Source organism: Nonomuraea recticatena (genome assembly GCF_039533245.1).
Classification (GTDB): Bacteria; Actinomycetota; Actinomycetes; order Streptosporangiales; family Streptosporangiaceae; genus Nonomuraea; species Nonomuraea roseola.
Map to the genome: position 1 here is coordinate 393,168 of NZ_BAAATE010000003.1, position 55,812 is coordinate 448,979.

General features: G+C 70.9%; 55 protein-coding genes and 1 pseudogene (2 of these 56 running past the window's edge). 27 read left to right on the forward strand and 29 right to left on the reverse strand.

Annotation, left to right across the window (positions count from 1 at the left end; translation table 11 throughout):
• From ABFX50_RS08120 to arfA, 6 genes and pseudogenes are all read right to left on the reverse strand, one after another.
• Positions 1-605, reverse strand: partial view of an LLM class F420-dependent oxidoreductase gene (locus ABFX50_RS08120; protein ID WP_346144632.1) — the 5' portion only. It extends 433 nt beyond the left edge of the window; the window shows 605 of its 1,038 coding nt (coding positions 1-605); it begins with the start codon at positions 603-605; its stop codon lies beyond the left edge, outside the window.
• A gap of 79 nt (positions 606-684) precedes the next feature.
• Positions 685-966: pseudogene (locus ABFX50_RS08125) on the reverse strand (TetR-like C-terminal domain-containing protein); the annotation flags it as partial.
• 81 nt (positions 967-1,047) lie between these two features.
• The gene (locus ABFX50_RS08130; RefSeq protein WP_346144634.1) at positions 1,048-1,884 is read right to left on the reverse strand and encodes a carbohydrate ABC transporter permease; all 837 of its coding nucleotides are present in this window, start codon (positions 1,882-1,884) and stop codon (positions 1,048-1,050) included.
• Positions 1,881-2,810 carry a carbohydrate ABC transporter permease gene (locus ABFX50_RS08135; RefSeq protein WP_221241413.1) on the reverse strand — a complete coding sequence of 310 codons (930 nt, stop codon included), beginning with the start codon at positions 2,808-2,810 and terminating at the stop codon, positions 1,881-1,883. Before ABFX50_RS08135 ends, ABFX50_RS08130 begins: the two co-directional genes overlap by 4 nt.
• Positions 2,807-4,138: an extracellular solute-binding protein gene (locus tag ABFX50_RS08140; RefSeq protein WP_346144637.1), complete on the reverse strand. Its 1,332-nt coding sequence runs from the start codon at positions 4,136-4,138 to the stop codon at positions 2,807-2,809. The genes ABFX50_RS08135 and ABFX50_RS08140 overlap by 4 nt, the downstream gene beginning before the upstream one ends.
• Positions 4,139-4,141: 3 nt before the next feature.
• On the reverse strand, positions 4,142-5,686 hold the full coding sequence (arfA, locus tag ABFX50_RS08145; protein WP_346144639.1) for an arabinosylfuranosidase ArfA: 1,545 nt from the start codon (positions 5,684-5,686) through the stop codon (positions 4,142-4,144).
• Between the two features lie 79 nt (positions 5,687-5,765).
• Between arfA and ABFX50_RS08150 the strand changes: the two genes are divergently transcribed.
• Complete coding sequence (locus tag ABFX50_RS08150; protein WP_346144641.1) at positions 5,766-6,788, forward strand: LacI family DNA-binding transcriptional regulator; 1,023 nt, start codon at positions 5,766-5,768, stop codon at positions 6,786-6,788.
• A gap of 58 nt (positions 6,789-6,846) precedes the next feature.
• Here ABFX50_RS08150 and ABFX50_RS08155 read toward each other — a convergent pair whose 3' ends face one another.
• A complete protein-coding gene (locus ABFX50_RS08155) occupies positions 6,847-7,044 on the reverse strand; it encodes a CsbD family protein (RefSeq protein ID WP_346144643.1) in 198 nt (65 codons plus the stop codon).
• Positions 7,045-7,241: 197 nt separating this feature from the next.
• Between ABFX50_RS08155 and ABFX50_RS08160 the strand changes: the two genes are divergently transcribed.
• Positions 7,242-7,514: a GlsB/YeaQ/YmgE family stress response membrane protein gene (locus ABFX50_RS08160; protein ID WP_183658313.1), complete on the forward strand. Its 273-nt coding sequence runs from the start codon at positions 7,242-7,244 to the stop codon at positions 7,512-7,514.
• A 100-nt stretch (positions 7,515-7,614) separates the two neighbouring features.
• Here the strand turns inward: ABFX50_RS08160 and ABFX50_RS08165 are convergent, their stop codons facing one another.
• The gene (locus ABFX50_RS08165) at positions 7,615-7,782 is read right to left on the reverse strand and encodes a DUF6203 family protein (protein WP_346144645.1); all 168 of its coding nucleotides are present in this window, start codon (positions 7,780-7,782) and stop codon (positions 7,615-7,617) included.
• Between the two features lie 156 nt (positions 7,783-7,938).
• Between ABFX50_RS08165 and ABFX50_RS08170 the strand changes: the two genes are divergently transcribed.
• The 4 genes from ABFX50_RS08170 to ABFX50_RS08185 all read left to right on the forward strand — a co-directional run bounded on the left by ABFX50_RS08170 (position 7,939) and on the right by ABFX50_RS08185 (position 10,468).
• Positions 7,939-8,358, forward strand: coding sequence for an STAS domain-containing protein (locus ABFX50_RS08170; RefSeq protein ID WP_346144647.1), 420 nt, complete (start codon positions 7,939-7,941; stop codon positions 8,356-8,358).
• Positions 8,359-8,481: 123 nt separating this feature from the next.
• Entirely contained in the window at positions 8,482-9,483 is a 1,002-nt protein-coding gene (locus ABFX50_RS08175) for a YihY/virulence factor BrkB family protein (RefSeq protein ID WP_346144649.1), read from the forward strand.
• A gap of 27 nt (positions 9,484-9,510) precedes the next feature.
• Positions 9,511-9,891, forward strand: coding sequence for an STAS domain-containing protein (locus tag ABFX50_RS08180; protein WP_346144651.1), 381 nt, complete (start codon positions 9,511-9,513; stop codon positions 9,889-9,891).
• A 46-nt stretch (positions 9,892-9,937) separates the two neighbouring features.
• Positions 9,938-10,468, forward strand: coding sequence for a VanZ family protein (locus ABFX50_RS08185; RefSeq protein WP_346144653.1), 531 nt, complete (start codon positions 9,938-9,940; stop codon positions 10,466-10,468).
• Here the strand turns inward: ABFX50_RS08185 and ABFX50_RS08190 are convergent.
• The 3 genes from ABFX50_RS08190 to ABFX50_RS08200 all read right to left on the reverse strand — a co-directional run bounded on the left by ABFX50_RS08190 (position 10,450) and on the right by ABFX50_RS08200 (position 12,730).
• Positions 10,450-11,673 (reverse strand): PP2C family protein-serine/threonine phosphatase, encoded by a 1,224-nt coding sequence (locus ABFX50_RS08190; RefSeq protein WP_346144655.1) that lies wholly within the window; start codon positions 11,671-11,673, stop codon positions 10,450-10,452. The genes ABFX50_RS08185 and ABFX50_RS08190 overlap by 19 nt on opposite strands.
• Positions 11,670-12,083: an ATP-binding protein gene (locus tag ABFX50_RS08195; RefSeq protein WP_346144657.1), complete on the reverse strand. Its 414-nt coding sequence runs from the start codon at positions 12,081-12,083 to the stop codon at positions 11,670-11,672. The genes ABFX50_RS08190 and ABFX50_RS08195 overlap by 4 nt, the downstream gene beginning before the upstream one ends.
• Positions 12,084-12,247: 164 nt before the next feature.
• On the reverse strand, positions 12,248-12,730 hold the full coding sequence (locus ABFX50_RS08200; protein WP_346144659.1) for a MarR family winged helix-turn-helix transcriptional regulator: 483 nt from the start codon (positions 12,728-12,730) through the stop codon (positions 12,248-12,250).
• Positions 12,731-12,873: 143 nt separating this feature from the next.
• Between ABFX50_RS08200 and ABFX50_RS08205 the strand changes: the two genes are divergently transcribed.
• From ABFX50_RS08205 to ABFX50_RS08215, 3 genes are all read left to right on the forward strand, one after another.
• Positions 12,874-14,013 (forward strand): PP2C family protein-serine/threonine phosphatase, encoded by a 1,140-nt coding sequence (locus ABFX50_RS08205; RefSeq protein WP_346144661.1) that lies wholly within the window; start codon positions 12,874-12,876, stop codon positions 14,011-14,013.
• 77 nt (positions 14,014-14,090) lie between these two features.
• Positions 14,091-15,071: a polyphosphate kinase 2 gene (gene ppk2 / locus ABFX50_RS08210; RefSeq protein WP_346144663.1), complete on the forward strand. Its 981-nt coding sequence runs from the start codon at positions 14,091-14,093 to the stop codon at positions 15,069-15,071.
• A 467-nt stretch (positions 15,072-15,538) separates the two neighbouring features.
• A complete protein-coding gene (locus ABFX50_RS08215) occupies positions 15,539-15,880 on the forward strand; it encodes a MerR family transcriptional regulator (protein ID WP_183660536.1) in 342 nt (113 codons plus the stop codon).
• A 117-nt stretch (positions 15,881-15,997) separates the two neighbouring features.
• On the opposite strand, the gene ABFX50_RS08220 is transcribed toward ABFX50_RS08215, so the two are convergent.
• Both ABFX50_RS08220 and ABFX50_RS08225 read right to left on the reverse strand, forming a co-directional pair.
• Positions 15,998-16,222, reverse strand: coding sequence for a hypothetical protein (locus tag ABFX50_RS08220; RefSeq protein ID WP_346144665.1), 225 nt, complete (start codon positions 16,220-16,222; stop codon positions 15,998-16,000).
• A 17-nt stretch (positions 16,223-16,239) separates the two neighbouring features.
• On the reverse strand, positions 16,240-16,971 hold the full coding sequence (locus ABFX50_RS08225) for a Long-chain-fatty-acid--CoA ligase (RefSeq protein WP_346144667.1): 732 nt from the start codon (positions 16,969-16,971) through the stop codon (positions 16,240-16,242).
• Between the two features lie 142 nt (positions 16,972-17,113).
• Here ABFX50_RS08225 and ABFX50_RS08230 point away from each other — a divergent pair, with 142 nt between their 5' ends.
• A complete protein-coding gene (locus tag ABFX50_RS08230; RefSeq protein WP_346144668.1) occupies positions 17,114-17,875 on the forward strand; it encodes an SAM-dependent methyltransferase in 762 nt (253 codons plus the stop codon).
• A 134-nt stretch (positions 17,876-18,009) separates the two neighbouring features.
• On the opposite strand, the gene ABFX50_RS08235 is transcribed toward ABFX50_RS08230, so the two are convergent.
• Complete coding sequence (locus tag ABFX50_RS08235) at positions 18,010-18,525, reverse strand: MarR family winged helix-turn-helix transcriptional regulator (RefSeq protein ID WP_346144670.1); 516 nt, start codon at positions 18,523-18,525, stop codon at positions 18,010-18,012.
• Positions 18,526-18,561: 36 nt separating this feature from the next.
• Positions 18,562-19,764 (reverse strand): PP2C family protein-serine/threonine phosphatase, encoded by a 1,203-nt coding sequence (locus ABFX50_RS08240; RefSeq protein WP_346144672.1) that lies wholly within the window; start codon positions 19,762-19,764, stop codon positions 18,562-18,564.
• A gap of 128 nt (positions 19,765-19,892) precedes the next feature.
• Between ABFX50_RS08240 and ABFX50_RS08245 the strand changes: the two genes are divergently transcribed.
• The 4 genes from ABFX50_RS08245 (at position 19,893) to ABFX50_RS08260 (ending at position 28,140) form a co-directional block, all read left to right on the forward strand.
• Complete coding sequence (locus ABFX50_RS08245) at positions 19,893-24,173, forward strand: HAMP domain-containing protein (protein ID WP_346144674.1); 4,281 nt, start codon at positions 19,893-19,895, stop codon at positions 24,171-24,173.
• A 29-nt stretch (positions 24,174-24,202) separates the two neighbouring features.
• On the forward strand, positions 24,203-26,536 hold the full coding sequence (locus ABFX50_RS08250; protein ID WP_346144676.1) for a SpoIIE family protein phosphatase: 2,334 nt from the start codon (positions 24,203-24,205) through the stop codon (positions 26,534-26,536).
• A 139-nt stretch (positions 26,537-26,675) separates the two neighbouring features.
• Positions 26,676-27,248, forward strand: coding sequence for an RNA polymerase sigma factor (locus ABFX50_RS08255; RefSeq protein ID WP_346144678.1), 573 nt, complete (start codon positions 26,676-26,678; stop codon positions 27,246-27,248).
• The gene (locus ABFX50_RS08260; protein ID WP_346144680.1) at positions 27,241-28,140 is read left to right on the forward strand and encodes a CU044_5270 family protein; all 900 of its coding nucleotides are present in this window, start codon (positions 27,241-27,243) and stop codon (positions 28,138-28,140) included. The genes ABFX50_RS08255 and ABFX50_RS08260 overlap by 8 nt, the downstream gene beginning before the upstream one ends.
• Before the next feature lie 54 nt (positions 28,141-28,194).
• Here ABFX50_RS08260 and ABFX50_RS08265 read toward each other — a convergent pair whose 3' ends face one another.
• The 4 genes from ABFX50_RS08265 to ABFX50_RS08280 all read right to left on the reverse strand — a co-directional run bounded on the left by ABFX50_RS08265 (position 28,195) and on the right by ABFX50_RS08280 (position 33,893).
• Positions 28,195-30,084 (reverse strand): outer membrane protein assembly factor BamB family protein, encoded by a 1,890-nt coding sequence (locus tag ABFX50_RS08265; protein WP_346144682.1) that lies wholly within the window; start codon positions 30,082-30,084, stop codon positions 28,195-28,197.
• Positions 30,085-30,285: 201 nt separating this feature from the next.
• Entirely contained in the window at positions 30,286-31,317 is a 1,032-nt protein-coding gene (locus ABFX50_RS08270) for an LLM class flavin-dependent oxidoreductase (protein ID WP_346144684.1), read from the reverse strand.
• Positions 31,318-31,430: 113 nt separating this feature from the next.
• Entirely contained in the window at positions 31,431-32,876 is a 1,446-nt protein-coding gene (locus tag ABFX50_RS08275; RefSeq protein ID WP_346144686.1) for an alpha-lytic protease prodomain-containing protein, read from the reverse strand.
• A gap of 87 nt (positions 32,877-32,963) precedes the next feature.
• On the reverse strand, positions 32,964-33,893 hold the full coding sequence (locus tag ABFX50_RS08280; RefSeq protein WP_346144688.1) for a LysR family transcriptional regulator: 930 nt from the start codon (positions 33,891-33,893) through the stop codon (positions 32,964-32,966).
• A 98-nt stretch (positions 33,894-33,991) separates the two neighbouring features.
• On the opposite strand from ABFX50_RS08280, the gene ABFX50_RS08285 reads away from it, so the two are divergent.
• Complete coding sequence (locus ABFX50_RS08285; RefSeq protein WP_183658360.1) at positions 33,992-34,207, forward strand: DUF6158 family protein; 216 nt, start codon at positions 33,992-33,994, stop codon at positions 34,205-34,207.
• On the forward strand, positions 34,204-34,440 hold the full coding sequence (locus tag ABFX50_RS08290; protein WP_183658363.1) for a hypothetical protein: 237 nt from the start codon (positions 34,204-34,206) through the stop codon (positions 34,438-34,440). The genes ABFX50_RS08285 and ABFX50_RS08290 overlap by 4 nt, the downstream gene beginning before the upstream one ends.
• Here ABFX50_RS08290 and ABFX50_RS08295 read toward each other — a convergent pair.
• The 4 genes from ABFX50_RS08295 to ABFX50_RS08310 all read right to left on the reverse strand — a co-directional run bounded on the left by ABFX50_RS08295 (position 34,434) and on the right by ABFX50_RS08310 (position 37,466).
• Positions 34,434-35,084, reverse strand: coding sequence for a hypothetical protein (locus tag ABFX50_RS08295; protein ID WP_346144691.1), 651 nt, complete (start codon positions 35,082-35,084; stop codon positions 34,434-34,436). The two genes, ABFX50_RS08290 and ABFX50_RS08295, sit on opposite strands and share 7 nt — an antisense overlap.
• On the reverse strand, positions 35,081-36,148 hold the full coding sequence (locus tag ABFX50_RS08300) for a vWA domain-containing protein (protein ID WP_346144693.1): 1,068 nt from the start codon (positions 36,146-36,148) through the stop codon (positions 35,081-35,083). Before ABFX50_RS08300 ends, ABFX50_RS08295 begins: the two co-directional genes overlap by 4 nt.
• Positions 36,145-37,188, reverse strand: a complete 1,044-nt coding sequence (locus tag ABFX50_RS08305; RefSeq protein WP_346144695.1) for an AAA family ATPase — start codon at positions 37,186-37,188, stop codon at positions 36,145-36,147. The genes ABFX50_RS08300 and ABFX50_RS08305 overlap by 4 nt, the downstream gene beginning before the upstream one ends.
• Before the next feature lie 74 nt (positions 37,189-37,262).
• Entirely contained in the window at positions 37,263-37,466 is a 204-nt protein-coding gene (locus ABFX50_RS08310) for a hypothetical protein (RefSeq protein ID WP_346144697.1), read from the reverse strand.
• Between the two features lie 126 nt (positions 37,467-37,592).
• Between ABFX50_RS08310 and ABFX50_RS08315 the strand changes: the two genes are divergently transcribed.
• The 4 genes from ABFX50_RS08315 to ABFX50_RS08330 are packed head-to-tail and all read left to right on the forward strand — an operon-like array spanning position 37,593 to position 41,476.
• Positions 37,593-38,711, forward strand: coding sequence for a sugar ABC transporter substrate-binding protein (locus ABFX50_RS08315; protein WP_346144698.1), 1,119 nt, complete (start codon positions 37,593-37,595; stop codon positions 38,709-38,711).
• A gap of 1 nt (position 38,712) precedes the next feature.
• On the forward strand, positions 38,713-39,477 hold the full coding sequence (locus ABFX50_RS08320; protein ID WP_346144700.1) for an ATP-binding cassette domain-containing protein: 765 nt from the start codon (positions 38,713-38,715) through the stop codon (positions 39,475-39,477).
• Positions 39,470-40,696, forward strand: coding sequence for a sugar ABC transporter permease (locus ABFX50_RS08325; protein ID WP_183658381.1), 1,227 nt, complete (start codon positions 39,470-39,472; stop codon positions 40,694-40,696). The genes ABFX50_RS08320 and ABFX50_RS08325 overlap by 8 nt, the downstream gene beginning before the upstream one ends.
• 9 nt (positions 40,697-40,705) lie before the next feature.
• Positions 40,706-41,476, forward strand: coding sequence for a putative hydro-lyase (locus tag ABFX50_RS08330; protein ID WP_346144702.1), 771 nt, complete (start codon positions 40,706-40,708; stop codon positions 41,474-41,476).
• Here the strand turns inward: ABFX50_RS08330 and ABFX50_RS08335 are convergent.
• Positions 41,454-43,610: an ATP-binding cassette domain-containing protein gene (locus tag ABFX50_RS08335; RefSeq protein ID WP_346144704.1), complete on the reverse strand. Its 2,157-nt coding sequence runs from the start codon at positions 43,608-43,610 to the stop codon at positions 41,454-41,456. The genes ABFX50_RS08330 and ABFX50_RS08335 overlap by 23 nt on opposite strands.
• Positions 43,611-43,648: 38 nt before the next feature.
• On the opposite strand from ABFX50_RS08335, the gene ABFX50_RS08340 reads away from it, so the two are divergent.
• Positions 43,649-44,257 carry a TetR/AcrR family transcriptional regulator gene (locus tag ABFX50_RS08340; protein ID WP_346131014.1) on the forward strand — a complete coding sequence of 203 codons (609 nt, stop codon included), beginning with the start codon at positions 43,649-43,651 and terminating at the stop codon, positions 44,255-44,257.
• On the opposite strand, the gene ABFX50_RS08345 is transcribed toward ABFX50_RS08340, so the two are convergent.
• Entirely contained in the window at positions 44,199-44,795 is a 597-nt protein-coding gene (locus ABFX50_RS08345) for a P-loop nucleotide/nucleoside kinase family protein (protein ID WP_346144706.1), read from the reverse strand. The genes ABFX50_RS08340 and ABFX50_RS08345 overlap by 59 nt on opposite strands.
• Positions 44,796-44,880: 85 nt before the next feature.
• Here ABFX50_RS08345 and secY point away from each other — a divergent pair, with 85 nt between their 5' ends.
• Positions 44,881-46,152: a preprotein translocase subunit SecY gene (gene secY / locus ABFX50_RS08350; RefSeq protein WP_346144708.1), complete on the forward strand. Its 1,272-nt coding sequence runs from the start codon at positions 44,881-44,883 to the stop codon at positions 46,150-46,152.
• 10 nt (positions 46,153-46,162) lie between these two features.
• On the opposite strand, the gene ABFX50_RS08355 is transcribed toward secY, so the two are convergent.
• The 4 genes from ABFX50_RS08355 to ABFX50_RS08370 form a co-directional block, all read right to left on the reverse strand.
• Positions 46,163-46,831 carry a response regulator gene (locus ABFX50_RS08355; protein ID WP_346144710.1) on the reverse strand — a complete coding sequence of 223 codons (669 nt, stop codon included), beginning with the start codon at positions 46,829-46,831 and terminating at the stop codon, positions 46,163-46,165.
• A gap of 42 nt (positions 46,832-46,873) precedes the next feature.
• The gene (locus ABFX50_RS08360; RefSeq protein WP_346144712.1) at positions 46,874-47,920 is read right to left on the reverse strand and encodes a sensor histidine kinase; all 1,047 of its coding nucleotides are present in this window, start codon (positions 47,918-47,920) and stop codon (positions 46,874-46,876) included.
• Positions 47,921-48,041: 121 nt separating this feature from the next.
• Positions 48,042-49,220 (reverse strand): ROK family protein, encoded by a 1,179-nt coding sequence (locus ABFX50_RS08365; RefSeq protein WP_346144714.1) that lies wholly within the window; start codon positions 49,218-49,220, stop codon positions 48,042-48,044.
• Between the two features lie 265 nt (positions 49,221-49,485).
• Positions 49,486-50,388: a phosphotriesterase family protein gene (locus tag ABFX50_RS08370; RefSeq protein ID WP_346144715.1), complete on the reverse strand. Its 903-nt coding sequence runs from the start codon at positions 50,386-50,388 to the stop codon at positions 49,486-49,488.
• A gap of 202 nt (positions 50,389-50,590) precedes the next feature.
• Here ABFX50_RS08370 and ABFX50_RS08375 point away from each other — a divergent pair, with 202 nt between their 5' ends.
• From ABFX50_RS08375 to ABFX50_RS08395, 5 genes are all read left to right on the forward strand, one after another.
• The gene (locus tag ABFX50_RS08375) at positions 50,591-53,230 is read left to right on the forward strand and encodes a cellulose binding domain-containing protein (protein WP_346144717.1); all 2,640 of its coding nucleotides are present in this window, start codon (positions 50,591-50,593) and stop codon (positions 53,228-53,230) included.
• 201 nt (positions 53,231-53,431) lie between these two features.
• Positions 53,432-53,872, forward strand: a complete 441-nt coding sequence (locus tag ABFX50_RS08380; protein WP_346144719.1) for a TIGR02611 family protein — start codon at positions 53,432-53,434, stop codon at positions 53,870-53,872.
• Between the two features lie 61 nt (positions 53,873-53,933).
• Positions 53,934-54,800, forward strand: a complete 867-nt coding sequence (locus tag ABFX50_RS08385) for a TolB-like translocation protein (RefSeq protein WP_346144721.1) — start codon at positions 53,934-53,936, stop codon at positions 54,798-54,800.
• Positions 54,801-54,812: 12 nt separating this feature from the next.
• Positions 54,813-55,718 carry a TolB family protein gene (locus ABFX50_RS08390; RefSeq protein WP_346144723.1) on the forward strand — a complete coding sequence of 302 codons (906 nt, stop codon included), beginning with the start codon at positions 54,813-54,815 and terminating at the stop codon, positions 55,716-55,718.
• Between the two features lie 43 nt (positions 55,719-55,761).
• On the forward strand, positions 55,762-55,812 hold the 5' end (the start) of the coding sequence (locus ABFX50_RS08395; RefSeq protein ID WP_346144725.1) for a WD40 repeat domain-containing protein. The gene runs 870 nt beyond the window's last position; only the first 51 of its 921 coding nucleotides appear in the window; it begins with the start codon at positions 55,762-55,764; the stop codon falls past the right edge of the window.

Genomic DNA, 55,812 nt, shown 5'->3' on the forward strand with positions numbered 1-55,812 from the left:
TGCGCGAGCGTGTCGGCCAGGTGCTCGGGAGGGAAGTGGATGGGCAGCCAGCCGTCGGCGACCTCGCCGGCCAGTTCCACCGCCTTCGGGCCCATCGCGGCCAGGTGGACGGGCAGCGGCTGCCTGACGGGCCCGATCGTCATCGTCAGCGCCTTGCCCCTGCTGTCGGGTAACGGCAGCACGATGCTCGGGCCCTCGTGCTCGACGGGCCGCTGCTCGAGCGCGGTCCGCACGACGGCGACGTAGTCGCGCAGGTGGGCCAGCGGGCGCTCGTAGCGCTGACCGTGCCAGCCCTCCGACACCTGCGGGCCGGAGGCGCCGAGGCCGAGCAGGAACCTGCCGCCGGAGACCCTGTCGACGGTGGCCGCGGCCATCGCGGTGGCGACCGCCGTACGGCTGGACATCTGGATCACGCCGGTGCCCAGCGCGATGCGCTCGGTGCCGGCCGCCAGCCAGGCCAGGGTCGTGGCGGGATCGACGCCGTAGCCCTCGGAGGCCCACGCCGAGTCGTAGCCGAGTCTCTCGGCCTCCTGCACCAGCATGAGCTGGGCGTTCGGGTCGGCCGCCGCCGGGCCGAGAGTGCCGATGCTCAATCCCAGACGCACAGCCGCCTCCTGTCACCAGATGCCGTGATCACATCATCGTCGAGGAGCCCGCGGGAGACCAGATCAACGAGCCATCGGATCAGCGCATGCCCTGCTCCACCGAGCGCCGCGCCGCCTCCCTGCTGTCGCCGTAGCCGACGAACAGCCGCGTCGACATGTCGGCGAAGTGCAGAGGAACGTGCTCAAGGGGCAGCAGGCCCGCGATGGCGAGACTCACCAGCCCGTGTCTCATCGTCCACAGCTGGACCGACCAGCCCAGCAGGCCCATCGGGTCGACCGGCTCGAACCTGCCCGCGTCCACGCACCGGCGCACCGCCGCCACCAGCCGCTGGAAGGCCGCCTCTCCCTCCGGCGCGGCGGCGCCGGCCGCTGGTGGGAGTGGTCTGGAGCGTGATGAACCGCGCGCCGCCGGCCTGGCGTGCGGACCGGCCGTCGGAGCGGATCAACCCTTGAGACCTGAGCGGGAGATGCCCTCGATGACCCAGCGCTGGGCGACCAGGTAGAGCACGATCACCGGAAGGCTGGCGATCACGGCTCCGGCCATGAGCAGGTCGTAGCGGATGTTGTTGGCGCCCTGGAAGTTGCCCAGGCCCGCGGGAAGGGTCAGGGCCTCGGGGCTCAGCAGCACGTAGATCGGCCACAGGAAGTCGTTCCAGTTGGTGAGGAAGGACAGCAGGAACAGCGTCACCAGCGCGGGCCTGGCCAGCGGGAGCGCGATCGAGGTGAAGATCTGCCACCGGTTGCACCCGTCGAGCTCGGCCGCCTCCTCCAGCTCACCCGGCAGGGTGAGGAAGAACTGCCGAAGGAAGAACACCCCGAAGGCGCCCGCCGCGGCGGGGACGATGACGGCGGGCAGGCTGTCCACCCACGCCAGCTCGTTGACGATCAGGAAGTTGGGGATCAGCAGCACCACCGGCGGGACGAACAGCGTCGCCACGATCACGGTGAAGATCGTGTTGCGGAAGCGGAAGCGCAGCCTGGCCAGCGCGTAGGCGGCGGGGGCGGCGGTGGCCAGCACGAGCGTCGCGTGCCCCGTCGCGGCGATCAGGCTGTTGGCGAACCAGGTCATGATGGGGCTGTCCGCGCTGCCCAGGATCTCCCTGTAGGCGTCGGTCGTCGCGGGGTCGGGGATCCACTGAGGTGTCGTGGACCCTGCCATCTCGCGGGTCTTGAACGAGGTCGACAGCATGTAGACCAACGGGCTCAGGTAGAGCGCGGCCATCACCGCGAGCACGAGGTGGAGCAGGGCCCGCCGTACGCGCCGCAGGTCGGTTCTCATGGCGTCCGCCTGTCTCTGAAGGCGCCGAACACCAGGGCGCTGGCCAGCATGAGGAACGCGGCCAGGACGAAGCTCATCGCCGAGGCGGTTCCCATGTCGAACTGGCGCAGGCCGGTCTCGGCGATCAGGTAGATCGCGGTCTTGGTCTGGTCGGCGGGCGCGCCCGCGGTGATCAGGTAGGACTGACCGAACATGTTGGCCGAGGCCAGGATGGTCGCGTTGACCACGAACACCGTGACGGGCCGCAGTCCCGGCAGGGTGACCGCCGTGAAGCGGTGCCAGGCGCTCGCGCCGTCGACCATCGCGGCCTCGTGCAGTTCGCGGGGGATGTCCTGGAGCCCGGCCAGGAAGATGACCGCGTTCAGCCCGAGGGTCCACCAGACGGTGACGCCGACCAGCGCGATCCATACGGGCGGCACGTCCGTGGTCCACTGCACGTCCAGGCCGAGATAGTGGTTGACCAGGCCGATGTTGCCGTCGAGCAGGTACCTCCAGACGAACCCCACGACGGCCACGCCCAGCACGTACGGCGCGAAGTAGACCGCGCGGTAGACGTTGCGCCCTCTGAACCTGCCGTTCATCAGCAGCGCGACCGCCAGGGGCAGCACGATGAGGATGGGCACGGAGGCCACCGTGAAGATGCCGGTGGCCCGCATCGCCGTCCAGAAGCGCGAGCCGTCCACGCTGCCAGGATCGAACAGGTCCGCGTAGTTGCCCAGCCCCACGAAGGGCTTGGCGGGCAGGTTGATGTCCCACTCGTGCAGGCTGGTCCAGAAGCCGAAGCCGATGGGCACCACCATGAAGACCGCGAACAGCGCCAGGTAGGGAGCGAGGAACGCGTAGGGCGTCCACCAGCGCATCCGGCCGACGGACGGCGCCGGTACGGCGCGCCGTACCGGCCCCTCGGTCCTCGTCAGCAGGCTCACCTGGTGTACTTCCGCTTGTTCTCGGCCAGCAGCTTGTCCGCGGTCGCCACACCGTCCTTCAGCGCCTCGGCCGGGCCGGCCTCCTTCAGCACCGCCTTGGCCACGGCCAGCTCCAGCGCCTTCGACTGGACGTCGCCGACACCGGGCAGCGCGGGCAGGAAGTGGAAGGCGTCCAGGTCGGCCGCCAGCCTGATCTGCGGGAGGTCGGCGATCGCGGCGTCCTGGCGGGCGGAGTTACGGGCCGGGATCATGCCGGCCTTGGCCCACTCGGTCGACTGGCGGCTCATGTGGTCGACGAAGAACTTGGCCGCCTGCACCTTGTTCGGGTCCTTGCCCGCCTGGGAGGTCAGCACGAAGTTGTGCGAGGCGCTCCACACGGCGGCGCTCGCGCCGATGGTGGGCACGGGGGACAGGCCCCACTTCAGGTTGGGCGCGTTGGTCTTGAGGTCGTTGATCTGCCAGATGCCGTCCCAGGTGAAGCTGACCTTGTCGTTCTTGAACGCGGCGTACTGGGTGTCGATCGCCACCTTGGCGGGGCTGTATCCCCTGTCGATCTGCTCGACCATCCACGTCAGCGCCTCGACCCCCTGCTCGGAGCCCCACAGCGCCTTCGCGCCGTCCTCGCTGTAGAGCTCGCCGCCGTGCTGCCAGAGCAGGCTCATGAACATCAGGTGCGCCGGCCACTTGCTGGGCATCCAGAACGGGTTGGCCACCCCCGCCTTCTTCAGCTCGGCCAGCGCGGCCTCGTAGGAGGCTTTGTCGGAGGGGGCCTCCTTGAGCCCGATCTTGTCCAGGTGCCCCGCGTTCCAGTAGTCGCCCAGGCTGTGCACGTCCAGCGGGATGCCGTAACGCTTGTCGCCGAAGACCCCAGCGCCCCACACGGCCGGGATGAAGTCGCTCTCGCTCAGCTCCAGCGCGCCGACCACGTCGTCGAGCGCGATCAGCACCTGCCTGGCGGCGAACGTGCCGATCCAGTCGTTGTGGATGACCGCGACGTCGGGCCCCTTGCCCGCGGCGATGGCGGTGGGCATCGCGGGATAGAGGTCCTCCCAGCGGCGGGTGATGTTGCGCACCTCGATCCGTCCGGCGAACTCCTTGTTGAAGGCCGCCAGCATCGTGCGCATGTGCGGGCCGTCGCCGCCGGTGAATCCGTTCCAGTAGTCCAGTGTCACTTTCGGGCCGCTGTACTCGCCGCCGGAGAACGTCGGCGTGGGCGCCGCGGGGGCGGAGGAGCCGGAGCCGAGCTTGGTGCCGCCGCCGCACGCGGACGCCGCGACCGTGAGGCCGGCCAGGCCGAGGAACGAGCGTCGGGACAGGGGAGTGGTCATGTCTTACTCCTGGGGGGCGAAGCGGATCATGGTCCATGAGACGGGCGGGAGGGTGAGGGTGGCGTCACGGCCGTCCATCCGCAGCCCGGTGCCGGGGCGGGGGGCGACCCTGCCGGGGTCGGCGGCGGAGTTGACGGCCGACAGGTCGTCGTCGGCCAGCTCGAGGTGTTCGGCGGGCAGCAGCCCCTGCGGCAGGGCGACGCGCAGCTCGCACGGACCCCGCCTGTCGCGGTTGACCACGAACAGCGTGATCTCGCCCGTGTCGTCGAGCGTGGCGGTGGCCCAGATCGCGGGGGCCTCGCCGTACTTGTCGGTGGAGACGGAGGCGCACTCGGGCTCCACGCGCAGCACCTGCCCCCGGGCGTGCCTGGCGGTCAGCGCGAACGGGTGGAAGATGCTCTGCCGCCAGGCGGGGCCGCCGGGCTCTGTCATGATCGGGGCGATCACGTTGGCGAGCTGGGCCTGGCAGGCGACGCCGACCCTGTCGGCGTTGCGCAGCAGCGTGATGAGCAGGCTGCCGACCACCACGGCGTCGGTCACGTCGTAGACGTTCTCGATCAGCCGCGGATGCTCGGCCCACTCCAGGGACGCCTCACCTCCGAAGCGGCTCTGGTACCAGACGTTCCACTCGTCGAAGGAGAGCTTGATCTTCCTGCGGCTGCGCAGTTTCGCGCCCACGTGGTCGGCGGTGGCGGCGATCGAGCGGATCATGTGCTCCATGTCGGCGCCGCTGGCCAGGAAGGAGTCGACGTCGCCGTCGGCGGGGTCGTAGTAGGCGTGCAGCGAGATGTAGTCGACCAGGTCGTAGGCCGACTCCAGGACCTCCGCCTCCCACTGGCCGAACGTCGGCATGCCGCTGTTGGAGCTGCCGCAGGCCACCAGCGACACCCCCGGGTCGAGGCGGCGCAGCGCCCTGGCGGTCTCGGCGGCGAGCCTGCCGTACTCGCGGGCGGTCTTGTGGCCCATCTGCCAGGGGCCGTCGAGCTCGTTGCCGAGGCACCACAGGCGGATGTCGTGGGGCTTGTCGACGCCGTGGGCGCGGCGCAGGTCCGACAGCCGGGTGCCGCCCGGATAGTTGGCGTACTCCACCAGCTCCAGCGCCTCGGCCACGCCGCGGGTGCCGAGGTTGAGCGCCATCATGGGCTCGATCCCCGCCCGCGCGGCCCATGCCATGAACTCGTTCAGCCCGAAGCTGTTGTCCTCCAGGCTGCGCCAGGCCAGGTCGAGGCGGGCAGGCCGCTCCTCGACAGGGCCGACGCCGTCCTCCCAGCGGTAGTTCGAGACGAAGTTGCCCCCCGGATAGCGGACCAGGGTCACGCCGAGCTCGCGGGTCAGCTCCAGCACGTCGGTGCGGAAGCCGTCGGCGTCGGCCAGCGGATGCCCTGGCTCGAAGATCCCCGTGTACACGCAGCGCCCCATGTGTTCGACGAACGAGCCGAACAGCCGGGGCTCGACCGGGCCGATCAGGAAGGCGGGATCCAGCGTGAGACGAGCGGTCGAAGTCAAGAGCCGGCCTCTCCGTTGCGGGGACGTTTCGTGGTAGGGCATTTTCTACAACGTTGTTTCAACGTTGTAAACAGGTGCGGCTGGATTACGATGCGAGCCGTACACCAGAAGGGGGACACGGGTGGGAACGAGCCTGCGTGACGTCGCGCGCCTGGCGGGGGTGTCGGTGAAGACCGTCTCCAACGTGGTCAACGGGTACGCGCACGTGTCGCCCGCGACCCGCGCGAAAGTGGAGGGGGCGCTCTCCCAGCTCGACTACCGGCCCAACCTGTCGGCCCGCAACCTGCGGCAGGGCCGCACGGGGATGATCGCCCTCGCCCTGCCCGAGCTCGACGCGCCCTACTTCGCGGAGCTGTCCAGGTGTGTGATCGACGCGGCCGCCGAGCACCGGTGGCTGGTGATCATCGAGCAGACCGGCGGGGGACTGGAGAGGGAGCGGCGCATCCTCGACGGCGTGCGCGACCACCATGTCGACGGGCTGATCCTCAGCCCTGTGGCGGTCGGGGCCGAGGAGCTGGCCGCCCGTACCGACGACACCGCGCTGGTGCTGCTCGGCGAGCGCATCTACGACGGGCCCGCCGACCACGTCGCGATCGACAACGTCAGGGCCGCTTACGACGTCACCGAGCACCTGATCGGGCTGGGCCGTCGGCGCATCGCCGCCCTGGGCGCCCAGGACGACACCGCCAGCGGTACGGCGCCGCTGCGGCTGGCCGGCTACCGCGAGGCGCTGGCCGCGCACGGCCTGCCGGAGACCGTCGTGAAGGTCGACCGCTACCAGCGGGCCGAGGGCGCGGCGGCGATGGCTCGGCTCCTGGCCTCACCCGAGCCGCCCGACGCGGTGTTCTGCTTCAACGACCTGCTCGCGCTCGGCGCCATGCGCACGGCGCTGGCGGCGGGGCTGCGCGTGCCCGAGGACGTGGCGCTGGCGGGGCTGGACGACATCGAGGACGGCCGTTACAGCACTCCCACCCTGACCACGATCGCCCCCGACAAGAACCAGCTCGCCCGCATCGCGGTCGACCTGCTCAAGCAGCGGATCGACGGGGACACCGCCCGCCCGCCGCAGGAGTTCACGGCCGGCTATGACCTGATCGTCAGGGAGAGCACCATGGGAGGCGGCCTCTCGCGCGGGGCCGGGTGACCTTCGGGTGGCAGGCGCAGGACGGCAGATCGGTGTCCGCCCTGCGCCGGGAGTGCTACTAGTTGCCGGTGATGGCGTCCTTGGCGTTCTTCGCGGCGTCCTTGATCTTCTCGCCGGCCTGCTTCGCCTTGCTCTTGCTCTGGTCGGCCTGTCCTTCGGCCTCGAGCCGCTCGTCGTCGGTGACCTTGCCGACACCCTCCTTGACCTTGCCACCCATCTCCTGAGCCTTGTTGTCGAACTTGTCGCCTGTGCTCACGATGTCTCTCCTCCAGCCTTCACGACATCCGGACGAGGCACCTCTGTCCTGGAATGGCCTGGGTAAACCGCCTGCGCAGAGGGCCCGCGTGACCGAGAGTTCTCCATCGGAATCTATTTGTTATGTGATTCCCGTCGGCTTACGGGCACACGGTTGTCGGTCACACCAAACGCAGACACCTGAGCAGGGAGCTGAACATGACAGTCACGGGCATCATCACCGCCATCATCATCGGCGCCATCATCGGCGCTCTGGGCCGTCTGGTCGTTCCCGGACGGCAGAACATCCCGATCTGGCTGACCATCGTGGTCGGCATCGTGGCCGCCTTCATCGGCACCGCCATCGCCGGCGCCTTCGGCGTCGCGGCGACCGGTGGCATCGACTGGATCGAACTGCTTCTCCAGGTGGCCGTCGCCGCCGTCGGCGTCATCGTCACCGTGAGCCTGTACGGCAGGCGCGGCGTCCGCTGACCGGCCCGTTCGACACCTGATCGCTCCTTTCAGATCCGAAGGCCACAGGCCCCACCCGGGAACACCCCGGATGGGGCCTGTCCTTGTGTGAGCAGCCGTCTCACCTGCGACGCGGGCGCCTGCGCACGGGCCTGCTGCCCCGCTGACCCTCCTGCTGCACCCGACGCCTGCGCCGTCGGCCCAGTAACCAGCCGAGCGCCAGCACGGCCAGGCCGATCGGCGTGCGCGCCAGCCAGCGCGCCATCACGAACTTGAAGAACCTTCTCATGGCCATGCCTCTGCCCTGAGGGCAGCGCCGCACGCGCGCGGGAGCGGCGCCGCGGGCGTCGTCCGGCCGAGCACGCGCGTATCAGGACGGCACCGGGGAAGGGGTCAAGGTGAAAGAGGGTGATCACAAGTGGAGGATGCCGAACAGAGTTTCACCTTGCAGGTCAGTATTTCCGATCACGGTTACTACACCACGGTCAGCGCCAGGGGGGCGCTGGACCGCGTCAGCGCTCCGGTTTTCACCGCGCACGTCGATGCCGCCTGGGAGTGGAGCGACGGCCCCCGGTTGGTCCTGGACCTCAGTGGGGTGACGTTCTGTGATTTCGACGGGGTGGCCGCGCTGGCGAGCATCGCCAGGAGGCTGCGCGACCACGACCGCGGCAGGGTTATCCTGACCGGCGTGGACGGCCAGCTCCAGCGGATGCTGCGCAGGACCGGTCTGATCACGCGCTTCGAGCGGCGCGACAGCGTCGAGCAGGCGGGCGAGGATCTGCTCGACCGCTCGCGCTCCAGGGGCCAGATGGCCATGCCGGGGTGGTCGGGCACCCCGCCGCCATCCGGTTTGGATCGTTCCTGACGGTACGGCCCGGTCGGCACCCCGCTCTCCGGCCCTGGCCGGGCCTCTCTCCCCCGGACACCGTGCATCATCGGTTTCACCGCACAGTGGTAGCGAAGCCGCGCAGGGGGGTAGTGCCCCGCCATGTGGCTGAGCAGATGGGTGGCGCGGGCGCCGGGCGCATGGCAGGGAGCACGCCGCAGGCACGGATGGCTGGACCACCTCGTGCGCGCGGTGGTGCGTTACGACAGGGTCGACGGCGGCCGGCTGTCGGCGGCGTTGACCTACTACGCCTTCTTCGCCACCTTCGCTCTGGTCCTTCTCGGCTTCTCGTTGCTCGGGCACGTGCTGGACGACCCCGCGGTGCTGGCCGCGGTCCAGCGCTACCTCAACGACAACTTCCCCCGCCTCGACGTCATGGCGTTACGGCAGGCCAGGGAGACGGTCGGGATCATCGCGCTGATCGGATTCCCCCTCGCAGGGCTGTTCTGGATGGACGCGCTGCGCTCGGCCAGCAGGGCCATCTGGCAGCTGGAGGAGTACCCAGGCCCCTTCTGGCAGCGCCAGCTCATCGACCTGGCCGTCCTGGCAGGGCTCGGTCTCCTGCTGGCGATCAGCCTGACCGCCGCCTTCGCCACCGAGTCCCTGCTGACCTGGGTGGTGGACCACACCGTGGGCACCGACGCCGCTCCGGCCCGCTGGCTGCTGACCGCGGCCACCTTCACCCTCGGCCTCCTGGTGAACCTGCTGCTGGCCCTCGCCCTGCTCAGCGCGCCGCCCAGGCTGCGCCTCACGCTGCGCAGGATGCTCGGCCCCGCCGTGCTCATCACCATCGGCCTGCAGATACTCAACAGCCTCGGCCAGGTCTACCTCCGCATCACCGAGGACAACCCCGCCTACCAGCTGGTGGCCACCGCCGCGGTCATGCTCGTCTTCCTCAAGGCCGCCAACCAGCTGATCCTCCTCGCCACCGCCCTGGCCGCCACCAGTACCAGAGGGGCAGTCACCGACCTCGCCGCCGAGCCGCCACCGGCCCCGCCCGAGCCTTCACGCCGGCGGCGGCGCCTGCGCGCTCGACGAGGGCCGCACGGCCCTCCCAGGAATCCGAACGGGCTCGGTGTCAAGTGGTCCCGCTGGGGCAGGTGAGGCGTCGTACCGAGCCAGGAGGACTTCATGAGCGACACACTGCGGCTGGACACGGCGCTGGAGCAGGGCGCGTTCATCCTCCGGCCCAGCGGTGAGCTCACCTGGCAGACCGCGAGCACCCTGCGAGCCTGGCTGGAGGGCTACGCGCCCGCCCCGGCCCCGATCACGGTGATCGACCTGTCGGCGATCACCTTCCTCGACTCGACCGGCATCGCCGCCCTGCTGGGAATCCACACCCTGCTCGCCGGCGCCGGAGCCGGTCTCGCGTACGCCGAGGCTCCTCCGATGTGCGCCAGGCTGCTGCACATCACCGGCCTCGCCAGGTACCTGCCTGTGTACGACACCGTCCAGTCCGCCCGCCTGGCGACCGGGTCGAGAGCGCCGTTCGCAGGCGAGCACCCCGCATAGGACGGGTGAGCGCCACCCCTTCACCGAGCGAGTCATGGAGTTTCGCGTGCCGATCCTAGGTCGTCGTCCCCGCCCGTCCACGGAGCCCGAGCAGGAGCCCGACCGCGTTCCGCGAGCGGGCACGGTGCTCAGGCGGGTCGTGGTGGCGCTGCTCGCACTGGCCGGCCTGGCGGTGTTCGGGGCGGTGCTGGCGAAGCTCACGCTGACCCCCGTGCCCGAGGCGGCGGGCGACGCCACCGGCAACGTCGAGCCGGGGGCGAGCCTGCGGTTCTACCTGGACCGGCCCAGTGTCAAGGCGGCGCTGGTCCAGGTCGGCGGCAACCTGGCGTTGATGATGCCGCTGGGCGTGATCTTGCCGGTGCTGTCGAGACGGCTGCGCGGCCCCATCCGCCTCGCTCTGGTCGTGGGCCTGTTCTCGCTGTCGATCGAGGTGGCCCAGGGCGCGTTCGTGGTCGGCAGAGCCTTCGACGCCGACGACGTCCTTCTCAACGCCGCCGGCGCGGTGCTGGCCTACCTGCTCGTCGGGCGCAGGCTGGCCCGGTGGCTGCGGCCCGCGTCTCAGCCGTCCGCCGCGTGAGGCTCTCCCGCGGGGAGGCGGATGCCGAGCAGGAGCGTGTCGTCGGCGTGCAGGATGACGCTGTGCAGGTCGGCCACGATCGCCGCGATCAGCTCGGGCAGCGGGAGATGGGCGTGACGCTGCGCCGAGCTCATCAGCAGCCGCTCGCCCTCGTCGATGTCGCGACGGCTCTCGGTCAGCCCGTCGGTGTAGAGGAGCAGCAGGTCGCCGGGGGCGAGCCGGTCATGGAGGACGGCGTCGCTGCCGGGGAAGGGGAAACCGACGCCGCTGCCCCAGGCCTCCAGGTAGCGGGCGGTGCCGTCGGCGCGCACCAGCAGCGGAAAGGGGTGGCCGCCGTTGGCCAGCCGCAGCTCCCCCGTGCGGGTGTCGAGGCGGGCCAGCTGGAGGGTGGCCATCAGCCCGCGGAAGGTGGGCACGAGCGTGTCGGCCGTGCGCGCCACGATCGACTCCAGCGGGTGGCGCTCCAGAACCAGCGTCCGTACGGCATGCGTGACGTTGAGCGCGCTGCGGGTGCTCTCCACGCCGTGGCCGATGGCGTCCACCACCGTGATCTGCAGCGTGTCGTCGGGCAGGGTGAACCAGTCGTAGAGGTCGCCGCCCGTAGGCGCGTCGTCGCCCGCGGGGACGTAGTGCACCGCCAGCTCGACCCCCTCCACGAGTGGGGGCGGCGGGCGCAGCGCGGCCTCCAGCTCGCGGAAGATCAGGCTGTGCGCGAGGCGGAGCCGTTCGTCGCGCTCCTCCAGCTCCACGTACAGGGCCACGAGGCCGCGATCGGTCTCGGCGAGCTCGCTCCTCATCTCGTCCTGCTGGGTGCTCAGCGCGTCGACCCGGGCGAGAGCGAGCGCGAGCTCCTCCTCGACGGCCTCCTCGGCGACGACGGTGTCGGAGGGGTCGGCGAGCGGGAGCGGCGAAGGCAGCCCGATGCGCCACACGACGCCGGCCTCCCGCCCTGGCTCGCACGGCAGGGGCAGCGTGGCGCCGGGCCAAGGGGCGGACAGCTCGACGGCGAGGAAGCGGGGGTGGGCGCCGCCGTACTCGATGCCGGCGCGAACGTTCAGGGGCCGCCCCGCGTCCAGTCGCGGGCGGGCGACCTCGACGGCCGAGAGCACCAGGCGGGCTCGGGTCTCAACCGGCAGGCCGTACCGGAAGGCGAGCCTTCGCAGGTCGCGGCGGAGGACGGCCAGCGAGGTGACTGTGGTGATCACGCCTGGATCCAGTGGATCACCGTGGCGGTGCTGCCCTCGCCGGGGACGGCGGTGAACTCGAAGTCGTCCACGAGCCTTCGGACGCCGCCCAGTTCGTGGCCCGGGCCGGGCTCGTCACTCATGAGGGCGTCGGCGGCGGAGGTTCCCTGGCCCTGGCCCGCGACGCTGATGCGCAGCCCTTTGCCGCCAGGCCTGCGGACCTCCTGGATGGTGACGGTTCCGCCGCCGTCGTGGATGTAGGCGTTGCGCGCCAGTTCGGTCGCGGCGGTGACGATCCTGGTCTGGTCGCTGAGGGGGAAGCCGCTGGCCATGGAGGCCGATCGGACGGCGTGCCGTGCGGCCATCAGGTCCTCTTCGCCGCTCACGGCGATGGTCACCGACCCTTGCAGCTCTGGTGCGCCCGCTGTCATGCGCGCCCCCCTCGCGCTGTGGCCGTCGAGACCGTGCGCAAATGTTGTCGTGTGACAACTATAGGCCTGGATCATCGTCCGAGGCCACCGATCCGGCCGCATCGACTCGAACAAACGCCTCTGACCTGCGACGGTGTCCCGATTATTGTCCTATGGCAAGGTTTTCAGGCGGTGCGGGCGACGGATGCGGAGGGCCCCTCACGGCCGGCCGCGGCTGCCTGGAAGGCCGTCAGCCCGGTCATCAGCGCGGCGCGGTGGGCGGGGGACATCGTGGCGAGGACGGCCGCCAGCTCCCGTTCGCGCTGTTCGCGTTGCCTCTCGAGGAAGACCCTGCCGTGCTCGGTGAGGTGGAGCTCCACCTCGCGGCGGCGTTCGGGGTTGACCCTGCGCTGCAGGAAGCCGACGGCCTGCAGCCGGTCGCACAGGCGGCTCACCGAGGGAGGCGAGGAGTCGAGCACCTCGGCCAGTGAGCGCTGGTTGATGCCCTGGGTGCCCTCGACGGCGAGCAGGACCCGCAGCTGGGAGGGGGAGATCGGGCCGGTCGACAGGTCGCGGCCGAAGCCCCACAGCACCTCGAGCAGCTCGACGACCCCGGAGGCGCGCAGGGCGGCCTCGGACGGCGAGGGTGAGGCAGGGCGGAGGTCCACGCCTCCACTGTGCCATCTCGGCGGAGCTGTTGTCAGCTCGGGATCGTTCCGACGCCAGGTGTCCGTATCCTCTTGTCGGGAACGCGCAGCGGTGCGTCCTCGCAGATGAAGGACGTGACTAGGTGTCAGAAGGACTGTTGGCGGTGGAGCGCTCTCTGAGAGAGGCGGCTCCGCACGCCGTGGTCGAGGCGGCACGGGCCTCGCTCATGGAGCACTACGCGGCGGCTTCGGTGGAGCTGCTCATGGCCGACTACGGCCTCAGCGTGCTGCAACCGGTTCTCGCCGTGCCGTACACCGCGGTGCCCGTCGGGGTGCACACCGGGACGGCGGGGCGGGCCTTCGGCTCGCAGGAGACGGTCTCCGAATCCGTCGGAAGCGGGCTGACGTGCGTGTACCTGCCCGTGAGTGTGCGCGGCGACCGGCTCGGCGTGCTCACCGTGACCTTCCCCGACGAGCGCTGCACCCCTCAGGTCGTGGAGGAGCTGGGCGAGGTCGCCACCGTGCTGGGCCGCGAGCTGGTGGTCGCCGAACGCGACACCGACGTCTACCTCCAGGCCCGCCGTACCGAGCGGCTCACCCTCGCCGCCGAGATGCAGTGGCAGCTGCTGCCCGGCCGCTCCTGCAGCCGTCCGGAGTTCGACCTGGGTGCTCAGCTGGAGCCCGCCTACGCGATCTACGGTGACAACTTCGACTGGTGCACCGACGCGAGATCGCTGACGCTGGCCCTGACCAACGGCATGGGCGAAGGCATCGACGCCGCGCTGCTCACCAACCTGGCGGTCAACGCGCTGCGCAACGCCCGCAGGGCGGGGATCTCGCTGCCCAACCAGGCCGCTCTCGCCGACCAGGCGATCTACTCCCAGCACAAGGGGCGCCTCCACGTCGAGACGGTGCTGCTGAACGTCGACCTCGACACCGGCCGCGGCCAGGTCATCGACGCGGGCTCGCCTCGGCTGCTGCGGGTGCGCGACAAGCACATCGAGAGCATCGACTTCGTGCAGCAGCTCCCGCTGGGCATGTTCGACCAGACCGAGTACTTCACCGAGGAGATCACACTCCTGCCGGGCGATCGCCTGATCTTCGTCAGCGACGGCGTGCACGCCGTGCTCGCCCCGGACGGCGAGATCTACGGTCGGCAGGCGCTCCACAGGGCGATCAGCGCCACCCGGATGCTTCCCGCGGCGGAGGTGCCGCCCGCGATCCTGCGGGAGATCTCCGAATGGAGCCGCACCACCATCGAGGACGACGCGCTGGTCATGTGCCTCGACTGGCGGGGCCGCTGATCGCGGACGGCTGTCCGCTTTGACCGGCGCGTGTCGCTTGGGGTGCTCGGGGTAGGGCAGGCGCCGTGGGCGATGTGGTGCATGAGACGGACAAGGCCGACGACGGCGGGCTGCTTGCCGCCGGTCGGCTCGGCAAGGCGGTGGTGGCCTCGAGTGAGCTGCTCAAGGACCTTTCGCAGCTGCGGGTGATCGACGACGACGATGACGACCCCGTCCTGGTCGATCGGGTCGGCAACGCCGTCGACACCTGGCGGGAGCACTACCCCTACGACAGCCGCATGGACCGCGACGAGTACGCGCGGATCAAGCGGCAACTGCAGATCGAGCTGGTGAAGCTGCAGTACTGGATCAAGGACAACGGCGTCAGGCTGGTGATCCTGTTCGAGGGGCGCGACGCCGCGGGCAAGGGCGGCACGATCAAGCGCTTCCAGGAGCATCTCAACCCGCGTGGCGCCTCCGTGGTCGCGCTGGACAAGCCGGGCTCGCGCGAGAGCGCCCAGTGGTACTTCCAGCGCTACATCGCCCACCTGCCCGCGCAGGGAGAGATGGTCTTCTTCGACCGCTCCTGGTACAACCGCGCGGGCGTCGAGAGGGTGATGGGGTTCTGCACCGCAGCCCAGTATCTGCAGTTCCTGCGGCAGGCGCCGATGCTGGAGCAGATGCTCGTCGAGGACGGCATCCACCTGATCAAGTTCTGGTTCTCCGTCTCCCGAGGCGAACAGCTGACCCGCTTCATCATCCGCGGCATCGACCCGGTCAGGCGCTGGAAGCTGTCCCCCATGGATCTGGCCTCCCGCCAGAAGTGGGACGAGTACACCGAGGCCAAGGAGGACATGTTCCTCCACACCGACACTGACCACGCCCCATGGGTGGTCATCAAGAGCAACGACAAGAAGCGCGCGCGCATCGAAGCGATCCGCCACGTTCTGAGCCGATTCGACTACGACGGCAAGAACCACGACGTGGTCGGCGTGCCGGACCCGCTCATCATCCGCACGGCCGCCGACGTCCTGGAGGAGGACCGCAGCCCGGACTCCCGTGGTGAAGAAAATCTATAGTGGCTGAAGTAGACATTGGCTCGTCGTCGCGATAGTGTTTTTGCATCGCAAGGAACGGATCCACGAGGGCAGGCACGACACAGCAGGACGACGAGACCTGCCCGGACGAGCGTGGATATGCCGCGCCGGACGTGCAAGGGGCAAGGCAGTGGTAAGGGCCCCCGACGCGTGGACGCGGCGCCGTCGTACGGATCGAAGAGAAGAACAGAAGGGAGAGTTGAACGCCATCAGGATCGCCCGTCGCAGGCGAAGTCAGGCCGCACGGGTACCGCAGTTCCACAGTAAGGACGGTGGTCTACGGTCACACATTCGCGATCCCCGCATCACGCCCGCGCCCCGCGCGGATGATGCGGAAGAAGAAAACTCGGCCAACCGGCCGACAGATGGTGTTGAACCTCAATCGGGCCCCGGCGCATGGCGCCGGGGCCCCCGTCGGCGTGTGGGAAGGTTTTATGGATCAAGCGGTCATGGCATCGGGCGCCAGGTCCGACGACAGGTTCGATGACGAGGACTACCCCGCCTACAGCATGGGCACGGCCGCCGAGATGGTGGGTGTCACCCCTGCTTTCCTGCGTGCGCTGGGCGCCGCCAAACTGATCGAGCCGCGACGTTCCGAAGGCGGCCATCGTCGCTACTCGCGCTACCAGCTGCGCCTGGCGGCCAGGGCGCGCGAGCTGGTCGACCAGGGCACCGGCCTGGAGGCCGCGTGCCGCATCATCATTCTTGAGGACCAGCTGGCCGAGGCGTTGCGCATCAACGCCGAACTCCGCCGGTCCAGAGCGCTTCACGGCGACCGGCAGGGTCGCTGAACGGCTCACGCGCGTCGACCGGGCCGACGATCCCTGCCGACCGCGGGATCGTCGCGGGTCACGACGTGCCCGGCCCCGGAAGGGGCGTGGCGATGGAAACCGCGACGCCCCCAGGCCTCACGGGCGAGGGGCGCGGAAGGCGTGCTCGTGCTCTGCCACCCACGAACGGAACGTGCGCGCCGCGACGCCGGTGACCTGCTCGACCGTGGCGGTGACCCGTGCGGGGCCGGTGGTCGCTTCGGCCTGGGCGCGCAGCACGTCGTCCGCGATCTCGGGCGGCCAGCCCCGATCCAGCAGGGTGACCGCGGCCGGCCGTTCTGAGGCGCCTCGGATCGTCGGCAAGGCGGACCGCCGTCACGTCAGGGGATGCTCCAGCCACACATTGGCCTCGACGTCACGCCGAGGTTCTGCTCGGGGGAGGCCAGCACGGGGGCGATGCCGCCCTCGACCGCGTTGGGGCCAGGCTTCAGGGCCGAGCCCGTCCACTCGTGCCACTGGTCGAGCGTTCCCGTGATCGTCATGGCGAACGGCGCCACCTTGACGAAGCTGGCGCCGAGCCGTTCGTGCGCGCGCAGCCACGGGTCCTCGGACAGGCCGTCCTCGCGCCGCCTGGAGAGGTACTCCTCCATGGACAGCATGGGGTGGCGGGTCTTGCCCGTCGGGCGGACCGGGACCACCAGCCTGTCCAGGCCGCTTTCCCTGGCCTGTTCGCGCAGCCCGTTCAGCGCGACGGCCGCTATGCCCGCACCCCTGCGGTCCGCGGCGACCTGGACGTCCAGCGCGCTCAGCGTGGTCGGCGCCCTGCCGTCGAGAGCGTCCTCCACCGCCCAGATGATGACGCCGTCCCAGCCGTGGTCGGGCAGGTGCTCACGCTCGGGCGTCGGGAACGCCAGCGGCACGCTGACCGCCCTCGCCACGGGGACGTCACCGTCGAGCACCACCAGGAAGAACTCGGGCCAGCGCTCGGCCAGGCGCCTGGCCCTGGTCAGGATCGCCACGGGGTCGTGCTGCATGAACTCGCTGCCGATGTCGCCGAGGCGCAGCGCGGGCTCGAGAAGGTCCGGCCGGGCCGACAGGTTCTGGATGTGCATGGGCTCCCGCCTTCCTCATGGGAAACGATCAGGGCGGAACCCTAGCGCGTCGCCCAGGGGGGGAAAGGCCGACGGCGGGGCGAGCGGGGCCACGGGATATCGGATTGCGGGCGCCGGGGCCGAAGTGGTGGAATGCGGCGCTGTGACCGCGCTGAGCAACCTCGTCCGTCCCGACGTCTACCCCCGCTCCTCCCTGTACGACCCCGCGTGGCTGGTGGGCCTGGACATGGGGCCGAACCCGCTGTGGCTGCTGGAGGACCTGTCGGCGGACCTCGAACTGAAGCCGGGCATGCGGGTGCTCGACCTCGGCTCGGGCATGGGGGCGACCTCGGTGTTCCTGGCCCGTGAGTTCGGCGTGGAGGTCGTGGCGGCCGACCTGTGGATCGCGGCCGACACCGCCGCTGCCGTCTTCGCCGAGGCGGGGGTCGCCGATCGCGTCCAGGCGGTCAACGCCGAGGCCCACGCGCTGCCCTTCGAGCCCGAGTCCTTCGACGCGATCATCAGCATCGACTCCTACGAGTACTTCGGCACCGCCGACGGCTACCTCGCCTACATCACGCGCTTCCTGAAGCCGGGCGGCCAGCTGGGGATCGCCACTCCCGGCATGACCACCGAGATCCGCGATCTCGGCGCCATCCCGCCGCACATCAAGGCGCTCGTGGGCTGGGAGGCGATCGCCTGGCACACCCCGCAGTGGTGGCGCTTCCAGTGGGAGATCACCGAGCTGGTCACCGTGACGTCGGCGCGTCTGCAGCTCGCCGGCTGGAGCGACTGGCTGCTGTGGGCCCGCGCCTGCCTGGAGCACCGCCCCGACGGCAGGGAGGCCGCCGAGCAGACCATCGCCATGCTCGAGGCCGACCAGGGCGAGTTCCTCTCCTTCGCCCTGGTGACCGCCCGAAAGTAGCCGGGGCCGCCCGGAACTGGCTGGGGCGGCTCGGAAGGGCCCGGGTGCGGCTCGGAAGGAGCCAGATGGCCGCCCGGAAGCAGCCCGGGGCCGCCTGGAAGGAGCCGGAGGGCCGCCCTCACGCAGGGGAACCGTCAGGCGAGGAACCGTCCGGCGATGATGGTCCAGTTGTCGCCGGAGCGGTCGCTCGTCTGCGCGGTGACCTGGTCCGCGGCCGCGGTGAAGGCCCGCAGACCGCGCAGCAGGGCCTTGCGGGCCTCGGGCGGCATCTCGTCCACGACCCTGGCGAGGTCGTCGCGGCGCCGGGCGCGCAACTCCTCCAGCAGGGCCTTCCCCGACGGGGTGAGGCCGATGGTCAGCTCGCGCCGGTCGTCGGGGGAGACCGAGCGGCGCACCCATCCGGTGGCCTCCAGCCGGTCGCACAGGCGGCTGGTGGAGGAGGGCAGCGCGCCCAGGGCCTCACCGAGCCTGGCCAGGTTGACCTCCTGGTGGCGTTCGATGGTCAGGAGCGCCTGCATCTGGATGGAGGAGACCTTGGTGGCCGCGGTCTGTCGGGAGGAGGCCCAGACAGCGACCAGAGCGGCGGCGGCGTTCTCGACGGCGGCGCCGGTCGCGGGATCGAGGTGACCGAGCTCACGATGGTCGTTCATACGGCGATTCCAGTTCGGGCAGGGTGCGGGGGCACCTCAGACAGCATCTCCCCTCGCGGGGGGAAGGGCTTCGACGGTCTGGTCGGCGGTCCAGTCGAGGCACACCACGACGGCGTCGTCGAAGACGTCGACGCCTTCCCTGAACGTCAGCATGCCACGAATCATTGTCCTGACGGCCTCGTCGGCCGGTTGCAGCCGGGTGGATCTGACGACGGACTCGAGGAGCGACTCGCCGAACTGCTCCTCGGCCGAGGAGCGCGCCCCGTAGACCCCGTCGCTGATGACGACCATCCTGTCGCCGGGCTGGAGCGACACGGACTGCTCGACGTAGGTGGTGTTGCCGAACATGCCGAGGGGCAGTTGCTGGTCGAGCTTGATGGTCTCGACGTCGAGACCGCGCAGGCGGATCAGCCTGGGCGATCCCGCGTCCACGGCGAACAGCTGGCCGGTGGCGGCCTCGAAGCGCAGCAGGAGGGTCGAGACGTACTCGCGCCCGCCGTACTGCGCGTAGATCGCCTCGTCGGCGAGGCCGGCCTGCTCTTCCAGGTCCGCCCCCGACCTGCGGGCGTTGCGCAGGGCGGTGACGGCGAGCGTGGTCAGCAGCGCCGCCCGCATGCCCTCGCCCATGCCGTTGGTGATCGAGAGCCCGAGCGAGTCGGGGTCGCAGCTCCAGTCGAAGTTGTCGCCGTAGACGGCGTAGGCCGGTTCGAGCTGACCGGCGAGGCGGTAGCCCTTGCCCGTGTGGCCGTAGCCGGGCAGCAGCCCCCACTGCATCTCGGCGGCCAGCGTCATCCTGGCCATGCGGCGGGCCCGCTGGTAGCGGTCGGTGAGACGGTCCGCGCCGCGCAGGCCGTGGCCGAGGGCCTCGGCCATCTCCAGGAGCTCGCCGACGTCACCGAGCTCGGGCGCGATGGGCAGGCGGACGCTGAGCACGCCGAAACGCTCGCCGCACGCCGTGACCGGCAGGTGGAGCGTGCTGTGAGATTCCTCCCATTGCGCCTGCTGGGAGGCGAAGGCGCGGCCCGCGTCGCTGGAGTCGATACGGATCTCGTCGGCGCCGAGAACGGGCGTGTCGAGCACGGGCCTCAGCGCGACCAGCGCGTAGTCGGCCAGCAGCAGTTCCGCGCTCTGGGCGGGCGTATGAGCGACGAGCGCGTCGCGGACCACCTCCGCCAGCGCGTACGGCGCGGCCGAGTGGAGAGCCTCGTAGACGGCGCTCAGGCCATTGCGGATAGCCACGTTCTTCCTCGTCACATGGGAGGTTGTTGCCTCTAGCAAATACCGTTGCGGGAGCGAATTGTCCAATAGCGATCACCTGGACTAATCTCCTGGCCGTATATTTGCCCTATGGCAAGGATAGCGAGGGGATGGGCGACAGGGTGAGTGGAAGCCGGTCGGGAACTCGGCAGGTCGGCGACGCCGGAGAGCTCGAACTCCGACAGTTGCTGGCAGGTCTGACCGCGGTCAGGGACGGCGACTTCGGCACGCGCCTGCCCGGCGACGCCGATGGGCTGCTCGGCGAGATCGCGCAGGTCTTCAACGGCATGGTCGACCAGCTGTCGCTGTTCACCTCCGAGGTGACCCGCGTGGCCCGCGAGGTCGGCACCGACGGAAGGCTCGGCGGCCAGGCCGACGTGCCAGGGGTGTCGGGGACGTGGAAGGACCTCACCGAGTCCGTCAACGCCATGGCGGGCAACCTCACCGACCAGGTGCGCAGCATCGCCGAGGTCACCACGGCGGTGGCCAAGGGCGATCTGTCGCAGAAGATCACGGTCGACGCCCGCGGCGAGATCCTCGAGCTGAAGAACACCGTCAACACGATGGTCGACCAGCTGTCCTCCTTCGCCGACGAGGTCACCAGAGTCGCCCGCGAGGTGGGCACCGAGGGGCAGCTCGGCGGCCAGGCCGACGTCAAGGGCGTGGCAGGCACCTGGCGCGACCTCACCGACTCCGTCAACTACATGGCGGGCAACCTCACCGCCCAGGTCCGCAACATCTCGCAGGTGGCCACCGCCGTGGCGCGGGGCGACCTGTCGCAGAAGATCACCGTCTCGGCGCGCGGCGAGATCCTCGAGCTGAAGAACACCCTGAACACGATGGTCGACCAGCTGTCGTCCTTCGCCGACGAGGTGACCCGCGTGGCCCGCGAGGTGGGCACCGAGGGAAGGCTGGGCGGCCAGGCCGACGTCAAGGGCGTCTCCGGCACCTGGAAGGCGCTGACCGAGTCGGTCAACGTCATGGCCGACAACCTCACCGCCCAGGTGCGCAGCATCGCCGAGGTCACCACCGCCGTCGCCAAGGGCGACCTGTCGCAGAAGATCAGGGTCGACGCCCGCGGCGAGATCCTCGAGCTGAAGGAGACCATCAACACGATGGTCGACCAGCTCTCGGCCTTCGCCGACGAGGTGACCCGCGTGGCCCGCGAGGTCGGCACGGAGGGCCAGCTCGGCGGCCAGGCCACCGTGCGCGGCGTCTCCGGCACCTGGAAGGACCTCACCGACAACGTCAACTTCATGGCCTCCAACCTGACCAACCAGGTGCGCAGCATCGCCCAGGTGGCGACCGCGGTGGCCAAGGGTGACCTGTCGCAGAAGATCATCGTCGAGGCCAAGGGCGAGGTGGCGGCCCTCGCGCAGACCATCAACACGATGGTCGACACCCTCAGCGCCTTCGCCGACGAGGTGACCCGCGTGGCCCGCGAGGTCGGCACCGAGGGCCAGCTCGGCGGCCAGGCCCGCGTGCCCAACGTCGCCGGGACCTGGAAGGACCTCACCGACAACGTCAACTCCATGGCCGACAACCTGACCAACCAGGTGCGCAGCATCGCCCAGGTCACCACCGCCGTGGCCAGGGGCGACCTCACCAGGAAGATCGACGTGGACGCCCGCGGCGAGATCCTGGAGCTCAAGACCACCATCAACACGATGGTCGACCAGCTGTCGTCCTTCGCCGCGGAGGTCACCAGGGTGGCCCGCGAGGTCGGCAGCGAGGGAAGGCTGGGCGGCCAGGCCGAGGTCGAGGGCGTGTCCGGCACCTGGAAGCGGCTGACGGAGAACGTCAACGAGCTCGCGGGCAACCTCACCCGCCAGGTGCGCGCCATCGCCGAGGTGACCAGCGCCGTCACCTCGGGAGACCTGACCCGCTCCATCACCGTCGACGCCTCGGGCGAGGTGGCCGAGCTCAAGGACAACATCAACTCGATGGTGAAGTCGCTGCGCGACACCACCAAGGCCAACGAGGACCAGGACTGGCTCAAGTCCAACCTGGCCCGCATGTCGGGGCTCATGCAGGGCCACCGCGACCTGGCCACCGTGGCGGAGCTGGTGATGAACGAGCTGGCGCCGCTCGTGTCGGCCCAGTTCGGCGCCTTCTTCCTGGCGGAGGAGACGCCCACGGGCACCGAGTTGCAGCTCATCAGCGCCTACGGCTTCCCCGCCGGCGACAGTGCCACCAGGTTCAGGATGGGCGAGTCGCTGGTCGGCCAGGCCGCCCGCACCCGCCGGACGATCGCCATGGACCAGATCCCGCGCGACTACGTCACGGTCTCCTCCGGCCTCGGCGAGACGGTGCCCACCTCGCTGATCCTGCTGCCGATCGTGGTGGAGGAGCAGGTGCTCGGCGTCATCGAGCTGGCCTCGCTCTCCTCCTTCACGCCCGTGCACCGCGCCTTCCTCGACCAGCTGATGGAGACGATCGGTGTCAACGTCAACACCATCGTCGCCAACGCCCGCACCGACGAGCTGCTGGTGGAGTCGCAGCGGCTGACGGCCGAGCTCCAGACCCGCTCGGAGGAGCTGCAGAACCAGCAGGAGGAGCTGCGGCGCTCCAACGCCGAGCTCGAGGAGAAGGCGGCGCTGCTCGCCTCGCAGAACCAGGACATCGAGACCAAGAACCTGGAGATCGAACAGGCCAGGCAGGAGCTCGAGGACCGCGCGCAGCAGCTGTCGCTCGCCTCCAAGTACAAGAGCGAGTTCCTGGCCAACATGAGCCACGAGCTGCGCACGCCGCTCAACTCGCTGCTCATCCTCGCCCAGCTGCTGGCCCAGAACCCCACGCGCAACCTGACCGCCAAGCAGGTCGAGTACGCCAGCGTCATCCACTCGGCGGGCTCGGACCTGCTCCAGCTCATCAACGACATCCTCGACCTGTCGAAGGTCGAGGCGGGCAAGATGGACATCAGTCCCGAGCGGGTCTCGCTGCGCCAGCTGCACGACTACGTCGAGGCCACCTTCAGGCCGATGACGACGGACAAGAGCCTCGAGTTCCGCATCACGACGGCGCCGGGCGTGCCCGACAGCCTGATCACCGACGACTCCAGGCTCCGCCAGGTGCTGCGCAACCTGCTGTCCAACGCGGTGAAGTTCACCGAGACGGGCAGCGTCGAACTGCGCATCGAACCCGCGCCGAAGGCGCAGCTGCCCTCCAGCGTCAGGCCCCACGGCCCGGCGATCGCCTTCAGGGTCATCGACACCGGCATCGGCATCGGCGAGCAGCAGCTGGAGGTGATCTTCGGCGCCTTCCAGCAGGCCGACGGCACCACCAGCCGCAAGTACGGCGGCACGGGCCTCGGCCTGTCCATCAGCCGCGAGATCGCCTACCTGCTCGGCGGCGCGATCACCGCGCAGAGCGCGCCTGGCCAGGGCAGCACGTTCACGCTGTTCCTGCCGGTCGCCAGGCCCGACTTCACCGAGCAGCCCGCCGACACGGCGCCGTTCACGGCGCACAGCGAGGCCGAGGAGCGCGGCGCCGGGCGGGAGCTGCCCGCCGTCGTCCAGCCGCCCTCGCAGCAGCGCAGGCTGCTCGTGGTCGAAGGACGGCCGCGCGGCCTGCTGTCGCTGGTGGCGGAGAGCGTCCTGACGGACCTGGCCAACCGCGACGTCGGCAACTCCCACGGAGCCGTGGAGATCGTGAGCGCCGCGGGCGCGCAGGAGGCGGCCGCCACACTGGCCGCCGACCCCTGCCACTGCATCGTCCTCGACCTCGACATGCCGGACAGGGCGGCCTTCGGCCTGCTCGATGCCATCGACGGCGACGCCGCCCTGCGCGGCGTGCCGGTCCTGGCCTACAACAACTGGCGGATGGATCCCGCGCAGGAGCAGTCGCTGCAGTCGCGCGCCGACTCCCAGCCGCTGGAACTGCTGTCCAGCCTTGACGAGCTGCGTGAGCGCATCGCCCTGCACCTGACGGCCGAGCAGCCGGGCGACGTGCTGCCGCTGGTGCGCTCGGAGAAGGAGAGCGGCGAGCCCGCCGGCCGCGGCGAGGAGGACGGCACGCTGGCCGGCCGAACCGTGCTGGTCGTCGACGACGACACCCGCAACCTGTTCGCGCTGACCAGCATCCTGGAGATCCACGGCATGCGGGTGCTGCACGCCGAGGACGGCCGCAAGGGCATCGACACGCTGGTGGCCCATCCTGAGATCGACATCGTGCTGATGGATGTGATGATGCCGGAGATGGACGGCTACGCGGCGACCTCCGCGATCAGGGCGATGCCGCAGTACAAGGATCTGCCGATCATCGCCGTGACCGCCAAGGCCATGCCTGGCGACCAGGAGAAGAGCCTGGCCTCGGGGTCGAGTGACTACGTCACCAAGCCCGTCGAGACCGATCATCTCCTGCGCCTCATCCAGCGATGGATCAGCGCCTGAGCCGCCCCGACCAGCACAGGAGTCAGAGATTGCAGTCTTCGTCCACGCCTGGAGGCGAGCATGCCGGAATCGGCAGGCTCGCGGCCACGATCGAACGCCTGCGCCGTGAGGTGCAGGAGGCCCAGCAGGCCGCGGACGGTCGTGCGCTGATCGAGCTCGCCAGGGGCATCCTGATCGAACGGCTGCAGTGCGGCCCGACGCAGGCGGCCCAGCAGCTCGCCACGCTGGCGGAGGAGGCCGGCGTCTCGCCTCTGGAGCTGGCCGCCGACCTCATCAACCAGGCCGCGCGCGACCGGCTGGCCGCAGTGGCGAGCGAGTTCCTGGTCGAGGCCCCGCCGGCGGAGACCCGCAGCTCCGCGGTACGGCTGCGCGCCGCCGAGACCGGGATCGTGCACGCCCCCGACACCCAGGCGGTGGCCGTCTCGCTCCTGGAGCACGCGCTGGGACCGCTCGGCGCCACGGCCGTCGCCGTGTGGGCCGCCGGGCCTGACGCCTCGCTCAGCCTGGCCGGTTACGCGGGCTTCAGCAGCGAGGAGGCCAGGCGGTGGCACTACGTGCCGCCGGGGGTCACCACGGCGGCGCGCAAGGCGCTGACCGAGCGCAGCACGGTCTGGTTCGACTCGCTCAAGCATGCCGGGCTGCCCACGATCGGGCACCGGCAGCTGTCGGGAGGGCGCGTCACCGTGCCCGCGGGCACGGGGGGCCGGTTGCTGGGCGTGCTCGAGATCGCCTGGCCGCATGACCTCGAACCGCCGTCGCCGCAGATCCGCAAGCAGGTGGAGGCGCTGGCCGAGCTGGTCGCCCACACCCTCGAAGTGCCCGCGGGCGAGCTGCCCGTCCCCGCCGGCGACGCCTACTCCGAGCTGGTGGACCTGGCCGACGGCCTGCACGATCCGGCGCTGGTGCTGACGCCCCACCTCGACGGCCAGGGCCATCTGGTCGACTTCCACATCAGCCACGCCAACGGCCCCTTCCTCGACCCCGCGGGCCGTCCGAGGGGCGAGGTCGTCGGCACGATGCTGCTGGAGACCTATCCACTGCTGGCGGGCGACGGCGGCATATACGAGAAGGTCCAGCACGTCTACGCCACGGGTGAGCCGTTCCGCGCTGACCGGATGGCGCTCACCACGCTCGTCGACCAGGTGCCGCTGAGCGTCGTCATGCGCCTCAGTCTCAGCCGCCAGGGCGGCGGCGTGCTGGTGGTCTGGGCGATACTCGACGAGACGACCCGTCTGGCCAGGCTGCTCCAGCACGCCCAGCGCCTCGGCCGCATCGGCGGCTTCGAGGAGGACGCCGTCCTCGGTGAGATCACCTGGAACGAGCAGCTGTTCGAGCTCTACGGCCTCGAGCGGTCGGCCGCGCCCATCCCGATCGACAGGCTGGCCGAGCACGCCCACCCCGACGACGTCCCCGAGGTGGGGCGCTTCCTGCGCGCGCTGCTGCACCACCGGCGCCCCGCCTCGCTCACCTTCAGGCTCCAGCGGGCCGACGGCATCAGCCGTCACATCCGCGTCATCGCCGAGCCGGTCTTCGACGACCGTGCCACGCTGCTGGCCATCCGCGGCGCCTTCCAGGACATCTCCGCACAGCACTGGACCGAGGTGGCGCTGGCCGCCACGCAGGACCAGCTCGTCCAGACCGAGCAGCAGGCCGCCGAGCAGAACCGCCTGGCGCTCCAGCTGCAGCAGGCGATCATGCCGCCCACCCGGGGGCCCATGGACGCCTTCGACCTGCAGATCGCCGTCCGCTACCGCCCTGCGGAGAAGGAGCACCTGGTCGGCGGCGACTGGTACGACGCCATGGTCCTGCCGTCCAAGCAGATCCTGCTGTCGGTGGGCGACGTCGCAGGGCACGGCATCGAGGCGGCCACCGGCATGGTCATCCTGCGCAACGCCCTGCGGGGGCTGGCCGTCACCGGAGCGGGGCCGGCCCAGCTGATGTCCTGGCTGAACCTCGTCACGCACCAGATGATCGACAACATCACGGCGACCGCGGTCTGCGCGCTCTACAACCCCGAGACCAGGGTGCTGCGCTGGGCCAGGGCCGGGCATCTGCCGCCCATCCTGATCCGCGAGGACAGGGCCGCCGAACTGCCCATGATCGGCGGGATCCTGCTGGGCGCGGTGAGCGAGGCCGACTTCGAGGAGGGCCGCATCGAGCTGCAGCGCGAGGACACGCTGCTGATGTACACCGACGGCCTGATCGAGCGGACGGACACGACGCTGGAGGACACCCAGCGCCAGCTCCTCGTCTCGGCCAGCCGGCGCGCCCCCAGCCTGGAGGAGCGGCTGGATCACCTGCTCGCGAACAACCGCTCCGACACCGACGACGACACCTGCCTCATCGGCGTCGGCCTGCGCTGAGCCTCCGCCGACCACGGGCGGCCGTTCCCGTGGGATGACCTCGCCCGCGGGCGGCGGAAGACGATTCGCGCGTGCGGCGAAGTGTGGGTGACAGTCGATCCTTCACCCGGAGGCACCCGCACATGACCGAGACCGCGACGTGACCGCCGACGTGGGCGAACAGGTGACGGACGCCGAGCTCGCGGCCGGCTTCGCGCGCGACCCTGAGCTGTTCACCGTCGTGCACGACAGGCACTTTCGCGACATCTATCTCTACGTGGCCGGACGGCTGGACGCGCAGGCGGCAGAGGACATCGCCGCCGAGACGTTCCTGACCGCCTTCAGCAGGCGCGGCAGCTTCGATTCAGGACGCGGCAGCCTGCGGCCCTGGCTGTTCGGCATCGCCACCAACCTGGTGGCGCGTCACCGGCGCAAGGAGGCCCGCCACTACCGGGCGCTGTCCCGTCTGGGCCCCGAACCGGCGGCCGAGGGGCACGAGAGCCGGGTCGTCACCTCGGTGGCCGCCCAGCGCATGCAGCCGCAGCTGGCCAAGGCGCTCGCCACGCTGTCGAGGGGCGAGCGCGACGTCGTGCTGCTCGTCGCCCTGGGACAGCTCGGCTACGACGAGGTGGCCGAGGCGCTCGGCATCTCCCCAGGCACCGTGGGCTCCAGGCTCAGCCGCGCCCGCGCGAAGCTCCACGACGTCATCGACCAGGAGGCAGTCAATGGATGACCTGCAGACTCTCGCCACCGTGCTGGCCAAGCCGGAGCCGTCAGCCGAGGTGGTCGAGCGCAGCAGGCGGCGGCTCCAGCGCAGGATCAGCGGACCGGTCCGCGCGTCCAGGCGGCCGAGCCTGCTGATCAGCGGCCTCGGCCTGACGGCCGCGGCGGCCGCGGCGGCGGTGGTGATCGTCTCGGGGACGACCGCGCCCACGGCCACCCCGAACAGCCCGCCCGCCGCCGCCCAGCTGTCCGCCCGCGACGTCCTGCTCGCGGTTGCCGCCACGGCGGAGCGGGTCCCCGAGGGCACGGGCGCCTACTGGCACGTCAGGACGGACACGAGAGAGGGCTCGCCCTTCGAGAGCTGGACCAGCCGCGACGGCAGGGCCTGGTTCAGGGGAGCGAAGACGGAGGGCGAGGTGGTCGAGATCCACCGGCCCGTCCCGTTCAGGCTGGGCGGGCCCGACGTGACCTTCGAGCAGCTCGAAGGGCTGCCGGTCGAGCCCGAGGCGCTGAAGGCGTGGATCGCCGGCAACCTGGAGCGCAGTGACGTCAGGACGAGCGCGGGACGGCCGGACGCCGCCACGCGGGAGCAGTTCGTCTTCGACGGGCTGATCTCGCTGGTGTGCCAGCTGCCGGCCCCTCCGGAGGTGCGCGCCGCCGCCTTCCGCGCGATCGCCGCCTACCCGAACGTCGAGAGCCTCGGCGCGGTCGAGGGCGGGCACGGCCTGCGCATCTCCTTGCCGGAGACGAGCCAGGTGAGGCAGGCGCGGCTGGTCGTCGATCCCGAGAGCGCGCAGGTGCGCGACGCCAACTTCTTCGTCACCATGGACGGTGCGGTGGCCTGGGTGCCGGACGGCAGCGCGAAACTCCTCGCCGGGTGGACGGACGAGCTGCCCGAGTAGGCCGTCGGGCGCAGGCCAGGGCGACGGTGGCGTCGTCGCCCTGGCGAACGCCGGTCACCGCCCCTGGTGATACCTGAACAGCTTGGGGCCCTCGGCGAAGTACACGTCTCCTGACCCGTGCACCGCGAGCTGGTGCACGGGTCCCTCCTTCAGGACGGCGTGCCGCCCGGTCAACGGGTCGAGGGAGAAGACCGAGCGTCCCGCGTGCGCGCCGTACAGCCGGCGATCACGGGGGTTGAACGCGAGCTGCCCGCTGGAGCTCTTGCTGTCGGACAGCGCGACCCGCTTGACCACCTTGCGCAGGTGGGTGTTGACGGCGAAGACCTCGCCGCCCGCGATGCCCCACAGCCTGCCCAGGGAGTCGAAGGCCAGAGCCGGGACGGCGGGCTTGCCGGGAGCTGGGCTGATCTCCCACAGCATCCTGTTCTCCGCCACCGACCAGGCGAAGAGCCTGGCCTCCTTCTGGGTGGGCGGGGTGGCCGACTGGCCACTGTAGATGGAGGTGCCGCCGTAGACGACGCCGTCGCGGTAGGCGAGCGAGACGATCGACTGGTCGGTGACCACGTTGCGCTGGGAGTGCCTGAGCCTGCCCTCGACCGGGTCCCAGATGGCCAGCACGCCGCCGAGGTGCCCGAGGTCCGGCATGGTGCCGACGGCCAGGTACCGGCCCGCGGACACCATGGCCCTCGGCCTGATCTGCTTGTCGGCCGCGAGGTCGAACAGCCTGGCCGGGTTGGGCACGGGGCCTGGCTGGGGGCTCGGGGAGTACTCGGTGCTGTTCCACGGCAGCTTCGGGTCGTAGGAGTAGACCCTGGCGTCGGGGTAGGCGCCGACGTAGAGCCTGCCGTCGTGGCTGACCATGTCCTCGCTCTGCGAGAAGGTGTGGAACTCCTCGGCCTTGCCCGTCTCGGCGTTCATCGCGGCGAAGCCGCCGTTGAGGAAGCCTCCCGCGTACATGCGCCCGTCGGGGCCCTGCGACAGCGCCGTCACGTCGATCGGCTCGCCCCTGATGCCGGACTGCACGAACGACTTGGCGCCGGTCTGCGGGTTGTAGCGGAACATCATGCCCCGCCACAGCAGGCCCACGAGGCTCCTGCCGGGGTAGTCGGGCAGGCCGAGCTCGGCCCAGCCGATGCCCCGGGTGTTGGCGACCCTGCCGGTGACCGGCACGCCCGTCGGCGTGGTGGTCTTCGTCCTCGGGTCGTAGCGCACCAGCTCGCCCGCCTTGACGAAATAGACGCGGCCCTCCTCGTCGGGGGGTGACACGTCCAGGCCGTGCGCGGGGTCCACCGTGTCGATCCACGTGCCGGAGGCGAGGTCCCACACGTGCAGCGGGCCGGGGAAGGCGCCGCCGAACCGCACGTAGAGATGGCCCGCCGCCACGTTCACGTCGTAGGCCCACTTGCCCGCGGGGTCGAGGCCGGGCGGCAGGGGCAGCTGCCTGACGGCGCCGCCGGCCGCGTCGATCTCGAAGAGCGCGGCGGGGGCCTCCGTTCCCGCGTAGATCTTGCCGTCGGCGGAGGAGACGCTACGGACGTAGGCATGCGAGGGGGAGAGCCTGCCGTAGTCGCGCACGCCGGTCGCCGGGTCGTAGCCGAACAGCCTGCCGCCCGGCGACGTGCCGCCGTAGACGGTGGCGCCCTCGCCCGCGGCCAGCGTCCAGACGAAGGTCTCGCCCTGCAGGGGGTTGCCGAGGTCCTTGACGCCGTCCTTCTCCGTCCAGCGGAACAGGTGGCTGTTGCCGTAGGTGCCGGCGTAGACGCTGCCGTCGGGGGTGGCGTCGACCGCCCACGCCCCGCCCGCGTCCGGCAGGTCGAACCTGGCCACCTCGGCCCCTGTGGCGGGGTCGACGGCGTTCAGGTGGGCGGGGACTCCCGAGGAGGCGCTCCAGATCACGGTCTTGCCGCCGGGGCCCGGCGCGACGACGCCGCCGAGGAGGAGCACGTCCTGCAGGGGAACGCCGAGGTCCTCGATGACGGATGCGCGGCGTAGGCGGGGAACGCGGTGAACACGGCGGTGGCCGCCATCCCGGCCGCGATCAGCCTGCGAATTAAGGTCATGACCGGAAACCTAAGAACGGGTCTTGGTGCCGTCAAGACCTGGATTCCGGTTCAGACCGAATCTGGAGGAAGTCGGTCTGCTCCGTCAGGCGTCGCCGGATGCCTTGAGCTTGTGCGCCTCGGCGATCAGCTCGTAGGAGCGGATGCGGTTGGCGCCGCCGTACACACCGGTGGTGATCATCAGCTCGTCGGCCCGCGTGCGCTCGCGCAGGGCGCCCAGCCCGGCGCGGACCTCCGCGCCCGTGCCCTTGACGACGTTGCGGAGGTAGCCGTCGACGAAGGTCTGCTCGACGTCGGAGTACGGGTAGGACTCCGCCTCCTCGGGCGAGGGAATGGGCGAGGGCCGCCCGCGGCGCAGGCGGAGCATGGCGAGGGCGAGCGTGCGCGCCAGGCGGAGCGCCTGCTCGGAGCTGTCGGCGGCGACGGCGCTCACGCCGATCATCGCGTACGGCCTGTCGAGCCACCGCGAAGGGCGGAACGTCGAGCGGTAGAGGTCGAGCGCCGGCTCGGTGTTCTCCGCGCTGAAGTGGTGGGCGAAGGCGAAGGGCAGGCCGAGCAGCCCCGCGAGCTGGGCGCTGAAGCCGCTGGAGCCCAGCAGCCAGATGGGCGGGCGGTCGGCGTTGAGCGGGTAGGACTGCAGGCCGCCGGGCGCCTCGCCGTCGAGGAAGGCGGCCAGGGCGGCGACCTCCTCGGGGAAGGCGTCGGCGTCGCCCCTGCGCATGGCGCTCGCGGTGGCGGGATCGGTGCCGGGGGCGCGGCCGAGTCCGAGGTCGATGCGGCCGGGATGCAGGGCGTGCAGGGTGGCGAACTGCTCGGCCACGATGAGCGGCGGGTGGTTGGGCAGCATGACGCCGCCGGAACCGAGGCGGATGCTCTCGGTGTTGGCCGCGAGGTGCGCGATCAGGACCGCGGGGGAGGAGCTGGCCACGCTCGGCATGCCGTGGTGCTCGGCCACCCAGTAGCGGTGGTAACCCCATCGCTCGGCGTGCCGTACGAGCTCGGTGCTGGTGCGCAGGGCGTCGGTGGCGGTGCCGCCCTCGCTGACGGTGGCCAGGTCGAGGATGGACAGGGGGACGTCGGCCTCGCCTCGGGCGAGGCCCCTGATCTGATCGGTCATTCCTCGGGCAACCAGCGAAAACGGAGGGTTATTCCATTTCCGCTCCGGCCTTCGCCTTCGCCGGACAGCAGGCGGCGGCCGCCCCCTGGGGGACGGCCGCCGGCTGGAGGGGCTTACGGGCGGTTCACTCCGAGGGTGTAGGAGCCTGAGCCGCTGTAGGCGTGCACGCGGTAGCGGTAGTAGCCCGCCGAGCCGTTGTAGCTGATCGACTCGTCAGGGTTGGGGCTGTCGCTCGTGGCGACCGTGGCCCACGAGGAGCCGTTCCACTTCTGCAGGTAGAGGTCGAAGTCGACGCCGCTGGGGCCGTCCAGGCAGCCGGCGTGGGTGCCGGACACGGTCGACTGGTAGTAGGAGTTGTTCGGCTGGTACTGGTTGGCGCCACTGGCCAGCGACCCGTTGTAGGTCTCGCGGTAGTTCTGGCAGCCGGTGGGCGGGTTGCCGCCGCCGGTGACCAGGGTGAGCCCGTACGCCGAGAGGATCTCGTTGACCGGCTGGAAGTAGGTGGTGCCGCCGGAGCTGCAGTTGCCCGAGCCGCCCGAGGTGACGCCCTGGGCCTGGTTGCCCGAGATGTAGGAGCCGCCGGAGTCGCCTGGCTCGGCGCACACGCTGGTCCTGGTCACCTCGTTGACGGTGCCCTGGGGGTAGGTGACGCTGGTGTTGAGCTGCTGCACGGTGCCGCAGTGCCAGCCGGTGGTCGATCCGGCCCTGCAGATGGAGGAGCCGACGGGCGCGACGGTGGAGCCGTTGACCGGGATGATGCCCGCGCTGTAGCCGTTCACGACGCCGACGGGGGTCCAGCTGGTGTTGACCTCGACCCAGGCGTAGTCGTTGCCGGGGAAGGAGGAGCCGCGGAAGGTGCCCTGGGCCTGCTGGTTGGCGCCCCGGGTGGTGGCGCCGACGCTCCCGCAGTGTCCTGCTGTGACGAAGCCGCCGTTGGTGCCGGGCTTGGTGACGGAGAAGCCGACCGAGCAGCGCGAGCCGCTGCCGATGTAGTAGGCGTCGCCGCCGCGGATGTCGGCATAGGGCACGGGCTGCTCGTTCGACTGCTCCACCCTGATGAGCGCCTTGTCGGCGCCGCTGGCCGCGATGAACGCCTCGGCGTCGGCGGGCGCGGAGGAGAGGATCACGACGCTGTTGGTGGGCACGTCGACGTACCAGACCGGCGCGGTCTTGGGGGCCTTGTCCGCCGCCTTGTCGAGGGCCTCCTTGGCGGCGTCGAGCTTGGCCAAGGAGTGGGCGACGACCCTGAGCTCGGCGCCGGAGACGCGGCGCTGCGACGGGTTGGTGGTGGCGACGACGAGCGTGCTCTCGGGGCCCTCGACCCAGGCGCCCGCGTAGTCGGCGCCCAGGCGCTTGGCGAGCCCTGGTGCGGTACGGCCGGCCTTCTGCTCGTTGACCAGACGCTTCTTGGCCTGCTCCTCTGTGAGGTTCAGGTCGCGCTGCATGGCCTTGACCAGTCCGTCGGGCGGGTTGCCCGCCGGGGCCGAGGCGACCGCGGGGGTGGCGGTCAGCGCTAACGCGCCGATCGCGATGGCGATCAGCGTGCGGGTGCGAAGCATGGGGGTCTCCTTCGCTTGCTGGGGGTGCCGTCAACGTAACGGCCGTCCAGGCGGCGGAGGAGCTACCACTTCACCCCTATCGCGGTGTTATGGGGAGGTGCCCCAGCCGGGGTTGCGCACCAGCCAGTCGTGGTAGACGGGGCTGCGCCGTACGGCGTCGGCGTGGGCGGCCTTGGCGTGCTCGGCCACCCACGACGCGCAGGGAGAGGCCGGATGGTGGCCGAGGACCTGACGCCACCGCAGCGGAGCGCCCGCGAGCGGCACCATCACCAGGCCCTGGGCGAAGGGGTGGGTGGCCTGGCACAGCACCACCGCCCTGCCCACCTGGGCCAGGTGGACGCAGGTGGCCACGTCGGTCTCGTACATGGTGGAGGGGGTGAACCCCGCCCGTGTGCAGGCGGCGGCGAAGCAGTCGCCGAAGCAGCCGTCGCCGGGAGTGACGGCCCACTGCTCGTCCGCCAGGTCGGATAAGGCCAGCTCCTTCGCTCCCGCCAGCCGGTGGTCCTCGGCGAGCAGGACGAAGACGGGGTCGATCCCGATGGTGATCCAGGTGATGTCGCCGGCGGGCGGTCCCTCGCCGCACGCGCCCGCCAGGACGTAGTCGAGCCTGCCCTGGGCGATCATCGAGGCCAGCTCGCGCGCCGACCACGAGGTGTAGGTGCTGACGGGGCCGGCCGCTGCCAGCCGGTCCACCAGGCCACCGAGGACGGGCCCGTTGGTCGCGCCGATGCGGTAGCCGCCCTCCGTGGCGTTGGCGAAGCGCAGCGCCTCGTCCTGCAGTTCCTGCGCGGCGGGAAGCAGCACGCGGGCGCGCGAGAGCACGAGCTCGCCGAGCGGCGTGGGCCTCGCGCCGTAGCGGTCGCGCTCGAAGAGCGTGCCACCGAGCGCGCGCTCGATGCGTTTGAGCTGGGCGGTCAGCGCCGGCTGGGCCACCCCGAGCCGGGTCGCCGCCTTGCTGACGCTGCCCGACTCCGCGACCGCTCGGACGATCTTGAGGTGCCGGAGCTCGAGGTCCATACCGGGAACGTAAAACCGCCACAACGTCCCCGCAATCCCCATATGTCAGGAAAATTGACGGATGTTGTGGGGAGGGTTCTCCGGGTAGGTGAAGAGGCATGGGAATCGATCCAAAGGACCTTTCGGAAGACGACCTGATGCGCGAGCTGGCACACCTCTACCAGACGAGGATGGAGGCGCTCATGCACGGGCCTGACGACGCGCTGGCCCGGCACACCTCGCGCACCAACGAGCTGGAGAGCGAGTACCTGCGCCGCCACCCCGACCGCGACATCGACCCCGGACGGTTGAGGGAGGGGGCGAGGGCCAGGTGAGCAGGCCCCACGACGTCCAGTCCCTGTCCGGCACCGACCTGACCGTCTACGAGGCCGTCGCGGCGATCGCGGTCGGCGGCGAGACGGCGTCGCTGCCGGGCGTGGCCGGGATGACGGGCCTGACCGAGGAGCAGACGCGGGCCAGCCTGGCCACCCTCGTGGAGAGAGGCCAGGTGGTGCCCAGCGGCGACGGGTTCACGCTGGGTCGCCACGACTTCGAGGTCGACTACTGACCCAGGGCCCTCAGCACCGCGGCCTGCTCGGCGGTGACCCCTCGGGCCCGCTGGGCCGCCGCCTCGACGGGGTCCATGCCCGCCGCGCACCAGGCGGCGACCTCCTCGACGGGCACCGCCCCCCACCACGAGGTGACGAGCGAGACCGCGTCGACGCCCGCGCGCGCGGCCTCCGCCGCGGTGAAGCCCAGGGCGGCGAACAGCCGCGCGTCACCGGGGTCGATCCTGCGCCTGGCCCACTGCTCGGCCTGCTGCCCGTCCCACCCGGCGTCGGCGTACCCGCGCGCGACGTCGGCGGGGATCCCCGCGCGCAGGAGCTGCCTGATCGGGCCAGCGGGCACGGCGGGGGCCTTGGAGAACCACGACACCCTCCTCGGCCGCTCGCCGCACAGATGCCTCCTGGCCGCGTCGTGCGGAGCCACGCCCAGCTCGTGCCAGCGCACCGCCTCGGTGGGCGTCATCCCCGCCCGCTGCCAGGTGATGACGGTCTCGGGCGTGGCCCCCGCCGTGCGCCAGAGCCTGGCGTCGCCGGGATCGTCCACGCCGGCCTCCCTCCACGCGGAGGCGTGCGCGGGTTCGAAGCCCGCGTGCCGCCAGCGCCGCATCTCCCCCTGCGTGAACCCCTCCCACTCGCTCTTCGTCATGCCGCCACCCGCAGCACGCGCGCCCACGGGGGAGCGGGGCGCTCCTCCAGCAGGCAGACGATCACCTGCGCACGCGGACGGCGTTCGGGCCACGGGGTGTCGCCGTCAGTGAGGGCGATCAGCACGTCCGGCCTCAGAGCGCGCGCCGCCTCGAACCCGGCCCGCAGATCGGTGCCCCCGCCTCCCACCAGCTCGACGTCCGCGGCCCTGGTGACCCGCTGGACCGGATGGGCCGCCGCGTCGCAGCAGACGACCTCGACCTGCCCCGTTCCGCAGGCGCGCAGGATGCCGTCGATCTCGCCGAGCACCCGCCGCAGCGCGGGCTCGGTGACGCTGCCCGAGGTGTCGACCAGGACGACGACGCGCGGCAGCGGCCGTACCAGCGAGGGCAGCACGACGCCCTGGACGTCGCGCCTGGAGGGGCGCCGGTAGCTGTAGTCGACCCTGCCGGAGGCCTGGGCGAGGCTACGCCGTACGAGCGCGGCCAGCACGACCCGCCAGTCGGCCTGCGGGCGCAGGATCGACTCGGCCCAGCGCCGCCAGCCGTACGGCGCCTCGCCTCTGATCCGGGAGGCGACCGCCCTGACCAGCAGGTCGCGTTCAAGCGCGGACATGACGGCCGGCCCGGTGAACGGCGCGCCGGCGCAGGCCTCCAGCTCGGGCGGCACGTCGATGAGGTCGAGCAGTCGGTGGTACTCGGCGGCCATCAGGCCGCTCGGCAGGCCCAGCCTGTCGGGAGTGACCGCCGTGGCGGGCGCGCCGTCGAGGTCGTCGTTGATCTCCGCGTCGTGCGCCGTGTTCCAGCGGGGGCCGTCCTCTCCCACGCCGAGGTGCCGGCGCAGCAGGTGCCCGACCTGGTGCAGCAGCGACCAGGCCAGCTCCTCCACGGGCACGGGTCCCGGGCCGAGGTGCAGGTTCCAGTTGGCGTCGGCGCACGCGCCCTCGGCGTCCTCGTGGACCAGGGGGGTCAGCGCGAACAGCGCGGAGGCCAGATAGGGCGCGCGGGTGGCCGCCAGCAGTCGCGCCGCCGCGAAGCGCTCCATCACGCTCGTGCCCCCGCTCATCGCAGCAGTCCCGCCGCGCGCAGGATCGGGGCCAGCTCCAGCATCGCGGAGGGCAGCTGCGCGCCGTACGGGCGGGCGGCCGCCAGCGACCGCGCCGCCCCCGCCGCCACGTCAGGCGTACGGCGGGCGACCCTCGCGATGAGCGGCCAGGCCCGCTGCCAGGTCTCCGCTCCGCCGTCGGCGGCCACGTAGGCCACCACCGAGCCGAGGACCGCGTGCACCCTGTCGAGCCGCTCGGGCAGCGGCGCGCCGGGATCGGACAGCAGCGTCTCGGGGTCGGGCAGGTCGAGGTCGCGCAGCCACGACAGCAGTTCGAAGCCCGCCGCGTCGCCCACCGCGCCCCGCACCAGCTCGGCCGCGACCTCACCGTGCGCGCAGGCCACCGCGGTCGCGGCCAGCTCCCACGTGCGCGGGCTCGGCCACGCCCTCGCAGGCCCGTCGGGCACGGCGAGCACGAGCTCGGGCCGCACCCGCAGGAACGCACCCACCAGCGCCTTCGCCCGGCCCACCGCCGCGGGCGAAGGCACGGGCCATGCCCCCAGCTCCGGTACGGCGAAGCCGCCCGTGAAGCCCTCGGCCACCGAGACCGCGCTCACCCGCCAGTCGAGGTGGATCAGCCGGTTGGCCAGCGGGGCGGACAGCTCCCACCCGTCGGCGGCCTGCTCGGGCGGGTTGGCCGCGGCGACGATGCGCACCTCACCGGGAAGGGCCAGGTCGCCCACGGCCCTCTCGAGCACGACTCTGAGCATCGCGGCCTGGACGGCGGGCGGCGCGGTGGTCAGCTCGTCGAGGAACAGGATGCCGCGCCCCGCCCTGGCCAGCCGCTCGGCCCAGCGGGGCGGCGCGAGCCAGGTGCCGCCCTCTCTGATCACGGGAAGGCCCGCGAAGTCGCTGGGCTCCCTGATGGAGCCGACGACCACCTCGACGGGGAGCCCGAGGCTCGCTCCCAGCGCCAGGACGGAGGAGGTCTTCCCCGTTCCCGGCGCGCCCCACAGGATGACAGGGAGGTTGGCGGTGACGGCTACGGCCAGCGCGTCCATGGTGGTTCCACCTCTGTGCGTCAACTGATGTTGACGTCAACTCTGGTTGACGCACAGTGGTTTTGTCAACGTGGTCAGATGGGCCGGATGCGGGACCACACGAGGAAGACGCCGCCCACGACCGCCATGGAGATGCCCGTCCAGAGGTTGACGGGGGTGCCGAACACCCCCGCCACGATCAGGATCACCCCGTAGACCAGGAAAAGCCCGCTTGTAGAGGATGGCAGCGGCCAGCCCAGCAGGGCCTCCATGACCAGCGCGAGCGCGTAGAGGTTCACGCCCGCGATGCGGCTCGCTACCCCGGAAAATCACCGCATCACCTGGCAAAAATGTGACAAGTGCGCACGCCCCTGCCAAAGGGGAGGGTACCGCCACTCCTGACACGGCAATTCAGGGGGCACGCGGTGAAAGCACAGGTCATCGGCGGTGTGCTGGCCATTGTGGGGCTGCTGGCCGGCTGCGGCACGGCGGGACAGTCCGGCCAGACAGGCGGCGCCAGGGGCGGCACCGCCAGCCCGAACGCCATCGGCTCGATCGCCGAGGGCTTCAAGATCGGCCTGTTGCTGCCCGAGTCGAAGACGGCCAGGTACGAGAAGTTCGACAGGCCGTACATCACCGCCGACATCAAGGCCCAGTGCCCCAAGTGCGAGGTCGTCTACAACAACGCCAACCAGGATCCCAACCAGCAGCAGCAACAGGTCGACTCGATGCTGACCAACGGGGTGAAGATCCTGATCCTCGACGCGGTGGACGCCAAGGCCATCGCCTCCTCGGTCGCCAAGGCCAAGAGCCAGGGCGCGAAGGTGGTCGCCTACGACCGGCTGGCGGGCGGTCCCGTGGACGCCTACACCTCCTTCGACAACCTGCAGGTCGGCAAGGCGCAGGGACAGGCGCTGCTGGACGCGATCAAGGCGGGGGGCGACCCCAAGCGCGGCCCCGTCGTCATGGTCAACGGCTCGCCCACCGACCCGAACGCCGCCGACTTCAAGAAGGGCGCCCACTCGGTGCTCGACGGCCAGGTCACGATCGGCAAGGAGTACGACACCCCTGACTGGAGCCCCGACCAGGCCAACACCGAGGCCGCGGGCGCCTTCACCGCGCTGGGGGCCGACAAGGTGATCGGCGTGTACGCGGCCAACGACGGCATGGCGGGCGGCATCGCCAGGGCCATGCAGAACGCGGGCGTCAAGAAGGGCACCCCCCTGACCGGCCAGGACGCCGAGCTCGCCGCGATCCAGCGGATCCTGCTCGGCACCCAGACGATGACGATCTACAAGCCGATCAGGCCCGAGGCCAAGAACGCCGCCCAACTGGCGATCAGCCTGGCCACGGGGCAGGGCGTCACCGGCACCACCACCGTCGACAACGGCGCCAACTCCGCGATCCCCGCGCAGATCATCGCGCCGATCGTGGTCACCAAGGAGAACATCAAGGACACCGTGATCAAGGACGGGTTCTGGAAGGTCGAGGAGATCTGCACCGCGGCAGTGAAGCCGGCCTGCGTAGCGGCTGGGATCTCCTGAGATGGCTCCGGTCCTCGCCCTTGAGCGCATCTCCAAGCGGTTCGGCGCCGTCCAGGCGCTGACGGACGTCGAGCTCGAGGTCGACGCGGGCGAGGTCGTGGCGCTGGTCGGCGACAACGGCGCGGGCAAGTCCACGCTGATCAAGGTGATCGCGGGGGTGGGCCCTCCCGACGAGGGCCGCATCATGTGGGAGGGCAGGCAGGCCACGATCGCCACCCCCTCCGACGCCCAGGCTCTCGGCATCGCGACCGTCTACCAGGACCTCGCGCTCTGCGACAACCTCGACGTGGTCGGCAACCTCTACCTCGGCAACGAGATGACGACGATGGGCGTCCTCGACGAGGTCGCGATGGAGAAGCGCTCGCGGGACCTGCTGGAGACCCTGTCGATCAAGATTCCCAGCGTGCGGATCCCCGTGGCGTCGCTGTCGGGAGGCCAGCGGCAGACGGTGGCCATCTCCCGCTCGCTGCTGGGCGACCCCAAGATCGTGCTGCTGGACGAGCCGACCGCCGCGCTCGGCGTCGAGCAGACCGCGCAGGTCCTCGACCTGGTCGAACGGCTGCGCGGCCAGGGGCACGGCGTCATCCTGATCAGCCACAACATGGTCGACGTCAAGGCCGTGGCCGACCGCATCGCGGTGCTCAGGCTCGGCCGTAACAACGGGGTCTTCGACGCGAGGACCACCACCCAGGAAGAGATCATCTCGGCGATCACCGGCGCCACCGACAACGCCGCGTCCCGCAGGAGCAGGAGGCTCAGTGAGTGAATCCCCGGTCGACCCGCGGCTGGTGGTCAGCGAACAGGGTCTCACTGGATACCTGGGCGAGTTCAGGCGGAAGGTGAAGGGCGGCGAGCTCGGCCCGCTGCCGGTGGTCATCGGCCTGATCGTCATCTGGCTCGTCTTCCAGAGCCTGAACAGCCAGTTCCTTTCCGCGCAGAACCTGTCCAACCTCAGCGTCGACATCGTCCCGACCGGGTTGATCTCGGTGGGCATCGTGTTCGTGCTGCTGCTGGGGGAGATCGACCTGGCGGCGGGCGCGGTCAGCGGCGCCTGCGCGGCGGTCCTGGCCGTGCTCAACGTCAACATGGGCATGAGCCCGGGTCTGGCCATCCTGCTGGCCGTCGCCGTCGGCGCCGTGCTCGGCCTGATCCACGGCTTCTTCTTCGCCAAGATCGGGGTGCCCTCCTTCGTGGTCACGCTGGCGGGCTTTCTCGCCTGGACCGGCTTCCAGCTGTGGGTCCTCGGGCCCAACGGCACCATCAACCTGCCGAGCGACGGCTTCGTCGCCGGCCTGACCAGCACCTACTTCATCTACGTGATCGCCGCCTACGGCCTGGCGGCGCTGGGCGTGGCGGGCTTCCTCGCGGTGTCGCTCATCGGCAACAACAGGCGCCGCGCGGCGGGGATCCCGTACAGGACGACGGGCGACATCGTCTTCCGCACAGTCGTGCTCGCGGTGGTGGCCTTCGGCGCGGCCTACATCCTCAACCTCTACCAGGGGCTCCCGCTCGCGCTGCTGATCTTCCTGGTGGTCGTCGTCGGCACCGACTTCGTGCTGCGCCGTACCAGGTACGGGCGCAGCATCTTCGCGGTCGGCGGCAACATCGAGGCCGCCAGGCGGGCCGGCATCAACGTGCCGTTCATCAGGATCTCGGTCTTCGTCATCTCGGGCTCGTTCGCGGCGGTCGGCGGCATCTTCGCCGCCTCCCGCATCTCCAGCGCCAGCCAGGCGACGGGGCAGAGCAACGTGCTGCTGATGGCGATCGCGGCGGCGGTGATCGGCGGCACCTCGCTGTTCGGCGGGCGCGGCACCACGTACTCGGCGCTGCTGGGCATGCTGGTCATCCAGTCGATCGCCTCAGGGATGGCGTTGCAGGGTGTCAGCAACTCCATCCAGTTCATGGTCACCGGCGCGGTGCTGCTGGCCGCGGTGGTCATCGACTCGATCTCTCGCAGGAGCCAGAAGGCGGCAGGCCGGGCGTAACGTGGGGTCATGGCAGACCCCCTGAGTGCCTTGACCCCCGACCAGGCCCGGCGCCGCTTCAGGGCGGGGGAGCGCAGACCGACAGCGGGGTGGTGCGACGGCTGGACCCAGGCCAACCTGATCGCGGTCCCCGAGAGCCTGGCAGGCGACCTCAAGCTGTTCGCCGAGCGCAACCCGCAGGCCTGTCCCGTGCTCGACGTCGGCGAACCGGGAGCCACCAGCACCGCGATCTTCGACGGCGACCTGCGCACCGACCTGCCCGGCTACCGCGTCTACCGCGAGGGCAGACCGGTCGCCGACCTCGACGAGGTCGTCGAGCACTGGCGCGCCGACCTCGTCCCCTTCCTGATCGGCTGCAGCTTCACCTTCGAGGCGGCGCTCGCGAGGGCGGGCGTCCCCGTGCGCCACGTCGAGCTGGGCGTCAACGTGCCGATGTACCGCACCGCCGTGGCCTGCGCTCCCGCGGGGGTGCTCCACGGCCCGCTCGTGGTCTCGATGCGGCCGGTGCCCGAGGCGCTGGTGGCCACCGCGATCGAGGTCAGCGGCCGCTACCCCCGGGTGCACGGCGCGCCGGTGCACGTGGGCGACCCCGCCGCGATCGGCATCGGCGACCTGTCGCGTCCCGACTTCGGCGACCCCGTCCCCGTACGGCCGGGCGAGGTGCCCCTGTTCTGGGCCTGCGGCGTCACCCCGCAGCAGGCCGTGATGGCCTCCGGCGTCGAGTACGCCATCGGCCACCTGCCGGGCCACATGGCGATCACCGACCTTCGAGAGACCTAGCCAGGTGCTTGGCGGTGTGCGTGGAGGCGTGGACCAGCTGCGCAGGCGTGCCCTCGAAGACCACCTCGCCGCCGTGCCGGCCTGCCTCGGGCCCCATGTCGATCACCCAGTCGGCGCGCTTGACCACCTCGAGCTCGTGCTCCACCACGATGACGGTGTTGCCCGTGTCGACGAGGCGGTCGAGCAGCGCCATCATCGTGTCGACGTCGGCCATGTGCAGCCCTGTCGTCGGCTCGTCGAAGACATAGACGTGGCCGCTCTCACGCAGCCGGTGGGCCAGCTTCAGCCGCTGCCGCTCACCGCCCGACAGCGTGGTGAGCGGCTGGCCCAGCGTCAGGTAGCCGAGGCCGAGCTCGCCGAGCGTCGCCAGCCCCTCGAGCCCGAACAGCTCGTGCGCCTCGTCGGCGGTCATGGCCAGCACGTCGGCGATCGTCCGCCCCTCGTAGCGGTGCGAGAGCGCCTCGGAGCTGTAGCGGCGGCCCTCGCACGTGTCGCAGACGGTGGTCACCGGGTCCATGAACGCCAGATCCGTCGTGATCGTGCCCCGCCCCCCGCACGCGGGGCAGGCGCCAGCCGCGTTGAAGCTGAACAGGCTCGCGTCCACGCCGTTCGCCTGGGCGAAGAGCCTGCGGATCCTGTCCATGACGTCGAGGTAGGTGGCGGGGGTGGAGCGGATGGAGCCGCCGATCGCCGACTGATCTATCGCGATGCCCTCGGCGTACGTCATGAGCGTGCTCTTGCCCGAGCCCGCCACCCCCGTCACCGCCGTGAGCACGCCGAGCGGCACCCTGACGCTCACCTTCTTGAGGTTGTGCAGCGACGCTCCCTCGATGGGCAGCCAGCCCTTCGGCTCGCGGAGCTCGGGCTTCAGGCCCGTGATCCGCCTGAGCATGCGGCCGGTGAGCGTCCGCGACCTGCTCAGCCCGGCCACCGTGCCCTCGAAGACCACCTCGCCTCCGCCCGCGCCAGCCCCCGGGCCCATGTCGACGACGTGGTCGGCCATGGCGATGATGTCGCGGTCGTGCTCGACGACGATCACCGTGTTGCCCGCGTCGCGCAGTTCGAGCAGCAGCTCGCCGAGCATGTGCACGTCGCGGGGGTGCAGGCCGGCGCTCGGCTCGTCGAAGATGTAGGTCAGCCCCGACAGCGACGAGCCCAGCTGCCGCACGGTCTTCAGCCGCTGCGCCTCGCCGCCCGACAGCGAGCTGGTGGCCCTGTCGAGGCTGAGATAGCCGAGCCCGATCGCCTCGATCCTGTTCAGCGCCTCGATCGCGGGCTCGGCGACGCCGTTGCCCAGCCCCCTGAGCGTCTCGGCCAGGTCGCTGACCTCCATGGCGCAGTGGTCGGCGAGGTTGAGCCCATCGATCCGCGAGGCGAGCGCCGCGGCGTTGAGCCGCGCGCCCGCGCAGGCCGAGCAGGGGCCCTCGGTGATCATTCGCCTGGTCGCCTCGGTGTCGCGCTTGAGGTGCAGGCGGTTGAAGCGGTCCACCACGCCTTCGTAGGTGCCGCGCTCCAGCTTGAACTTCTCGCCGTGCAGGAGCAGGCGCCACTCCCGCTCGGTGAACTCGCCGACCGGCTTGTCCAGGTCGAACAGGCCGGAGTCCGCGTACAGGCGCCAGGCGTAGGAGCCGACGGGGAAGACCCTGATCGCGCCCTCGTTGATCGAGAGCGTCCTGTCGATCGCCAGGTCGAGGTCGAGCGCCACGGCCCTGCCCAGGCCGTGGCACTCGGGGCACATGCCCTGGGGGTCGTTGAAGGAGTAGGCGGTCGCGGGGCCCGCCGACGGCGTGCCGTACCTGGAGAACAGCACGCGCAGGATGGGATGGATCTCGGTCATGGTGCCGACGGTCGAGCGGGCGCCGCCGCCCACCCGCTTCTGGTCGATGACGACCGCGGGGGTCAGGTGGGCCAGCCGTTCGGCGAGCGGGCGCTCGAACTTGGGCAGCCTGTTCCTGATGAAGGCGCCGTAGGTGGCGTTCATCTGCCGCTGCGCCTCGGTGGCGACAGTGCCGAAGACGACTGACGACTTCCCCGAGCCCGACACGCCGGTGAAGACGGTCAGCCGCTCCTTGGGCAGGCGGAGGGAGACGTTCTTGAGGTTGTTCTGTCGAAGTCCGGCGAGAACGATGTCCATTAGCCACTCCCAATAGCTTTGGCTACTAGTATTAGCTTATGTCAGATCGCAGGGCTCGTCGAAGGGCCGAGACGCAGGAGGAGATCCTCGGCATCGCGCTGGAGGTCATGGCGGCAGACGGGGTCGCGGCGCTGAACATGGCGACCGTGGCCAGGCGGCTCGGCATCCAGCCGCCTTCGCTGTACAAGTACTTCCCCTCGAGGGCGGCCGTCTACGACGAGCTGTTCAGGATCGGCCAGGAGGGCTACCTCGACGCCGTACGGCAGGCCGCGCGCGGACACGAGGGCCTGGCCGCGATGGGCGCCTCCCTGGAGGCGGGCGCACGGTGGATCATGGACCACCAGGTGCTGGCCCAGCTGCTGTTCTGGCGGCCCGTCCCCGGCTTCACGCCCTCGCGGGAGGCCTACGCCCCCGCCCTGGAGATCCACCGGCACTTCGCCACGCTGATCCGCGCGGCGGTGGAGCGCGGCGAGGTGCATCCCGACGCGGCGGGCGAGGAGGGCCTCGCGCTGGCCGCGAGCCTGATCGCGGGCGTGATCTCGCAGCAGCTGGCCAACGAGCCGGGCGCCACCTACGAGTCGGGCGCCTTCACCCGGCTGGTTCCGCGCCTTCCCGCCGTGTTCGCGGCGGCATACCCGCCGCCCTGAGCTGCGACTCCAGGTCGGGCGCGCCCCTGCGGTTGTCGATCTCCAGATGAGGTACGGCCGGCGGCTCGTCCACCCTGATCGCCTTCAGATAGGCGTCGAAGGCCGCCAGCTTGCCGTCATCCCTGGCAAGGCCCCTGGCTGTCAGGCGCTCGCGCAGCGTGGGCCCGTCGGAGCGGAGCCACACCAGGTGGACGGGCGGCCCCCCGAGCTGCTCGACCCACCTCTCCCACAGCGTCGCGGAGTGCACCTGGGAGGTGAAGGGGCCGTCGAGCATGACGGGGCAGCCGTGCCCCCTGATCGTCCTGGCCAGCCTGGTCAGGCCGTCGTACTCGTACCGCTTCACGTGCTCGTCGTACCAGGGGCCCTCGCGCTCGCCCTGCGGCCTGCCGTACGCGCTCAGCATCTCGGTGACGAAGTCGCCGTAGACGGTGTCCTTGTCGAGCAGCGCGGGGACCGGGTCGAGGCGCCCGAGCAGCGCGGCGGCGACGGTCGACTTGCCCGCGCCAGGCGGGCCGCTGATCACCCACACAGGAACCACAAGGTCAGAGCGTACGGGGATCTGCGTACGCCGGTGCCGCGTACGGACGGACGCCCCGCCGCCCGTACGCGGCCAGACTCGGCGCATGCTCACCATGGTCGTGCGCGCCTTCGGCATCCCGGAACTGCGCAAGAAGCTGCTCTTCACGCTGGGCGTCATCGTGCTGTTCAGGTTCGGGCAGATCCTGCCGTCGCCCGGGGTGGACACCGCGGCGGTCCGGCAGTGCCTCGGCGGCGCGCGCGGAGGGCTGGTCGACATGGTGCAGCTGTTCAGCGGCGGGGCCATGCTGAAGCTGTCGGTGTTCGCGCTGGGGGTCATGCCGTACATCACGGCCAGCATCATCATGCAGCTGATGGCGGTGCTCATCCCGCGCCTCGAAGCCCTGCGCAAGGAGGGGCAGAACGGCCAGGCGAAGATCACGCAGTACACCCGCTACCTCACCGTGGCCCTGGCCGTGCTCAACGCCACCACGGTGGTCGCGCTGGCGCGGGGAGGCGCGCTGTTCCCCGGCTGTTCGCGGCAGGTGCTGTACGACACGAGCCTGTTCGGGGTGAGCGTGCTGGTGGTCGTGCTGGTGGCGGGGAGCTGCATGGTGATGTGGCTGGGCGAGAAGATCACCGAGAAGGGGATCGGCACCGGCATGTCCATCCTGATTCTCACCCAGGTCGTCGCCGTCTTCCCCTCCTACATGTCCAACCTCTTCGTGATGAGCCCCTTCGCGACGGTGGTGATCCTCGTCTCCGGCCTGTTCCTGGTGGCGGCTGTGGTCTTCATGGAGCAGGCCCAGCGGCGCGTGCCCGTGCAGTACGCCAAGCGGATGGTCGGCCGCCGCATGTACGGAGGGACCAACACCTACATCCCGCTCAAGGTCAACCAGGCGGGCATCGTCCCGGTGATCTTCACCTCGTCGCTGCTCTCCATCCCCACGCTGGTCGGCGGCCAGGTGCCGTGGATCAGCCAGTACCTCGCCGGCGACCACCCGCTCTACATGCTCGGCTACTCCCTGCTGATCGTCGGGTTCGCCTACTTCTACGTCTCGATCACCTTCAATCCCATGGAGGTGGCCGACAACATGAAGCGCTACGGCGGTTTCGTGCCGGGGATCAGGCCCGGGCGGCCGACCGCGGAGTACCTGGGCTTCGTCCTGTCGCGGCTGACCGCGCCTGGGGCCCTCTACCTGGGTGTGCTGGCCCTGGTGCCGCTGGTGGCCTTCGCGCTGCTGCGCGACCCCTCCACGCAGCAGAACTTCCCCTTCGGGGGGACGAGTGTGCTGATCATGGTGGGGGTGGGCCTGGAGACGGTGAAGCAGATCGAGGCCCAGCTCCAGCAGCGCGCCTACGAGGGCCTGCTCAGGTAGCCGGCTCCGGTCAGGAGGGCAGGACCAGGCCCGCGCGCATGGCGAAGACCACCAGCTGCGCCCTGTCGCGGGCGTGCAGCTTCACCATGGCCCTGCTGACGTGCGTGCGGACGGTGTCGCGGCTGATCACCAGCTCCTTGGCGATCTCCTCGTTCGACCGGCCTGTCGCCACCCACGCCACCAGCTCCCTCTCGCGAGGGGTCAGGGTGTCGACGCCGTCCACGGGCCGCGCGCCGCCGTGCCTGCCGAACAGCCCGATGACCTTGCGGGTGATCGCGGGGGAGAGCAGCGCCTCGCCCGCGGCCACCACCCTGATGGCGCTCACCAGCTCGTCGGGGGCGCTGTCCTTGAGCAGGAAGCCGCTCGCCCCGGCCTGCAGGGCGGCGAAGACGTACTCGTCCACGGCGAACGTCGTCACCACCACGATCCTGGTGCCGTGGAGGGAGGGGTCGGCCGCGATGGCGCGCAGGACCTCCAGGCCGTCCATGCCGGGCATCCTGATGTCGAGCAGCAGGACGTCGGGGCGCTCCCTGCGCACCAGCGCCACCGCCTGCCCGCCGTCGGCCGCCTCACCGACCAGCTTGAGGTCGGCCTCCCTGGCGATGAGCGCGCCGAGCCCCATCCGCACGACCGCCTGGTCGTCGGCCACCCCGACCCTGATCACACCTTCACCTCCCACGCCCGCACCCTCCCGCCCGGGGTCATGCGGTCGTCCCTGAGGTCACGCGGTCTCCCGCGGGAAGCGGGCGATCACCTGGAAGCCGCCGCCGTCCCTCGGGCCCGCGGTGAACTGGCCCCCCGCGTTCCGCACCCGCTCGCGCATCCCCGCCAGCCCCCTGCCCTCGCCCGCCTCCGTGACGCCGACGCCGCGGTCGGCCACCTCCAGCACGAACCCGCAGGGGTCGTCGGCCACCCTGACGAGCGCCCTGGTCGGCCCCGCGTGCCTGATCACGTTCGTCAGCGACTCGCGCACCACCCGGTAGACGGTGCCGCGCAGGTGCGAGGGGACGGCGGGCTCGCCGGGCTCCATGTCGACGGGCAGCCCCGCCGCCCGCACGCCGTCGATCAGGGCAGGCAGGTCGTCGCGGCTCGCGACCGGCTCGCCGGGGTCGATGAGATCGAGAGCGGCCCGTAGCTGGGCCAGCGCGCCGAGGCTGGTCTCGCGGATCGCCCGCAGCGACTCGCGCGCCTGCTCGGGGCTCTCCTCCAGCACGAGCAGGGCGAGTCCGGCCTGCATCGCGATGGTCGAGAAGCCGTGTCCCGCCGCGTCGTGGACCTCGCCGGCGATCCTGGCCCGCTCCCGCGCCAGCTCCCGCGCCACCGCCGCGCCGTCAGCGTGGGATGCCTCGCCGGCGCCAGGCGAACCCCAGGCCGGGCCCGCGACGTGGGCTCCGGAGCCGCCCGTGGCGTGGGGAGCCGGTGCGGAGATCCCGCCGGTGGCGCGGGCAGCGAGGCAGGGGAGGCCGCCGTCGCCCGCGTAGGCCGCGGGCTGGGGGCCTGGCCAGGCGTCGGATGCTGTGGCGCCGTGGGCGAACCCGACCCAGCCCCTTCCGGGCTTCGGCGGGGCGGTGAACGTCGGGGTCTGCGCGCGATGGCCCGCGGCCGTCTGCGCGGCCTCCTGCGGGGTCTCGTGTCCCGCCGCGATCGCCGCGCGGGCCTGGGCCAGGCCGCTGAGCGACAGCGGGACGGCCAGCCAGCCCGCCCACACCAGCACGAGCACGGCGGGCATGTCGCCCAGGCGGGCAGCACGGGACACCGCCGCGGACATGGACTCCCACAGGCGGCGGACAGGGCGTCGTTCCCGTGTCACCATTCCGCCCCGATCCTAGCCATTTTCAGGGGGAGCGGTTCGCCGACCGGCGGGGTGCCGCCTCAGGAAGGGGGGGCGCTCAGCGCAGGACGGCGCGGTCGACGGTCCCTGGCGCCAGGACGTGCTCGATCACCATCACGGCCGCCCCCACGACGCCCGCCCTGTCGCCCAGCTCACTGGTCCTGATGCTCAGGTGCTGGGTGGCCAGCGGGAGCGACCTGCTGTAGATGACCTCGCGGACCCCCGCCAGCACGTGCTCGCCCGCCTCGGCGATGTCGCCGCCGATCACTATCACCGCGGGGTTGAAGAAGTTCACGATGGAGGCCAGCACGTCGCCGACCTCGCGCCCCGCCTGCCTGATGAGCTGGACGGCCTGGGTGTTGCCCTGCCGTACGAGGTTGACCACGTCGCGGCTGTTGGAGGCGGGCACCCCGGCCGCGGCCAGCTTGGCGGCCACGGAGGCGCCGCCCGCGACCGCCTCCAGGCAGCCGGTGTTGCCGCACCTGCACACCACGTCGGCCGCCGAGGACACCCGCACATGGCCGATGTCGCCCGCCGCGCCCTGCGCGCCCCTGTGCAGTCGGCGGTCGGAGATGATGCCGCACCCTATGCCGGTGCCGATCTTGACGAACACCAGCTGGTCGGCCTCGGGCCTGGCGGCCCAGTGCTCGCCGAGGGCCATGATGTTCACGTCGTTGTCCACCAGGACGGCGGCGCCGAGCCGCTCCCCGAGCCACTTGGGGACGGGGAAGCCGTCCCAGCCGGGCATTATCGGCGGGTTGATCGGCCGTCCTGAGGCGTGCTCGACGGGCCCCGGAAGGCCCACGCCCACGCCGCACACCTGCTCGACGGTGTGCCCTGTCTCGTCGAGGAACTCGAGGAAGGTGTCGAGGAGCCATTGCAGCGTCGGCTCGGGGCCCTTGTCGATGGCCAGGTCGGAGGTGCGTTCGGCGAGGACGGTGGTGGCCAGGTCGGTCACCGCGACCCTCGCGTGGGTGGCGCCGAGGTCGGCGGACAGGACGACGCGGGCGGAGCTGTTGAACGCGAACGCCACGGCGGGCCTGCCGCCGGAGGAGATGGCGTCCTCGGTGGGCACGATCCACTGGTGGGTGAGCAGGGCGTCGAGGCGCTGCGAGACCGTGGACCTGGCCAGACCGGTGAGCTGGACGAGCTCGGCCCTCGTGCGGGCCTGGCCGTCTCTCAGGATCGCGAGCAGCGCGCCTGCTCCGGCGACCGTGCCGACCGGTTCGTTCAGCATGTCCGGAGACAACGCCGCTCCTTCCGCCGCCTGAAACATGATATGTCGAATTGAATCACACTTCTGCTTGACCATCGGCGGAAGAATCAAGTCCTCCTTTAGTGTGCCGCGTGGTCCGAGCTGGCGTGCTCTTGGGGCGGGGAGGGGGTCTCGAGGGGGCGGGGGGTGTGCCGGGAGGGGGTGGTCCCGGCAGGCGGGGGAGCCCTGCGAGCGAGGGGTGCGCCGGGAAGGGTGGTCCGGCGGGCGGGGGTGTCGGTGGGGCGCGTCAGCCGTTGGCCAGCCAGCGGATCGGGTTCACCCGGGTGATCGCCTGGATCGTCTCCTCCTCCACCCCGCCCTCGCGCAGCAGGGGGAGCAGCGTGCGGAAGACGTGGGAGTAGCCCGCGCCGCCGTACCTCTGGAGCTGGGCGACGCGGGAGACGCCGCTGCCGAGCAGCAGGCGCTCGCCGTGCCCCTCGGAGATCAGCTCCATGGCCACCCTGGCCGCCTGCGGGGCGCCGAGGCCCACGGAGGAGAGGCTGACGTACGCCCCGGCCTCGGCGATCTTGCGGGCGACGGCGACGTCGTCGCCGGTGAAGGAGACGCTGACCCGCGAGCCGGGCAGACCCTCGCCCAGCAGGATCTCCAGCAGCGCGGGCCCGTTCTGTCCGTGGGTGGCGACGGGCAGGCGGCTGGACAGGGAGGCGCGGGCGGCGGCGACCAGGCAGCGCTCCTCCACCGGCGACGGCTCCTGACCCCAGGCGCCGACCTCGCCGATGACGCCTGGCAGCACGCCCGTGCCGTCCAGGCCCGAGGTGATCTCGTCCATCAGCCGCGCGGTGAGGGTGTCGACGTCGTCCTCGCGGACCTGGGTGAACGGCTCGGTGAACAGCCCCGTCGAGGCGATGACGGGCACCCTGCTGCCCGCGGCGACGCGGGCGAGGGAGGTGGCGTCCCTGCCCATGCCGATGCAGGACAGCTCGACGGTGAGACCGAGATCGTCGGACTGGCGCAGCTCGCGGAGCTCGTGGGTGACGGTGCGCTCCTCGTCGAGCCAGCGGTAGGGGTCGGAGTCGATACCGACCGCCCAGCGCAGGTCGCAGCGCAGGTGCTCATGGGGGAGGACGGCGCCGGTGATCGCGTCGGCGCGGATCTGACCGGTGACGGTCCGTAGAAGGGCCTCAGGCATGGACGACATTAACCCGTATTTGCCGGTAAACGCCTTATGTCTGCCGAAAGCTTTACCTGATGAATGTTTCAGCGCTGACCTGCGAAGAGTCCGGCCGTGTTTGACCGCCGGATGGCGGGCGGGTGACTCTCCACGCGACATGCGCGCCGCGGTCGACGGTCAGGGTCTCCGGGCGACTCCTGGACGAAGGGACAGGCCGTACATGATTCGGTGGATACTCGCAGCGCTGTTGACGATCTCGGCGGCCGCGGCGGTCGTCTCCGCGCCCGCGCTGCAGGGGGCCGCGCTGCAGGAGGCCGCGGCGCTCTCCGCGCCGGCGCAGGAGACCTACGAGTGGAAGAACGTGCGGATCGACGGAGGCGGCTTCGTCCCCGCGATCGTCTTCAACCAGAGCGAGAAGAACCTGATCTACGCCAGGACCGACATCGGCGGCGCCTACCGATGGGAGCAGGCCACCAGGACGTGGACCCCGCTGCTCGACTGGGTGGGTTGGGACAGGTGGGGCTACAACGGCGTGGACAGCCTGGCCACCGACCCGGTGCAGCCCAACAGGGTGTACGCGGCGGTCGGGATGTACACCAACAGCTGGGACCCGAACAACGGCGCGATCCTGCGCTCGGCCGACAAGGGCGCCACCTGGCAGGTCTCGCCGCTGCCGTTCAAACTGGGCGGCAACATGCCGGGCAGGGGCATGGGTGAGCGGCTGGCCGTCGATCCCAGGGACAACAGGACCCTCTATCTCGGCGCGCCCAACGGCAACGGCCTGTGGAAGAGCTCCGACTACGGTGCGACCTGGGCGAAGGTGTCCTCCTTCCCCAACCCTGGCGACTACGCGCCCGACCCGAGTGACCCCAACGGCTACTCCAGCCACAGGCCGGGCGTGGTCTGGGTGACGATCGACCCGGTGACCAGGGCGATCTACGCGGGCGTCGCCGACAAGGAGAACATCCTCTACCGCTCCACCGACAACGGCGCGACCTGGCAGCGCGTGCCGGGCCAGCCGACCGGCCATCTGCCGCACAAGGGCGTGCTCGACCACGTCAACAGCCTGCTCTACCTGGCCACCAGCGACACGGCCGGCCCCTACGACGGGGCCAAGGGCGACGTGTGGCGCCTCGACACCCGCACAGGCGAGTGGACCAGGATCAGCCCGATCCCCTCCACCAGCGAGGACGACTACTTCGGCTACAGCGGCCTGACCATCGACAGGCAGGACCCGCAGACCCTCATGGTCGCCACCCAGATCTCCTGGTGGCCCGACGTGATCTTCTTCAGGTCCACCGACGCGGGCGCGACCTGGACGAGGGTGTGGGACTGGGCCTCCTATCCCAACAGGTCCTTCCGCTACACGATGGACGTCTCCTCCGCTCCGTGGCTGACGTTCGGCGGCAACCCGCAGCCGCCCGAGGTCACGCCGAAGCTGGGCTGGATGACCGAGTCGCTGGAGATCGACCCCTTCGACTCCAACAGGATGATGTACGGCACCGGCGCCACCATCTACGGCACAGAGGACCTGCTCAAGTGGGACACAGGGGGCCGGTTCACGATCAGGCCGATGGTGAGGGGGCTGGAGGAGACCGCCGTGCTCGACCTGGTCAGCCCGCCCACGGGAGCCCCGCTCGTCAGCGGTCTCGGTGACATCGGCGGGTTCAGGCACGCCTCGCTCGACGCGGTGCCGCCGATGATGTTCACCTCGCCAGGCTTCACCTCGACCACCAGCCTCGACTACGCCGAGAAGAACCCCGCCGTGATGGCCCGCTCCGGCAACGCCGACGGCAGCAACGTGGCCTTCTCCACCGACGGCGGCGCGAACTGGTTCCAGGGCTCGGAGCCTTCGGGTGTGACGGGAGGCGGCACGATCGCGGCGGCGGCCGACGGCTCGCGCTTCGTGTGGTCGCCGCAGGGCGCCGCGCCGCACTACTCGGTCGGCTTCGGCACCTCATGGACCGCCTCGGCCGGCCTGCCCTCCGGCGCGGTCGTCGAGTCGGACCGGGTGAACCCGTCGACGTTCTACGCCGTGGCGGCCGGCACGTTCTACCGCTCCACCGACGGCGGCGCCACCTTCACCGAGACCGCCGCACCCGGCGCGGGCAAGTTCAAGGCGGTACCCGGCCGCGAGGGCCACCTCTGGCTGGCAGGTGAGGGCGGTCTGTTCCGCTCCACCGACTCCGGAGCCACCTTCACCAAGCTGCCGGGGGTCACCGGCGCGGTCAACATCGGGTACGGCAAGGCCGCCCCTGGCGCGTCCTACCCCGCGCTGTACGCGGTCGCCACGATCGACGGCGTGACGGGCGTCCACAGATCCGACGACACGGCCGCCACCTGGACCCGCATCAACGACGACAGACACCAGTACGGGAACATGGGCGAGGCGATCACCGGCGACCCCCGCGTGTACGGGCGGGTCTACCTGGGCACCAACGGCCGCGGCATCCTGTACGCCGAGCGCTCGGGCTCCGACCCGACCCCGACGCCCACCCCCACCCCGACGCCCACCCCCACCCCGACGCCCACGCCCACGCCCACCCCCACCCCGGGGACCGGCGGGTGCTCGGCCGCCTACAAGGTGACCAACTCGTGGCAGGGCGGATTCCAGGGCGAGGTCACGGTCAAGGCCGACAAGGCGATCAAGGGGTGGACCGTGTCGTGGGCCTTCCCCGCAGGCCAGCGGATCACCCAGCTCTGGAACGGCGCGCACACCCAGGAGGGGGCCGACGTGACGGTCGGGAACGTGGCGTGGAACGGCTCGCTGGCCCAGGGCGCGACGGCGACGTTCGGCTTCACCGGATCGTGGACAGGGTCGAACGGCGTGCCTTCCCCGATCGGCTGCGCCGCTTCGTGACGGCGGGGACCGGAGTCCCGCTGGAGCACGCGTGATGGACGGACGGCCACCGGTGACCCCGGTGGCCGTGCGGGGGCTTGCCGTACCGGAGGGGGAATGAGGGGCATCGGACAGTACATGGATGCCCATTTCGGCCCCTTGGTCATGGCTTGGGCGCGGCGTTCTGCCGAGCAGCTCTATTCGGGCTATTAGTCTGGATGGGTGGCAATCGACTCCGAAACCGGTGACGCCGACAAGCTGAAGGACGAAGCGGCGCGCCGCTCCGGCATTCACGGCTGGCTCGACGGCATCCGGTCCACTCGGACCGGTGCCCTCACACTCAAGATCATCATTGGTGTGATCGGCACCGTGATGGTCGTGGGCGGCCTGATCATGGTGCCCTTCCCCGGGCCGGGCTGGCTGGTCGTCTTCGCGGGGCTGGCGGTGCTGGCCACCGAGTTCCACTGGGCGCACAAGGTGCTGGAGTTCGGCAAGAGCGTTTTGCAGGCCTGGACCGAGTGGTACAAGCAGCGCGGCTGGACGGTGCGCATCATCGTCCTGCTCGTCACGCTGGCCGCCATGGGCGTGATCATCTGGGCGGCGCTGAAGTTCAGCCTCGGCATCGACCTGTTCGCCGAGGGGCGCAAGCTGCTCGGCGTCTAGCCTCCATACCGGTTCGGTCTGCGCGCAAGCGGACGAGGTGGGCGCTCCCTAGGCTGCCGCCGTGCTCTCCGTCCTCGTAGCGCTCGCCCTCATCCCCCTGCCCGGCGCCTCCGTGGTGCTCCACGAGAGACCGGCCGACCCCGTACGGCTGACCGCCTACGGCCTGGGCACCCAGCACGCCTACCTGCGAGGCCCGGCCGCCTTCGTCAGGCAGCGCGGCGCCTCCGAGGTGGTCGTCTCGCCCGACGGGCGCAGGGCCGCCGCCGTACCCGCCGCCTACCGGGGCGGCCACGACACGCTCGTCGTCACCGACCGGGCCACGGGCAGGTCCAGGCGCATCCGCACCGTCGCCAGGCCGCTGATGGCCTCCTACGCCTCGTGGTCGCGCGACGGCAAGAAGGTCCTGCTGACACTGGAGAAGAAGGTCTCGGGCAAGTGGCGCTCGATCGGCTACGTCACGGTCGACGTCGCCGCGGGCACCTCCCACACGACCGTCGTGGCGGGCGCCGACCCCGCCGCCACGTTCTGGTGGACCCCTGACGGCGCGGTGATCGCCCAGCGCAGGGGCGACGCGGTGGTCCACAGGGCGGGCGCGAAGCCGAGGGTGCTCAAGGGCGTCGGCACACTCACAGGACCCGATTTGTTCTCGCCCTCGGGCAAGCGCATGACGACCTGGTGCCCCTCCAGGCTGGCCGAGCACGTCTGCCTCGTGAACCCCGCCACGGGGGCGATCGTCTCCCGCTCGAGGCTCAGGCCCGAGGCGGTGGTCGGCTGGTGGAACGACCGCTCGCTGATCGCCGTCGTGCCGTACAGGAACAACTACCGGCTCGTGGTCGCAGGCACCTCGGGCTCCGTCGAACGGGTGCTCGCCGAGATCCCCGCCCGCACCTGGCGCGCGGAACTCTGGCTGAGCTTCACCCGTAAGTGAGAGGGTGCCTCCGTGAGTCCAAGCACGCTCCTTCTCGCCGCGGCGCTCGTCTTATCCGGCGCCGACGTCAAACTGCCAGGTCTCGGCGTCACCCTGCACGAGCAGCCCGGCGACCCCAAAAAGGTCAGCGCCTACACGACAGGAAGCTCGTCCTACCTCAGGGCGGGCGGCTACTTCGCGGGGCAGCGCTCCTACAACGACCTCGCCGTCTCGCCGGGCGGCGCCTTCGTGGCCGCGATCCCGAGGAAGTTCGCCAAGGGCTACGACAGGGTCGCGATCGTCAACAGGGCCACCGGCAGGGTCACCAAGATCCGCACGGTGAAGGCACCCATGGTGGCGGGCACGCCGTACTGGTCGCCCGACGGGCGCAAGGTGGTGCTGACGGTCTCCAGGAGCGACGGCCGAGGCGGCGGCTGGCGCAGCGTCGGCTTCGTCGTCGTGGACGTCGCCGCCAGGCGCGCCAGGCTGGTCAAGGTCCCGGGCGCCTACCATGACGCGCTCTTCCAGTGGTCGCCCGACGGCAGGCGGGTCGTCTCCGACCACTGGGACGGCGTGCGCTTCTACCTGACCGACGGGCGGGTGGCCTGGACCCTCTGGCGTACGGGCGGGCTGGTCGGCGGCGAGAGCGCCTTCTCTCCCGACGGCAGGCGCATGGCGACGTGGTGCCCCAAGAAGCACAAGGCGACGCTGTGCACCTGGAACCCCTACAACGGCAAGCTGGACAAGAAGGTGAAGGTCCCCGCGGTCGCCTCGTACGGCTGGTGGGACCGCGAGCACCTGATCGCGGTGGGACGCCACGGCAAGGGCTACGCGAGCGTCGTGATCGACCTCGACGGCAAGCCCGTGCGCCCCCTGGCCACCATCAGCCGCACCGCCTGGCGCGACTATGACCTCTACCTGAGCTACACCCGCCGCTGAGGCTCTATGCTCCGCCTTTGTGAATCTTCGTCGCGCTGTGGCCATGTGTGCCGCTTCCTGTGCGCTTCTCCCATTAATCCCAGCCTCTGCCTCA

What these genes read in the sequence shown, in the direction of transcription:
- ABFX50_RS08280 (WP_346144688.1), bottom strand. Translation starts at nt 33,893, where the DNA reads ATGGACCTCGAGCTCCGGCACCTCAAGATCGTCCGAGCGGTCGCGGAG.
- ABFX50_RS08195 (WP_346144657.1), bottom strand. Translation starts at nt 12,083, where the DNA reads ATGACAGCGGGCGCACCAGAGCTGCAAGGGTCGGTGACCATCGCCGTG.
- secY (WP_346144708.1), top strand. Translation starts at nt 44,881, where the DNA reads ATGCTCACCATGGTCGTGCGCGCCTTCGGCATCCCGGAACTGCGCAAG.
- ABFX50_RS08305 (WP_346144695.1), bottom strand. Translation starts at nt 37,188, where the DNA reads ATGGACGCGCTGGCCGTAGCCGTCACCGCCAACCTCCCTGTCATCCTG.
- ABFX50_RS08360 (WP_346144712.1), bottom strand. Translation starts at nt 47,920, where the DNA reads ATGTCCGCGGCGGTGTCCCGTGCTGCCCGCCTGGGCGACATGCCCGCC.
- ABFX50_RS08285 (WP_183658360.1), top strand. Translation starts at nt 33,992, where the DNA reads ATGGGAATCGATCCAAAGGACCTTTCGGAAGACGACCTGATGCGCGAG.
- ABFX50_RS08370 (WP_346144715.1), bottom strand. Translation starts at nt 50,388, where the DNA reads ATGCCTGAGGCCCTTCTACGGACCGTCACCGGTCAGATCCGCGCCGAC.
- arfA (WP_346144639.1), bottom strand. Translation starts at nt 5,686, where the DNA reads ATGCCCTACCACGAAACGTCCCCGCAACGGAGAGGCCGGCTCTTGACT.
- ABFX50_RS08335 (WP_346144704.1), bottom strand. Translation starts at nt 43,610, where the DNA reads ATGGACATCGTTCTCGCCGGACTTCGACAGAACAACCTCAAGAACGTC.
- ABFX50_RS08225 (WP_346144667.1), bottom strand. Translation starts at nt 16,971, where the DNA reads ATGCACATCCAGAACCTGTCGGCCCGGCCGGACCTTCTCGAGCCCGCG.
- ABFX50_RS08215 (WP_183660536.1), top strand. Translation starts at nt 15,539, where the DNA reads ATGGCATCGGGCGCCAGGTCCGACGACAGGTTCGATGACGAGGACTAC.
- ABFX50_RS08270 (WP_346144684.1), bottom strand. Translation starts at nt 31,317, where the DNA reads ATGACCGATCAGATCAGGGGCCTCGCCCGAGGCGAGGCCGACGTCCCC.
- ABFX50_RS08245 (WP_346144674.1), top strand. Translation starts at nt 19,893, where the DNA reads ATGGGCGACAGGGTGAGTGGAAGCCGGTCGGGAACTCGGCAGGTCGGC.
- ABFX50_RS08175 (WP_346144649.1), top strand. Translation starts at nt 8,482, where the DNA reads ATGTGGCTGAGCAGATGGGTGGCGCGGGCGCCGGGCGCATGGCAGGGA.
- ABFX50_RS08340 (WP_346131014.1), top strand. Translation starts at nt 43,649, where the DNA reads ATGTCAGATCGCAGGGCTCGTCGAAGGGCCGAGACGCAGGAGGAGATC.
- ABFX50_RS08330 (WP_346144702.1), top strand. Translation starts at nt 40,706, where the DNA reads ATGGCAGACCCCCTGAGTGCCTTGACCCCCGACCAGGCCCGGCGCCGC.
- ABFX50_RS08165 (WP_346144645.1), bottom strand. Translation starts at nt 7,782, where the DNA reads ATGAGAAGGTTCTTCAAGTTCGTGATGGCGCGCTGGCTGGCGCGCACG.
- ABFX50_RS08375 (WP_346144717.1), top strand. Translation starts at nt 50,591, where the DNA reads ATGATTCGGTGGATACTCGCAGCGCTGTTGACGATCTCGGCGGCCGCG.
- ABFX50_RS08275 (WP_346144686.1), bottom strand. Translation starts at nt 32,876, where the DNA reads ATGCTTCGCACCCGCACGCTGATCGCCATCGCGATCGGCGCGTTAGCG.
- ABFX50_RS08130 (WP_346144634.1), bottom strand. Translation starts at nt 1,884, where the DNA reads ATGAGAACCGACCTGCGGCGCGTACGGCGGGCCCTGCTCCACCTCGTG.
- ABFX50_RS08180 (WP_346144651.1), top strand. Translation starts at nt 9,511, where the DNA reads ATGAGCGACACACTGCGGCTGGACACGGCGCTGGAGCAGGGCGCGTTC.
- ABFX50_RS08365 (WP_346144714.1), bottom strand. Translation starts at nt 49,220, where the DNA reads ATGCTGAACGAACCGGTCGGCACGGTCGCCGGAGCAGGCGCGCTGCTC.
- ABFX50_RS08320 (WP_346144700.1), top strand. Translation starts at nt 38,713, where the DNA reads ATGGCTCCGGTCCTCGCCCTTGAGCGCATCTCCAAGCGGTTCGGCGCC.
- ABFX50_RS08140 (WP_346144637.1), bottom strand. Translation starts at nt 4,138, where the DNA reads ATGACCACTCCCCTGTCCCGACGCTCGTTCCTCGGCCTGGCCGGCCTC.
- ABFX50_RS08300 (WP_346144693.1), bottom strand. Translation starts at nt 36,148, where the DNA reads ATGAGCGGGGGCACGAGCGTGATGGAGCGCTTCGCGGCGGCGCGACTG.
- ABFX50_RS08260 (WP_346144680.1), top strand. Translation starts at nt 27,241, where the DNA reads ATGGATGACCTGCAGACTCTCGCCACCGTGCTGGCCAAGCCGGAGCCG.
- ABFX50_RS08160 (WP_183658313.1), top strand. Translation starts at nt 7,242, where the DNA reads ATGACAGTCACGGGCATCATCACCGCCATCATCATCGGCGCCATCATC.
- ABFX50_RS08295 (WP_346144691.1), bottom strand. Translation starts at nt 35,084, where the DNA reads ATGACGAAGAGCGAGTGGGAGGGGTTCACGCAGGGGGAGATGCGGCGC.
- ABFX50_RS08235 (WP_346144670.1), bottom strand. Translation starts at nt 18,525, where the DNA reads ATGAACGACCATCGTGAGCTCGGTCACCTCGATCCCGCGACCGGCGCC.